We start from the raw sequence: 57,671 nt of genomic DNA, 5'->3' as shown, positions 1-57,671 counted from the left end.
GGATCTCAATAAAGCCGTTACATTTTTTAACGATGTACTTAGTTTTACGCCCGTAACACAATTAGGACCAATTCCGCTTGATGCCGACTGGAAAAAATTAAATCATATTAATCCTAATACTGGTGCTGTTACCATAAAAATGATCAATGCAGGAAACGGAGCAAGCATCGAAGTGTTTGAATATGCAGATAACAAAGGAAGTAAAACGCATCCTAATACAGATGATATTGGAGCATCGCATATTGCTTTTTATGTAAATGATATTAATGCCGCAGTGCAGTATTTAAAAAGTAAAGACGTAAAAATAATAGGAGAACCTTTTACAATGCCTTCTGGAGATACAGCAGGAGAAACCTGGGTTTATTTTGAAACACCTTGGGGGTCTAAAATGGAACTGGTTTCATATCCAAACGGAAAAGGATATGAAAAATCACATCCTAAAACTATATTATGGTCGCCAAAAAATGTGTCAGTGAAAAAAGTTTCTCCAGACGATTTCGATTCTAAAAAGAACACGGCAATAGTAGAAAATCATCTTAAAATTTGGAATGAAAAAGACGAAACAAAACGCAAAGCTCTATTAAATCAAGTGTATGCGGTTAATGTTGAAATGGTCGACCGTCATTTTATTGCAGAAGGAATTGAAAATATCAGTAAGTTTATTGTAGAACTTCAAACTAAAAATCCGGATTTCAGGTTTACTGCAAAATCAGTAGAGACAAATCATAACATTGTTCGATTGTACTGGCAGTTTGGTTCAAAAGAAAAACCAGCTGTTGTAAGCGGTATGGATTTGTTTGTAATTGAAAACGGAAAAGTACAGAAATTATACGTTTTTGTAGATCAGAAATAATTGACCCATTCAATTTTATCAGTTTTAAAAAGCCAGCGTACATATCGTCTGGCTTTTTAACTTTAAATCAGGACGCGCCTCTGTTAAAACCTATTGTATCTCTGTAGAGCTGTGAACGTTTTATTGATACCATTCGCGGCTGGCACACTTTTGTAAAAGCTCTTAATATTTTGTAAAAAGAAGAAACCGATGCAATAATTATCGTACATTTATATACCTTAAGATTTGATTTTCATTCGCTTATTTTATTAGTATTTATATGAAGGTACAAGCCATTTCGAATCGGTTTCTTGTTTTTTTTAAAGAAAGAAAAGGCATTTCTTTTCTTCGCGAAAATGATAAAATTATCAGACAATTTATTTTTACTATTTTTTTTATCGGAATTGGAATTTGGTTTATCAAACACGAAAATTCAGAATTAAAAGAAGTAAAAAATGTAATTGCAAATGCCGGCAGTTTCTGGGTTTTATGCGGTGTTATACTCGCTGCTGTTTATATACTGCTTCAGGCATTCATGTATTATGCATCATTTAAGGCTGTACAAAGTAAAATTTCTTTTAAAGATGCTGTGATTTTGTTTCTGAAACGAAATTTTATAAGCGTTTTTCTTCCGGCAGGAGGAATTTCTTCCTTAGCTTTTTTTACGAAACCTATCGAAAAGAAGGGTGTTAAACCCACTCAAATTCATTTTGCGTCAATTGTATACGGTTTCGTTGGAATTCTGTCTGTAATAATAGTGGCAATTCCGGCTTTGTTGTATTCACTTTTTGAAGGAACCACCGGATCAGGAGAATGGTATGCATTTGGGGCCGTTGCAGGATTAAGTCTTATACTGTATTTCATTTATGATTCTGTTTTAAAGAAAGGATCCATCTACAGATTTATCATTAAGTTTTTTCCATCTGCAGAAGTATTTATGGAGGACTTAAGAAACAACAGAATTATAAAAAGTAAATTTCTGCAGGTTGTTTTTTATTCGGTGCTGATTGAGTTTGTTGGAATATCGCATTTGTATGTAGCTATGGTTGCTCTGGGATTTACACCGTCTTTAACTGCAGCGATAATGGGCTATATTATTTCTGTTATTTTCCTGATTGTTTCGCCTTTTCTACGCGGCTTGGGCGCTATAGAAATATCGATGAGTTTTATCTTGATACAGTTTGGTTTTACAAACGTTAATGCTATAGCCATTACTTTTTTATATCGTTTTTTTGAATTTTGGATTCCGCTTCTTGCCGGAGCATCGCTTTTTATATTTAGTGCCAATAAGCTGTTAATGCGTATAGTACCGTCATTCCTTCTTTTTGTTTTAGGATTAATTAATATCATTTCGGTTTTAACACCCGCAATCTCTGAACGTCTGCATGTTTTAGAAAATATAATACCAATCTCGGCTATCAAAGTATCCAATTATTTTGTAATAACCGCCGGATTATTCATGCTTGTTAATGCTGCTTTTCTGCTCAAAGGATTACGAACCGCCTGGTGGTCTGCTATTTTACTGACAAGTATTTCTGTTGTGGGAAACATAACAAAAGCAATCGATTATGAAGAGGCTTTAATTGCTCTTATGGTTTTGGTTAGTCTAATCGTAACAAGAAAAGAATATTACATAAAAAGCAATGCACATTTACAGAGCATAGGTTTAAAAACGGTTTTAATAAGCATTGCAGCTGTTTTAATCTACAGTATTTTAGGGTTTTATTTTCTGGATAAAAAACACTTTAATATTGATTTTGACTGGCTTCAATCTATAAAATACGGGCTGCAGAATTACTTTTTAATGGGAAGCTCAGATTTAGTTCCTTTAGATCGTTTCGCCAAACGTTTTTTACTTTCTATAAACATCTGCGGGTTTTTATCTTTAGGATTTTTGGTTTATGCTTTAGTTCGTCCGTATACAATTAAAAAAGAAGCGGTTGAAGATGACTTCATGACCGCAAATTCTATTTTAGAACAATACGGAGCTTCTGCTTTAGATTATTTTAAAACCTACGACGACAAAACTATTTTTATTACTCAAAACCGAAAAGCATTTTTAGCCTATCGTACAGCCGATAATTTTGCTGTAGTATTAGAAAATCCGGTTGCAGAATCTGCTGCTGAAATGAAGGAATGTATTATAGAATTTGATAAATACTGTTATAACAACGGATTAAGAAGTATTTATTATCGTGTTCCCGAAGAAAATCTGGATGTATTTACTTCTCTGCAAAAGAAAAGTTTGTTTATAGGGCAGGAGGGTGTTGTTGACTTAGCAGCATTTACTTTAGAAGGAAGTGCCAAAAAAACACTGCGTAACGCCATAAACAAAGTGAAAGAAAAAGGATTTAAAACCACCGTTTATACTGCACCAATAAAAGACGGACTGCTGCAAAAAATAAAAGCGGTGAGTGATGAATGGCTTAAAAGTACAGAAAGAAGTGAGCTTGTTTTTTCGCAAGGCAGATTTGAATGGGAAGAATTAAAAAACCAGACCATTATTACGGTTGAAAATCCCGAAGAAAAAATTGTCGCTTTTTTAAACGTAATTCCGGATTATGTCAAAAACGAAGGAACATACGACTTAATTCGCAAAACTGATGATGCACCAAACGGAATCATAGATTTTATTTTGATAGAGTTATTTACGTATTTAAAATCTCAGGAATGTACTGCTGTAAATTTAGGATTAGCAGCTATGAGCGGCATTGAAGAAGCAAATACTTTTCCCGAAAAATCAATGAAGTTTGCCTACGAACGAATTAAATATTTCTCACATTACAAAGGATTAAGAGATTACAAAGAAAAATTCTCTCCCGTATGGTATAATAAATATTTAGTGTATTCTCATGATTATGATTTACTGCAGGCTCCTTTGGTTTTAAACAAAGTAGTCAAACCATAATTTTTAAAATAACAGCATTTAATTGTTCAATACTTAAAACCAAGTAAGATGAATAAAAAGATAATATTAATCTTGTCGATTTTTATTTGCAGCACAGTTGTTTTTGCTGCTGCACAAGACACTATTCGTGTGGGAGCATTTGGAAAAGTAACTCTTTATAAACCTAAAACAGATCCAAATGCTGTTGTTTTGTTTATTTCCGGTGATGGAGGATGGAACAGCGGCGTTGTCGAAATGGCTAAAAACATAGTAGATCAGGGCGGTTTGGTTGCAGGTATTGATATTCAGCATTATTTTAAAGCTATTAAAAAAGAAAAAAACAAATGCTATTATCCGGCAGGAGATTTTGAAGAATTGAGTCTTATTTTGCAAAAGAAATTAAAGCTGAAACAATATTTTAAACCAGTTTTAATTGGATATTCTTCCGGAGCAACTCTTGTATACGGCATGCTGGCACAGGCTCCAGCCAATACGTTCAGCGGTGCGGTGGCTTTAGGATTTTGTCCTGACATAGAAACTGACCGAACTTTATGTGATGGTTCCGGATTGACTTCTCATGTTTTAAAAGAAGGAAAAGCGTATTATCTTGATAAAACAGAAAAACTAACTGCACCTTTTATCGTTTTGCAGGGCGCAACAGATCAGGTTTGTAATTATGCAGATACTAAAAAATATATGGACGGGCTGAAAGAAGGAAAATTAATTACACTTTCAAAAGTAGGGCATGGTTTTTCTGTTACCAAAAACTGGCTGCCACAGTTTATTGAGGCTTACAAAGAAATTCTAAATACACCTAATTACGCCAGACAAAAAGCAGAACAAAATCCTTTATTGAAAGAGCAGAACCTGGCGCCGCTTCCGTTTGAAATGCCTTTAACTTTAATTCCTGCAAAAAATAAAGATGAAAATCTGCCTATTGCTTTTTTAATTTCTGGCGACGGCGGATGGACAAGTTTTGACCAGTCAGTTGGTGAAGCCTTGGCAGAGAAAGGGATTTCTGTAATAGGACTCGATGCTCAGAAATATTTTTGGAATGCCAAAACGCCTTTAGAAACTTCTGCGGCAATTTCTAAAGCTGTAGAACATTATTTACAACAATGGAATAAAAAGACGTTTATACTTGCCGGTTATTCGTTTGGAGCTTCTGTTGTTCCATTTGCGGCTGCTAATTTCCCTGAACCTTTAAAAGAAAAATTAAAAGGTGTGTATTCCTTATCGCCAGATGTAAAAGCCGATTTTGAAATTCATATTGCCGATATGCTGAGTCTGGGAAGTTCAAAAGATAACTACGATGTGATTTCTGAAATTAAGAAAATTAAAGCCTATAATCCTGTTTGCTTTTTTGGAACCGAAGAAGATCCTGAAACCCGTAAGCGTTTTGCAGAATCGGATATAAAAACAATACAAATACCAGGCTCACATCACTATAATAATGATTATGCTAAAGTTACTGAAAGCATTATAAAAGAAATGAAGTAAAAACAATGCTGTTTTTTACTGAAAAGCCTCGTGCATAAATTCTTTTAAACCTTGTTCTTCTAGTATTTCAATTGAAAATTCTCCAAAACGTTTTGGAAGCCAGATAATGCGTATGCCGCTTGGAGAATTTAGATTTTCTCTTAAAATGAGATTTCCATTTTCATCTTCAGGCTGAACACCATTTGCAGCTAATTCGTCAAAAGCTTTTTCAATATCAGGAGTAGAGTAGCAGTGTCTATAAATTGTGCCTTCTCCTTTGGTATCCAGCAGATTTTTAAGGTTTCCGGAAAAAGGCTGCACCAGCATAAAATGCTCCGTATTCATTTTTACAACAGCATACACAACATGCAGATCATCTCTCATCCATGTAAATGTCTTTGAAATTTGGGCATTCAAAGTTTTTTGGTAATAATCACAAGCGGTTTGAAGGTCTTTAACCAAGATATCGATGTGGCTGAATTTAAGTTCCATTATCTGCTGTTTAGTATAGATTCAATGACATTATAAATTGTCATTTTAGTTAGAAATAAAAGCTAAAATACAATTTTGGATAAGGTTATTAAACAAAAAAAGATCTTTTGTGTTTTTCATAAACAAAAAAACAGCCGTAAAACTTGTCCGGCTGTTTGTTTTTATATCTCGAAATTAATATTTTATAATTTATCCTGCATTGCGGCTTCGAGCATTAAATAATGCATATCGGTGTTTTTTACGAAAGGTTTTAAAAGTTCACTTCCGGGACCAAAAGCAGCTAACTCTACATAATCACCAGAATGATCCATACTGATCCATCCAATGTTATTATGCTTTTTTTGTATTTCTGAGTAAGCTTTAAAAGGTAGTTTTTTGTAATTGTACAATCCGTCTTCCATTTTTTCCAAACCAGAATAAAAATCAAGTAAATGCTGTGCTTCCTGATCGCTTAAGCTTATTTTGTTGGTCTGGTAAATCCAGTCTTTTATCTGCTGTAAATTAAAATTACTGTGAATAGCATTCAAAATGTATTCATTAGTGTATTTATAATCGGCAATGCTGTTGAATTTTTTTGTTGCATCTGTGCCATAAATAAGCCCCGGATTGGCATTACCGTGGTCAGTAGTTATAATAACAAGCGTTTCTGTATCTTTTTCAGCAAAATCAATGGCCGTTTTTACAGCTTCATCAAATGCCAGCTGATCGTGTATTAGTGCTGCAATATCATTTGCATGTGCTGCCCAGTCTACTTTTCCGCCTTCTATAAGTAAAACAAAACCATCTTTGTGATCTTTCATTTGGTCAATAGCAGCTTTGCTCATTTCGGCAAGCGTTGGTGTATGCTGTAATTCCGGAATATTGGTTCTGTCAATAGAATAGGGCAATGCGCCTGTAGAAAATACTCCAAGAGTTTTTGCGCCTTTTTTCAAATTTCCCAGTTCAGTTTTATCTTTTACTACTTTATACCCTTTTTCCTGATAGATTTTATAAATATCTTTTTTATCTGATCTTTTATCAGGATTAAAAAATTCATCTCCGCCGCCCATCAGAACGTCTAATCCTAAACCAGCATACATTTCTGCAATTTCGTTTTCAGCATTTCTGCTGTCAGAGTTCACGCAGAATCCCGCCGGAGTTGCATGTGTAATAGTAACTGTGGTAACACAGCCGGCTTTTTTCCCTGCATTTTTGAATTTCTGCCAGATTGGAAGGTATTTTTCGCCATTTGGTCCAACATTTAAAACACCATTTCTAACACGATATCCGCCTCCAAAAGAAGAACTTGCCGCAGCAGAATCAGTTACTGCCGAGCTTGCAGAAGCTGTATCCATTAAGGCTCTGGAAACTTTATTTTCTGCATAAAGATTCATCCAGTTTCCATTTTTATTTAAAATATTCTGCGAATATAAATTCGCCATTTGCAGAGTTCCAGTGCTCATTCCGTCACTGATTAGAAATATAATATTTTTGGCTTTTTTATTTTTCTTTGAAATGGATTCCAAATCATTTGAAAAGATAACCGTTGGGCTCATAACCGCCAATCCGCTTAATAAAGTTGAGCCTTTAAGAAATCTGCGTCTGTTCATTTTGCTTCATTTAAATTTTCAGCAATTTAGTTTTTAATTTGGAATTAATGAAACATAGTTGCGTTAATTAATTGTCATTTTTTTATTAGAATGATTTTATAATAAAAATGCCCGTTCCTTTAAGAAACGGGCATTTAGAATTAAATATATTATAATTTACAAAGCGTCCCAAGATGCGCTAGGATAGTAAATAGAACTTGTTACAGGAGCTTTCCAGTATTCCTGGCTGCCGCCTCTAAAAGTGTGAAGACTTACTGCATTAACATTTCGCTTAGCATCGTTAGTCACCCAGCGGATTTTTTCATTTAAGATTTCAGTACCATTGACATAATACTTAACATATCCGTCTGTATTTGATCCTGTATTTAACTTAACAGATATTTGGCAGTTGTATGTAACTCCTTCCTGAATGTAGTATTTTTTTCCAAAATCGTTACCATATTGTCCCGGCTGATCTTTGTAATAAACATAAGGCTGTAAATAAGCCCCGCTTCCTTTGGCGCTGTTTGATCCATTAGGGCAGTACCACATAAATCTGGCACTTCCGCCATTACCATCCCATCCCGGATCGCCTCCCGTATTCTGGTCACCAATTAATATACCGTAGCCGCATTTACCGCCTCGGCTCCAATAAAATCCATTATTAAATTTCATTGTAAACCAAACCGTGTAAACGCCTGTTGACCAAACGCCGTACGATGTACATAAACCGCCCGGACACGATAATGTGTTGGTTTGCAAAGTAATAGTTCTGGCACCGGTACTGCCTTTTGCCGTAGAAGCGTTTTCAGATACGTTGTTCACAATTGGAGCTTCATCCTTTACAGCTTCAGCAATTTCTTTGTTTAGAGCTTGTGACGCATCTGGATCTTGTTCCTTTTCGCAGGAGTTAAACACTAAAGCTGTAATAAACAGCATACTTGCTAATTTGAAGATTCTTTTCATTGTTTTAATTTTAAAGGTTAGTAAATAATTAATAGTTAATAAATTGTGGTTATTATCGTGTTGAAAAAGAGAGCGTTTTCTAATTTTCAAAAATTATATTATGGATATCTAACCGCAGACAGCTATGTTATTTTTGTACGTTTTTATTGCGATTAATTTGATGATGTAAAATTGATTAATAATAATTTACATAAGGAGTAATAAAGTCCGTTTTTACGTACATAAAAATCCAATCCCTGCATTTAAACGATTTTTTTAGGCTGCATAACGAGCTTTATTCAGCTGGTAGTAATTGAGAATTGTTATATTTGAGTTAATATTATAGCCAATATTTATCCTTTATCATTAAATCTCTATTTTTAAATTTTTAACAGATACACCCCAAATAATGATTAAGAAGTTTTTAAAAAAAGCTGCAATTGTTTTTGCAGCACTATTTTTACTTTTAATATTAGTCCTGACAATTGTTCCCTATATTTTTAAAGATGAAATAACAGATAAAATAGAAAGTATCGCTAATGAAAACCTGAATGCAGAAGTGCGTTTTGATGAAATTGGACTTTCTGTTTTTAAACATTTCCCTGCATTAATTGTATATGCCAAAAATGTCAATATAGTCAACAAAAAAGTTCAATTTACTTCTTCAAATATTGTAAAGGCCGAAACAGCTGCTGTTGGAGTTAATTTTTACAGTTTATTAAAAGGTAAAATTATTTTGGATGCTGTTTATTTAGATGATGCAGATTTAAACCTGGAAATAGATCCTAAAGGAAATGCAAATTTTAATATTATAAAACCCTCTAAATCTTCTGATACCACCCAAACCGAATTTAAAATTAAAAAGGTTGTGGTAAACAAAACCAATATATCTTACAATGATAAAAGTGCGCTTTTAAAATTTAAAGTTCAGGATCTTAACTATAAAGGAACAGGAGATTTAAGTGCTGATATTTTTGATCTTAATTCTAATGTAAAAATAAAAACATTCGATTTTAGCTTAAATGGAGTTGATTATGTACGCAGCAAACCAATAAATGCTGAAATTGTCACGTATATAGATGCAAAGGCGCTTAAGTTTAAGTTTGAGAGAAATGTTATTCGCATTAAAAATTTTCCGTTCTCGTTTAATGGTCATTTTGCCTTTATAAAAGGCGGGTATGACTTTGATTTACGCATGCAGTCTAAAAATTCTACATTAGAAGAAATGCTGTCACTTGTGCCTCCGGCTTACGACCAATGGCGTGAACAAATGACAATTACCGGTAATATTGATTTTAGAATTTTTGCACGAGGTAAATACATGCAGGATCAATCAGAAAAACCAGTTGTTTCAGCAGATTTGCAAATTAATAACGGTACCATTGCGTATAAAAAAATTAAAGAACCGCTAAAAGATATTAATATTTCGGCCAAAGCGCAGGTTAGAGATTTAGACATTAATAAATTAAAATTTGATTTAGACAACCTGTCTTTTAATCTGGATAAAAAGAAAACAACAGCCAGTTTTCATTCAGAAGGGTTTAAAAAGCTAAAAATTAAAACTGCCGTAAAAGCTGATTTAGATGCCGCTAAATTTAAAGAAGCCTTAAATCTCAACCAAAATGATATTCGCGGTAATATTGCTCTTGACTTAAAAGCCGATGGAATATTTTTGCGCGATTTAGGTTTCAGCCAGCGCTTAAATAAAATAGACACAATCATTAAAAGTATTCCTAAATTTCAGCTAAACGTAAGCTTAAAAAATGGGTATTTAAAAAATATCAAAAAAATAGACGCTGTAAAAAATGTAAGTCTAAATCTAAGCTTAACGGCTAAAGACAGTATTTTACGAAACATTACGGGGAAAATAACCAATTTGAATGTTGAAGCCCTTGACAATTTTGTCCGCGGACGTTTTGAACTTCATAAATTATATCCGTTTACAGTAGATACAGAATTAGAATCAAAAATTGATTTAGCTGCGATACATAAATTTTATCCTTTAGACAGTCTGGAAGTAAAAGGTGATTTAAATTTAAAAGTAAGCATGCACGGAATTTTAAACCGTAAGCAGAAAAAATATCCATCATCAAAAACAATAGTAAATATTAAAAACGGATATTTAAGATCGCTTAAGTTTCCTAATATTCCTATTGAAAATATAAATGTAAGTGCTGCTTTAACCAGTAATAAAGGCACAGGAGAAGACTTAAATGTAAAATTACAGCCAGCCGAATTTGTTCTGGCAGGATCACCTTTTAAAGTGCAGGGAGAAGTTAATAATCTTTATGATTTAGTTTATAATATCAAAACTCAGGGAACTTTAGATGTTGGTAAATTAACTCAGATATTCCCAATTAAAGATGTCACTATTTCAGGAATAATTCAGACCAATCTTATCGCTAAAGGTTCTAAAAAAGATTTAGATGCCAAAAATTACGACAATATCAAAAATGGCGGAAAGCTTGAAGCTAAAAACGTAGTAATCAAGAGCGCCATGTTTCCGGAAACCTTTCAAATTTCTAAAGGAACATTTAAGTTTTTTAAAGATAAAATGCGATTTGAAGATTTTAATGCTGCATACGGCAAATCTGATATTGTATTAAACGGTTACATTCATAATGTTTTGCGATACCTTTTTAACCGAAAGTATTTGCGCCAATCTAATGAAAAGCTTAAGGCCGATATTGAACTTTCTAGTAATCATATTAATGCAAACGAGTTTTTTGACATGATTGCTAAATATACAGATCAAAAAGCAGAGGAGGAAGCATTGCAGAAAACAGATTCTGCGTCTATAAATACAGCTGTCAAAAATACTGGTGCTAAAAATAAAAATTACGTTATAAGAATTCCAAGTACTGCCGATTTGAAAATTACGGCAAAAGTTAATAATCTTCAATTTGATACTTATAAGATTAATGATTTTAATGGAATCCTGACGGTTAATGACCGAAAAGTTCAGGTCAATCAGGCCGCTTTTAATATGGCGGGAACCAAAATAGAGATGACTGGTGATTATAAAGCCCAGCATCGCCTTTTAGCTAAATACAATGCAAATTTTAAAGCCAGCAATTTTGATATTCAGCGTGCTTACGCAGAAATTCCAATTTTTGCTGAATTAGTCAGTATGGCTAAAGATGCTTATGGTCTGGTATCTGTTGATTATCAGCTTGGCGGAAGTATTGACCAAAATATGAATATTGATTTTAAATCTATTGACGGTGAAGGAACACTGACTCTTGAAGATATTAAATTTAAAAACTTTAAGCTTTTAAATCATGTAGCCAAAAAAGCGGATGCCGCCGACTTAGAAAAGGCTTCATTTAATAAAATTGCAATACATTCTGTCATAAAAAACAATGTAATGACCATTACGCCTACAACTATGAAAATGGCTGGTTTTAGAGGAAAGCTGGAAGGTCAGGTTACGATGGATGGTAAAATAAATGTTGGTTTCAGGTTAGGTTTACCGCCAATGGGTCTTATCAATATTCCGATGAAAATTACGGGTACAGCAGACGATTTCGAAATTTCTACTGGAAAATTTAAAGAAGACACAACTTTTTCTGAAGAAAGTGAACTTAAAAATTTAAAGCCCGAAGAACGTCGACGATCAAGAGAAAGAGATTCTTTAGGCCATTCTTCTTCAAATTCAAGAAAAAGAGATACAATTAAATAATCTTTTCTGAATAACTTTCAGGTATTAATTGATTACTATTTAATGAGTTTTCGATTCTAAAAAGCTGTTTTTTTGATAGCAAAGTACCATGATATCAGGTATTGTTTTTTGTGTTTTACGTCATTAAATTTGCGACTAACCAAATAAATTCTAAAGGAAGTTAACATTTCAGACAGCTATTCTGGTAATGAAATCGTTTTTAAAGCTTTTTCATGTATTAGTTGTTAATCTTCCTTATGAAGACATAATAAATACAAAGTATTCCAAAATGATAAAAACCAATTTGTTTCCCCATTATAGTATTAGAAATATGAAATTATATGCACTCGTTCTAGCACTTATTGTGCTGCCATTTACTGCATTCAGCCAAAAAGAAATAGCTCCCGGCAATAAGGATATTAATACGAAGTATATTAAACCAGAAAAGTCGCTTTATACCGTATATTATGTTAAAGGTACAGAATGGAAAAATATGGGCGCATTGACTTATGATATTGTTGCTGCTAATAACCAATTGACTTTAAACAATACTTTTACTCCAAAAGACAATGGAAAACCAACCACACGTATAAGTACTGCAGATGCTCAAACGCTTAAAGCCATCAGCTATACTGACGAAACGAAGAACGCAAAACTAAATCTTAATTTTGGTGAAACTATTACAGGTAATTTCTATTCGAAGAAAACCAAAAAAGATAAAAAACTAAAACTTAATCCTAAGGTAGAATATTTTGATTTTAACTGGACTGATCACTTAATAGGAACATTACCGCTAGATGTAGGATATAAAGCCCGTTTTCCACAGTTTTATTATAATGATGAGTCAAATGTACTTGTTGAATATTATACCATTAAAGAGGTAAAAAGTTATGTTTACAATTCTCCAAGAACCGGTAAACATGAAACATGGATTGTATCCGTTTTAGAAGAAAGCACTGGTGCTTTTTACAATTATATCATTGACAAAAAAGACCGTCGCCTGTGGCAGCGCGAAATGTCTATGGCTAACGGAATGTGGGAAATTACAGTTAACGAAGAGTTAGACTATCAGCCTATTAAAAACAAATTTAATAAAGAAGATGCTGCACGTCAGATTAGCAGTGGTAATAGTGTAATTATTGGTACAGCCTATGCACGATCAGACTCAGGTAAGAGATTGGGCGGTTTAGTTAATACTGCCAAAAAACAGTATGCTCCAAGAGGTACAGAGATTACACTTTTTCCAAGTTCTGCTTATTATGAAGAGTGGCTGGAAGTGAATAAAAAAATTCGTAAGCAGAAAAAAATGCCGGAAGTTCCTTTAAACAGCGATTTTGGATACTCTATTAAAAAAGCCAAAGTTTATGATGATGAAGGACATTTTGAGTTTGCTGATCTTATGCCGGGTACTTACGTTGTTATGGTAAGCTTCGATTTTTCTAATTCTTATAATTATTCATACGTATCTGGTTATACTAATTATTATAATTATTTTGGCTATCAGGGTTCTACAACAAATTACGGAACAGCAAGACAATCTTATACTGATAAAGCCAATATTGAAAAGCGTGTAACGATTGATAAAGACGGAGAAAAAAAGGAAGTGAATTTAAAAGAAATATAATAAAAAGCGAAGCCGTGTCATTATAAAATTTGACACGGCTTTCCTTTTATCGATAAATTTTTTTATATCAAAATGATTAAAAAAGTAGAATAAGTATTTCAATTTCTGCTTTACAATTTTACAAACATGATATGTGCAGTTCTTTAATTTAGTCTTCCTGCTCAAACTTTGACATATACATATACCAGTTCCATTCCCAGGATTTTCCATTGTCTGCAGAAAATGCCTGACTCCATACCGGATTATTTTTGTCTCTTGCATCCCAGCGAAAAATTACCAGAATATCTTTTCCATTAAAGATGTCTTTAGTAACAAAATGACCTACATTATTTTCAAAAGAACCTAATACCGGAGGATCTAATTTTCCTTCATTAGAATCTGCCCAATAAATGCTCCATAATCTGCTTTTCGGATTAAACAATCTTACTGTCATCCCTTCAAATGGCTGTCCGTCAAAAGTGGCAAGAAAATTATCGATATTGCCAATTCCATTTAGAACTTTGTACATTTCCTGTGTCGATTCAAATTCTGTCCATTCCGTGCAATTAGACAATCTGGAATTGAGTTTTTTATTACGGAGTTTCCATTTTCCTTCAAAAAAATCAAAATCATTTTTAGATGAAGTGGGAGAGGCGGTAATTATTAATTTTCCATCTGCATCAAAATTGATTTTTGGGATTTCTAAATTTTCAGTCTGCATCATTTTAGTTCTTTGATTATTAGTTAATTGGTTTAAAAGTAATAATTTATGCTGAATCGCTGCTAATTGCTGTATCGAAATATGGAATCAAGACGGCATAAGGAATAACACCTATTTTAGAAACCGAAAAAGGATTCCAAAAATTAAGCTGTAAGAATGCGTCAGCTGATTATGATTCTATATTTTTGCACATAAATTAACTGATTTCTTATTATGAATAATACATTTTCTGCCAGCAGCCAAATAGGAATGGTTTCTACTTTTTCTGAACTTGTACATACGGATTTCAAGGGAGAAATAAATGCATTATGCTGGTACAGAAATTTAGATGGCGATTTTAATGAGATTGTAACCAAACTGCGTTTAAAAGAAAATATTACAGAAGTTTTTCCAGAAGATTTAATCGCGCTCCAGCTATCAGAAAAAGGCAGTACAGCACGGGAAATAATCTTAAATGATTTGCAGTTATTAACTGATTTTGGAGCTTCGCCTTCTCTTAATTTATTGAAATGTTATGAGCGTGATGATGAATTTGATTTTATCTCTACTGATGTATATTCATTTCATGTTGATCGTTCGCCTGTTGCAACAGATACTTTTTTATGCACCTATCACGGAGCAGCAAGTGATATTGTTTCTAATTCTCAGGCAGAACAGAAAATTTTAATTCCAGAAATCAGGGCAAAGTTAAAAGAACTTCATGATGGACCTGAAGAAGAATTTGAAGAGTTTTTAAAAGAGAATTATTTTGATTTGCATTATCAGGTAAATACCGATGCAGAACCTATTAATTTAGGATTGATGCATCTGTGGCGTCTGGCTGTAGATCATCCAAAACAACAAGTACTTCCTTGTATCCATAGGGCGCCAGTTGAAAATGATGGAGAATATCGATTGTTGTTGATTTGTTAAAGGAAATTGCTGATTTTCGTGATTCAGTAAATACTTTTGTGCAATTTTAGGAATTAAAATTATACGTTATGACTTTTAATTTACAACCCATTTTAGAAAATGATCTTTGTGTTCTATATCCTTTAGAGGTAAAGGATTTTGATGCTCTATACGAAACGGCTTCCGATCCGAAAATTTGGGAACAGCACCCTAATAAAGACCGATGGAAAAAAGAGGTTTTCGAAAAGTTTTTTGAAGGTGCCATAAAAAGCCGGGGCGCTTTTAAAATTATAGACAAACAAACCGAAAAAGTTATTGGAAGCACACGATTTTATGATTACAGCGAGGCAGACGAGAGTATTTTTATTGGATATACTTTCTATGCTGTATCCTGCTGGGGAAAAGGTTTTAATCAAAGTGTAAAAAATACAATGCTGGATTATGTTTTTGATTATGTTTCAAAAGTAAAATTTCACATTGGGTCAGAAAATATCAGATCGCAAATAGCAATTTCAAGATTGAATGCTGAGAAAATCGATGAAGAAGTAGTAGCTTACTTTGGAGAAAGTCCGAAATTGAATTTTGTATATCAGATTGAAAAAAAGCGAAACTAAGAAATAAAAAAAGAATCTGTCCTTTCGGGCAGATTCTTTTTTTAACGAATAATCTGTGTTTAAATTTTATAATTGTAACACCATTTATATTCTAAAAAACAAAATTAAGAGAGAATGCTTATCTTAATTTTCCAACAAAGATTAAACTACCGCCCAGAGCTTCAGAAATTGCTTCAAATTCAGCAGCTCCTTTTTGTTTTAAAAGTCTGTATTTAAAATTATTACTGTCAGTAGGAATATTTCCATAATACTCAACTCCATCAATTGTTCCTACTGAATATACTGTTCCGTATTGTTCAAAAGAAGTAAAAGGTTCTACTTTTAAAGTTTTTAAATCTACAAGTGCATATTTAGTTGTAGCATTGTACCATTCTGCAGGTTTAGCCGGCGGCGTAAATGTGTTATCTAAATATTGAGCAAGTGCTTTATCTCCGTTAACATAAGGCACTACATTTACTGAATGTGCATTTATAGCAGCTCTTAGATCTACAAAAAAGTTAGGATCAAATGTTCCGTCAGGATTTACCTTTAATAATCCTCCTGTTGGCGGGTTGCCGGTTACAGTACTGTAATCTAAAGAAAGAGCTGTTTCACGAGAAGATCTGTAATACAATGTTCCGTCATTACCTTTAGCAAAAGTGAAATATCCCATTGACATACGTGTATCCTTAACATAAGTAACCACTTTTGATGCTATATCAAAAACTGCAATTTGTGCATATTGTGGAAACTTATTATAATCTGTTGGTGTTGCTCCTACAGGTAAAATAATTTTTTTTGCAGAAGTAACATAACTGCTGTAAGTAGATGTTTTAACAGCAGCATCATTACTTAATGGTAATGGAGTAACTGCTATAGTTTCAGTTATTGTCATGCTTGTTGGGTTGAACTTGATAATTTTTCCATCATTTAAGGCGAAAAAATAAGCTTCTGTTTCAGACACGAAAGCAGGAGGACCAAAAGTACCGCTTACACCTGTTCCAGCAAGACTTAAAGCATCTGAAGATGAAATTTTCATGTCGTTGCTTACATTGTATCTCGTTAAGGTTGAGGCTGTACCATTCCATACATAAGGATGTTCGCCATAAGAATATATTGTAGCACCCGGCCCAATCTCTGTCATTGTTTTATAATCAAGAGTTGAAGGGAATTTGTCATATGCTCCTAAATAAAAAACTCTTCCTGATGGAGTATTTACACGAACTGCTGCAATAACTGCAGGATTATTACCCTGACCTTCGTCATCTGTCTTGTTATCATCTGAGCTGCACGATGTTAATGCAAATAAAGAACACATTATGGCTAATGCAGCATTTTTTATAAAAAATCGATTTGTTTTCATACTGATTGGTTATATAATTAAATTAAAATTGGGTTACTAATTTTATATTGAATGATCTTCCCGGTTTTTGTACTCCAAAAAAGTCATAATTTTTTTCATTGCTTAAGTTTTGTATTTCTGCGGTTAAGGCATATTTAACTCCGTTAAAGCTGTTATGATACGTTGATCCAAAATCAAAAGTCTTCTGGCTTGGGATTACAAACGGATTTACAGAAGCACTTTCCCAGCTTCTAAAAAATTCATATACATATCTTGCATCAAGGAAAAAGGATAATTTATCAGATTTGCCAATTAGGTTATGAAAAGAATAAGCTGCGCCTCCGTTAGCAAAAAAGTAAGGCTGATTTGGTACTCTGTCTCCTTTATAAGCGGCAAATATTCCTTCGTTTGAGTCATTATAAAAATGCTGGTACGTACTGTTTGCGTGAAATGAAAGTCTGTCGTTTTTAGAAGTCCAGCTTCCGGCCACTTCAATTCCTTTAGAAGTCGCTGCAAATACATTTTGATAGATATTATTACGATCGAGACTTGGAACAAATAAGATTTGATTGTCTATTTTTCTTAAAAAAAGATTGGTCTGAACCTGCCAGGTACTCTTTTCATAATTTTCTTTTGACTTGAAGAAAAGTTCAAAATTGATGTTGTGACTGCGTTCCGGTTTTAAGTTTAGATTACCCTGTATAAATTGACCGTCTCCAAACAATTCATCTGTCTGCGGCAGGCGGGTAGCATATTCGTACGTTAATCTCGCTGCAAATTGTTCATTGAATTTAAAACGGAATCCATCTCCAAAACCAAAATAGTTTACGCTTCGGTCTTCTTTTATTACTGAATTATTAGAAGGTATTTTTTCTTCAGAATTGATTTTCTGCCAATAATTTTTAACAAAGAAAAGATTCTCTAATTTTTCATTAAAGGCATTTATTTTAAAGTCTGCACCATTAACCCATGTAAACAAATCTCTTACCGCAGCGGCTGGATCATAGCCGTCAATAAGTCTGTCATCTCCGGTTTGTTTGGAGTAGGTAGGTGCTGATGTAAAACTCACAGCATACTGCTCATTGATTTTCCATGAAGCTTTCAGGCGTGAAAAAACATCATTATTCCAGGTGTAAGTATCACTTGGACCTGTAGATTCTGAAATTTCTCCTTTGATATTTCCTGCAGAACCTTCGATACGTTCACCGTACCAATTGTAAACATAATCAGATACATCTTTAAACTGGCGTTCTCTGTAATTGTATCCCGAAATAAAGTCTAAATTAAAATTTTCACTAAAGTCATTGCGATAGGTAAGAACAGTTCCAGCCGATTTTCGATACGTCATAACTTCTCCGTAAGGAACGCCAACCATTAATTGATTGTGCTGAATTTCTTTTGTGTAATCCGTGTAAAATCCTTCTATACTTAATTCTTTTGCCCAGATTCTGTCTTTTACACCAGTTACCAGCTGCAATCCGTAGCCTTTGTAGGCATCATGAAATCTAGGAACCGTTACTTTTTTGATCTTGCCGGCATCATCCGGAACATCAACATCTACTTTATAATTGTTTTTGGAAGCATCGTAAAATCCGTTTCCTTTTATAAAAAATCCAGTCTTTTTATTGTAGTCACTAAGTATCAATGAAGTTCTGTAAGTTCCAAAAGATCCTGCCTGAGCTGAAAATGAACCGCTGAAACCAGATTTTATCTTTGGCGTAATTAAATTAACAGCACCGCCAAGCGCGTCTGCTCCAAATTCGATAGGAACGACACCTTTGTAAACCTCAACACGATCTACTAAATTAACCGGAACTGTTGAAATCCCGAAAGTATAACCGTGATATTCCAAAGGAATTCCCTCCAGGAAAAATCGGATTTGATTTCCTGTGAGTCCATTCATCGAAAAATTGGTTCTTGAGCCTAAACCTCCGGTACGCCTAACATTAATACCCTGTGTCTGGGCAAGCACTTCGCCTAAATCTGCCGTTTTAAATTTAGCTTCCTTCATTTCTATTACAGAAACGGCTTCTGCTGTTTCCTCTTTTTTTCTTTTTTCAGAGACACCTTTTACCACTACGTCATTTAATTTCTCTGCTTCTTTTGATGTATGTGCTTTTTCTAAAGTTAGAGCAACTGTAGTATTTACAGAATTTTCTAAAACAATAGTCTGCTTCTTCGAAACATATCCATCTAAACTTATTTCAATAGTATAACTGCCTTTTGCCAGATTTTCAATCTGATAAAACCCGTCTGCATTTGTTGCAGCATTTATTTGTGTTCCTAAAAGCTGAATGTTAACACCGCTTAACGGGTTTCCGTGTTCATCATTTACTTTTCCAGAGATTCTGTTTTGTGCGATTAAAAATGTCGACGAAAATAAAAAGAGCAATACTATTTTGAGATTCATGAAATATACTTAGAATTATTAACTATCCTTATTTAGAATAAATAAAAATTCAAAAGTATGAAATTATCTATTAATAATATCCTAATCACAGAAAAATATCTTGATTTTTAGTTTAAAGCTTCTACAGGCTTTGATTTCTGGCTCTTTTTTTTCAATAAATCCAAAAGTATCTGAACAGAAAAAGTTAAGGCGATATACATTACTATAAGTGCCAGTACCGTTGTTATTCCATTTTCTCTAAAACCAAAGATGCCTTTGCCCCAGGAAATTAATATCCATTGTGTCATATACATAGAAGTGAGGTTCTTGCTGCAGTATTTTAAAAGTCTAACAAACTTATTTTCTCTAATATTTACTGATATTTTATAAATAATCCATAAAAAGATTAATGTCCATCCTGCGAAATAAAGTACACCGCCCGGACCCATATGGTAAAAACCATTGTAATTGTAATCTCCATAAATAAAAACTAGAGGAGCGCCTGATAAAGTAAACAAAATACCGATATACAGCATACTCTTAAACAATTGCGGTCTGTTATAATCAAGTTCCTGATACCATTTGCCAAAAAACATTCCTATGATAATAAAAGACATCCATGGAAAAACAGGAAAATAAACGTATGCCGGAAAATCATTACTGAAAAGAAGATCTAATACATAATTAATTACGGGATAATTTAAATTGATGCCGCTGACTTCTCTGGAAACTAATGCGATTGATAGACCTATGGCTAAGATTCCGTATTTATTGGTAACATATTTTCGAATAAAACCAATGAACAGCAAAGACATTCCTGCTAATTGCAGTATGTCGCCCAATAACATTAAATACAAATACTGCTGTTCAATTGGTCCGTGCCATCCGTATCGTTGTATAAAATTATCTGGTGCAAAACCAAAAATTACCGGAAAAATGAATTTTAAGAAATTCATAAAAAGAGCCGCCGCTAAAAGCAGTCCGCCACGTTTTAGAGAACTAGAAAGACTTTGATGACGAGAAGTCATAAATGTTATTCCCATACAGATTAGAAAAATAGAAGTTCCTCTGCCCAGAAAAACAATAAAACTGCCAATAACGGTTTCCGATTGTGATTTAACATCTGCAAATGTCAGCAGTGTATGTATAATTATCATTCCTATAACACTCATTCCTTTTATTAAATCCAGTGCCGGAATTCTTTTGCTTTGCTGTTCCATGGTTTTGTTTTTTTATTTTAGGTTTTAGCCTAATTGTTAGTTACATATTTAAATTACCCGACAACTGTTTTTGCAGCTGTAGCTACATTTTCGTTTTCGTTGATGTATTTGTTTATAGCCGGATAATCGACTTTGCCGTTAACAGTAAGCGGCACTTGATCGAAATAATAGTTTTTTATTGAGCTGGCATGCAATCCCAGTTTTTCCTTAATTACCTGTGTTATGGTTTCGCGAAGTAAAGAAGCATCCTGATGTATAACACCAAGATATTTATCCTGAACACTTATACAGATAAAAGTCTGGCCTCCCAGTTGATTTTTAAGCAAAACCTCAACCTCATCAAGATTTAAACGAACTCCAAATAGTTTCATAATACGTTTAATGCGTCCTTTAATATGATAGTAGCCCAATTCATCTTTTTCTGCCAGATCGCCGGTATAAAGTTTATCTGTCTGGTCATAATGCTGAAGATCGAAAATGTTATTGGCATAACCTCCGGAAACATTAGGACCGTAATAAATAAGTTCTCCTGTGTTTTCATCAATTTCAAATCTTCCATTTTTGACGGGAAAACCTATTGATGTTCCTTTCGTCTCAAAATCTTTTGGCGGTAAATAAGCCATTCTGCCGCTGGCTTCAGTTTGTCCGTATTGCGCAAAAAACTGTTTATCGTAAATATTGGTATAATTTGAAATCACGTTTGCCAGTTCTTGGTTCAGCATTCCTCCCGTATGGGTGAAATAACGTACAGAAGGTGTATCTTTTTTAAAGAAGCCAAAACGATGCAGCAGCTCATAAAAATAAGGAACGCCGCTTAAGGTCGAGTAGCCATATTCTGCAAGATCTGACCAGAATTCTTTTTGAAGCACATCTCTTTCTGTACATACAATTGTATTTGCTTTTATACAGTTTGTTGTAAAAATCGAAAAGCCATACACAAAATTAATAGGTACATTTAACGGAACAACATCGTGTTCCGTTATTGGCATGTACTCCATAATAGATAAAGCATTCTGTACCAGATTATCATCTGAAATTTTCACAAATTTTGGCGACCCTGTGGTTCCTGATGTACTCATTAAAAGCTTAACATCGCCATGAATAGGGTAGAGACGAATTTCTTTTCTTTTAAAAACAGATATGTCTTTTGATACCTGTTTTAAATCATAATCTTCAACAATCGTTCTAGACGGATCGAAGATATATGCTGGTTTGTATTCGTTTTCCAGGTTTTGTTTAAATTCAGGATGCAGCCCCGCATTAAGCAGGGCTACTGTATATTTTTTTTGATAAAAATTCAAAAATGCTTCGATTGCCGGCAGTTGATTATCATTGTAAATGAAAACAACTGCACGAAGATCTTCAATATCTAAAGATTCGTGTATATCGTTAAATGTTTTGACAACCTTAGTGTTTGCATCTATAAAATTTAATTTTTTATTTTTTTTAATTAAATCATAAAGTCCCATACTTTTTTCTTTTTGAATTATTGGATTTCTACTCCGTTTTTCTTCAATATTGCTTTTATTTTATCGATGTTTCCCATTTCGAGAATATCTTCCATAGAAATTGAAACATTATAAAAACGCTCCAGTTCTTCAACTAAAAGTAAATGGCTCATAGAATCCCATTCGACAATACCCTGATATTCTAAATCAGGTGTAATTGATTCTACAGGGATTTCGAATGCTGTTGCAAATACTTGATGTAATTCTTGTGTTGTACTCATAATAATCTTGTTTTAATTTGTTTCTGTTATTTAATTTAAACTTTAGTCAGTTTCCATTTTCCTGTTCTGAATATTGTAATACAGCCAAAAGCCAATACAAGTTCTGAAAGTAATATTGCGGCAAAAATGCCTTTTGGACCAAATCCTAATGCTACTGCAAAGACATAAGAAAGTGGTATTTGTATCACGTAAAACATGAGAATGTAAAGCAGGGTGACAATCATAACTTTTCCGGCAGCATTAAGTGCTCTTGAAATAACCATTGTATATCCTAATAATACATAGGCGATGGAAATAATGTGAATGTAGGTTGTGCTGTTATCAATTACTTCGGGCACGTCAGAAAAGATTCTGACAACAGGATCTGCCATAAAAATCCACCCAATTGCCACTGTAATCAAAAAGCACATATTGATCATACCTGCTCTCCAGACCGATTTTTCGGCTCTTTCAGGTTTTTGAGCTCCTAAATTTTGTCCGGTTAAAATTCCCGCTGCATTTCCTATTCCCCAAGCCGGCGTAGTAACTATTGATGCAACGCGTTGTGCTATTATATAACCTGCAAGAGCATTTCCTCCAAAATGAGAAACGATTTTGATCATAAACAGCCAGCTCGATGCAGGAATCAGATACTGCAGCATACCTCCAAAAGTAAGTCTCATTACTTTTTTAAAGGTTTCATGATGAAGTGCCAGCTGCTCTTTTCCAATTTGAATAATGGTTGTTCCTTTAATCAAATGAAATGCCTGATAACAAACTCCTATAAAACGTGCCACCGCAGTAGCTATACCAACTCCTAATAGTCCAAATGCAGGTACTGGTCCCCATCCAAAAATAAGAAGAGGACATAAAAGAATATTTAATGCATTCGAAAGCCATAGTGTTCGCATTGCCATAGAGGCAGAACCGGCACCGCGAAGAATACCATTTAATGCAATACGGATTATAATAAAACCGCAGCTCGCAAACATTACTTTTGCATACAAACTGCCTTGTTCTATAACTGCTGGAGAAAGTCCTACAAGCCCAAGTATTTCATTACTCCATATAAAGCATATGATACTTATTAAAATACCGCAGATAATGCTTATGTTTATTACCTGCCCAGCTGTAATGTTTGCATCCTTAAAATTCTGCTCGCCAACGCGCCTTGCAATTAAAGTCGAAGCGGCAATGCTTAGACCAATTGAAACGGAATACGAAAAGCTGATAACAGATTCTGTAGAACCCACAATAGAAACAGCTGCTGCGCCAAGTTTGCTCACAAAAAACAAACTGGCACAAACAAAAACAGATTCCATCACCAGTTCTAAAACCATAGGAACGGCAAGCAATACAATTGCCCGATTAATACTGCCTGAAGTGAATTTTTTCTCTCGGCCTAATACCGCAGTAAAAAATAAATCAGTATAAGATTGAAGCCTTAAAACCACTACTTTCATGATTGGTGCTGTATTGTTTCGCCAATCTCTGTAAACTCGTTCATTTCATACTGCCTGATTACATAAAGCGGATTAGGCAGTTTGCTTCCTTTTTTTGGCACTGCAAAACCAGTTTGTTCAGCATATCCGTTATTAAGAAGTTTCAAGCTGTTAATGTAAAATCGCTTAAATTCAGGCTCAAAAAGATTGTACTTTTCAAAGCGGTCTGTCAAATGCGGATTATCCTGTTTGTATTCTTCAATTGAACCTATAACGGTTTTCCAAAAAAGATGTTCATCATAATCCATGTGCGTATGCAGAATATCAGACAGGTATCTAAAAAAGGCATCAAAAACACCTATCAAAATAAACAAAGGTGTATTCTCTTTATTAGAAGATTGAATAAGACCATCCTTAAGTTCATCTGGTAATTTTGCTTTGGCTTCTTCTGTCAAAACAATATCATCAACAAAATCTTTTATAATAATACGCTGCGGAATTCCATTTTTCATGACCAGAATAATATTCTCGCCATGCGGCGTTACACATAAAGAATGCTGATAATAAATATGAAGCAAAGGTTTTAAGTAGGCTTCCAGATATTGTTCCAGCCAGCTTTGCGTGCTAAATCCCGAAACGTTTATAAGTTCCTGCAGAAAAGGCACGTCATTGTCATCGATATATAATAAAGATGCCATTGTCATTAGGTTTTCTTCAGGTTTGCGATATTTCTCGGCACTTTCTCTCCATAATGCGCCCAGCATTTCGCGATAATGATACGGACTGTCGGTTATGGAATTATACTGCGGATGACGATACGAAACCGTAGCAACTTCGCCTAAAAGCACCACTTCTTTTTCCTCAAAATAAGGATCTTTATCGAGCATTTCTTTAACCCATTTTGTAACTCTTGGCGCAATATCCATTTGTTTTGGAGAGAGTCCGCGGATGTTTCCTGTACTCAAAATAGAGATTGCCGTTTTTACATAATGTTTAGAAGGATGACTTAAATTAAAGAAGGTTCGAATACTTTGCTGAGGTGAATATACATCGTCGTTTTTACCCAAAATCACTAAATATTGGTTCGCGAAATCCTGATGAAACTGCAGTAAAATTTTATTGTTTAACTGCCAGGGATGCACGGGAATAAAAACGTAATCTTCAACCACAATTCCCATATTGCGGAGCTTTTCCTGAAATTTGTTATAAACTTCAACGCCTAATTCATCGGAATAAAAATCATTAAAATTGATAGTTTCCAAAGCATTAAATGAAGCTCTTTTTTTATGAGCAGCAAGCCAGTACAAATCCGTATTTTTATTGGCTTCGGGTGCATAACTGTGATATTCGCTGTTGTTAAAACCAACACGCCCTTTATTGGCAATTACCCACGGATGGCCTTCCATTTGATGTTCAATTGTCTGATAATCGGCTTGTGTAAGTTCAGTAGAACTCAATTTTTCTCTGGTGTACAAATGTGCATCAGCATATAATGTATTGAGAAGTTCTTCTGTATATTTTGCCAATGTAAAGGAATCAATGCCAAAGGTTTTTTGCAATTCCATAAAAAAACAAAGTACATCTTTGGCAGGCGAGGCTGTTCCGTTTTCCCATCTTTGGATACTTTCTTTTTCAATATGCCAATATTCTAAAAGTCTTGGATAAGCAGAAAAAGTATAATAAACATCTGCAAGATCGGTTGTCAATTTAAAATGTGTAAGATCATCTTTACTGCCCGTAATTTCAGGTTTGGCAACATCTTCGTGCATTAATTCGGCTAAACTCTTAGCCAGCAGATTAAGATTTACCTTTTCCCAAACCTGAGCGGTAAAAACTTCTAAGTGTGGTATTGTTTCTATATTCATTTTAAATGATTATTAAATACTAATTTCAACTGTCTTTTCTGCAGCAATGCCCGAAAGATCAAAATCCTGAAAAGCAATTCTCTTTTCTAATTTATATACTTCACGTTTTGCCACTTCATTAATGATATAGGAATTGCGGTAAGCGCCCATTCCTAAATCTGATGAAATGTAGCTGTGCGTATGGATTTCTGCGTTTTGTACAAAAATTTCACTGCCGTTAGTATCTATGGAGTAGTTTCTTTTTACATCGTAACTGCCTGTAGAAGTTCTGCTGATTCTATGCTGAATATCTTTAAGAAATTGAGGTTCCTGATAATGATATCCTGTACCTAAAATTACATAGTCAGCTTGGTCTGTAAACTTTTTGTGCTGTTCAACCTGTTCCAGATGCAGTTCGTAGTTATTGTGAATTCCAGCCGTTATATCATCCAATTGAATATTAGGTCTGATCTTTACACCAATATCATCGTTGTCTACACTAAGCGCATACATATAATCATAAATCTCATTCAGCAAATCAAAGTTGACTCCTTTAAATTGTGATTTCTGACGATCCAGCATGACTTTGCGATCTGAAGCCGACATTTGATGAAAATAGTCGATATAATCCGGCGATGTATGTTCTAAAATAAGCTTGGAATATTCCATAGCAAAAAAGCGATCAGGACGGGAATACCAATTTAGTTTTAAGTTTTTAGGTCTGTTTTGAAGCAGATCAAAGAAAACTTCGGCAGCACTTTGTCCGGAACCAATAACAGTAACGGTATCCTGCTCTAATATTTCTTCTTTTCTAAAAAGATAGCTTGACGTATGACAGACTTTTTCCATTTCATTTAAATCGACAAAATCAGGAAGTATAGGCACAGTTCCAGTTCCTAATACTAATTTTTCTGTATAGTATATTTTGGTCTGATCCTGATCTTTATGAAAAACATGCAGCTCATAAAGGCCGTCTTTATAATAAATTTCTCTTACGCTCGATGAAAAACGGCAGTTTTGCAACTGTTTAATTACCCATTGGCAGTATAAATTGTACTCTTTGCGTAGGACGAAAAAGTTTTCACGGATAAAAAATTTATACAAACGGTCTGTCTTTTTAAGGAAATTTAAAAAACTGAATTTACTTGTAGGATCTGCCATAGAAACACAGTCACATAAAAATGGAGTTTGAAGTGTTACATGGTCAAATAGCAGACCCGGATGCCAGTTAAACTGTTCTCTTTGGTCAAAAAAAAGTGATGAAACGTCATCAACCGGTTCTAATAAAGCGGCTAAGCCCAAATTAAAAGGTCCAATGCCAATGCCTATTAATGAATATACTTTACGATCTTCCATATTATTGGTTTATAAGATTATGTTCTGCTTCTGAGTTTATGATAATGTCTTTATTCTGCGGGAATTTTTCCCAATACCATTCTCGATAGCAGAAATTAAGATTTGAGGTTTTATGCGGCATTTCGATAACCTTATCGATTTTAAAGCCATGAAAAGCTTTATTCATCATCGAAGCTCTGGAATCTACAGAACCTTCACCAACCATTCTGCCTACTTCAGATTGTGCAAAGACATAATCGATCATGCATTGTGTTGATGGCGATACAAATTTTTGCTTAGGATCTGTCGGCGCAATAAATTGATGCGTTCCATAATCGGTAGGAAGCACATCATAATAATCACCGAGTATATCACGAGTCGGCCAGTACACTTCGATATTAAAAGTCGGTTCTCCGTTGGCCATTCCTATATAGCTGTACAAACCGTCACTTGGCAGCAGGGTTCTGTAATACGTTTCAAGTTCACGCAGAGGCCAGTCCATTTTCCAGTTAGCTTTGGCGTGATCGCGGTGAAACCATTCATGCAGCATTTCGAGATCATTTTCTAAATCAAGAGGACGTAAACTAATCGTTACATCTTCTTTAAGGAAATAGCGGTTATAAACCAATTCTTTTCCTTTTGGATTTATTAACTGTTCTGAAAAAAAGCGTTTGTGTAAAACATTAGGGAAGTTGATACGCGTAACGCCAGCCGGATTACCGCCGCAATCAATATCATTTAGTGCGGTAAGTAAATTGCCTTTTACTTTCCAATGTCTGCTTTCAAGAATAAACGTAACAAGACCGCTTTCGTCTTCTTTTTGTAAAGCCTCTAAAGTATCGTATAAAATAGTTAAGAGATTTTTTTCATCTGCAAGCTGGCTGGTGCCAAATGTATTTACAACTGCGAGTATATTGCCAACCCAGAAATAATGAAGTATTAGATTATACAAACGATCGTCTGGAATAAACATTTTTCCATTTTCAGACAAACCTGGTACAATCTCATTCAGCTGCTCTTCAAAAGATTTTCGGAATAAAAAACTTTGATTATCACGGAAAAATAGTTTTTCAGGCATGAACGCCGCATCCAATTGTACAAGTGTGTTTTGCTGATGCCATTCGCAGAACATTCCCTGTTCATTGAACATTTTTACTACACCGCCAACTATGATATCGATATATTTTTTAAACCAAATCTCACTAGTTTTTTCCAGAGATAATCCGGTTTGTTGAGAAGCTTCTTGAATCACATTCTGCATTCTAGAAGGATTTCCTAATACGCTGTCCTGACATAAAGAAGCCAATAAACAGATATTCTTTTCTTTTTCGTTTGTATTGATTTTAAACGGATTGTATCGCACACTGGTAGAAAAACTATCCAGTACATTTCCGTTGTACGATACAGATATAAAGCCCGGATCGCAGATTAATTCAATATCTGGATAGGATTTCTTTACATTGTCTCCCCAGGCTGTCTGCATTAGTCGGGATACCTCATAACCTCTGTAAAGTTCATGATAATGATTGATGCGTTCTGCTCCGGTAATTTTTACATGGAGAGAAAACTTATACATATAATCACTATCCTTATTGTATACCGTTCTTACTGATGAGGTTGCTGTAAATTCTTTTCCAAATTCGCCTAAATCGATAAGCAGATTTTCTTTTACCAGCGTATCAAATGTGATTTGGGATTTAAAGTAAGCTGCTTCCCACGGATGAACGGGAATTACTTTCCATTCCGGATATTTTTCCAGTAAATCATGTACTTTTTTATCTCCATTACTTCCTTCAATTACTGCAGCTTTTGCAAAATCAGAAGGTAAAATATTGTCAACAGACTTTTCGGTAACCAGATTTGGATGTACTAAAAAATAATACAGCTGAAACTGTCCGCCGGTTTCTGGTGCATATTTTAAAACTTCTGCTTCCGTAAAACCTTCACGTCCTTTTGTAAGCGGATGAAGTAAATGTCCTGCCGGAAACAATTGTTCAGCTTCTATAAAAGTCATTTCAGGTTTATTAAATTCCTGTCCTGAAGTTTGAAAATGCTCTAAAAACTGTGCAATTTTCTCTGTACTCAGCTTCATCCTTTTTTTGACATTTTTAGAATCTGCCAACGGATACTGTTGTCTTACATGAGTTGTAATTAATTCTAAAAGACGTTCTGCATCTATTTCTTTTATGGTTTCAGTAGTAAGATCACGTTCCATTACCGGAAAATGATACAAATGTCTAAAGGTTTCAGATCTGTAACGTATAGGCGCATATACTTCAACCTTGTCAACAGGAAAATCCAGTTTTAAATGAAGTTTATGATTGTACTTAGACATATATGATTTTAGTACAGGATCGTATTTAGGAACCCCTTCATAAAAACTGCTGTTGCCTAGTTCGCGAACACAGCAGTTAAGTAAAATAGTAAACGTAATATCGACTGCTTCCTGAGCAATCTCTTTAGGAGAAGATGTAGTCATTTCCGTGTTTTTTTATAATTGAAAGGATATTATTGATGTGTGCGATTGTTGTTAATGGATTCAAAATGGTAAACTTGAGGTAAAAAATGCCGTTTACTTTTGTGCTTGCCACTAAGACTTCACCGTTAAAAAACATTTTCTTTTTGATGTGTAAGTTCATTTTACAAGTGTCTCCAGGCCAGCCGTCTAGTTTGTATCTAAAAACCAAAACACTTAAATCAGAATCTGTTAAGAGTTCAAAGTCTTTGTCGTTTTCCAGTATTTCAGCTGTTTGTTTGGTCGTTTCAATAATGGTATCTGTATACTGTCCAAGTTTAGTTCTTCCCATATAACGCAGTGTACACCATAGTTTTAAAGCATCAAAACGGCGTGTACTTTGTACCAGAGATTTGTTTATTTGTGCCGGAAGTTCATCGTAATCCTGTTCTTTTGGATTTAAATAATCAGCATGATGTTTTATGATATGAAGATGCTGTTTGTTTCTCACCATAAAAGCACTGCTGCAAATAGGCTGAAAGAAAGATTTATGATAATCAATTGTAACAGAATCAGCTTGTTCAATTCCGTTTAACAAATGTTTGTATGTATCTGTCAGCAATAACCCGCAGCCATAAGCGGCGTCAACATGCATCCATAATTCATGTTCTTTTGCCAAAACTGAAATTTCAGATAATGGATCGATGTTCCCAAAATCTGTTGTTCCTGCTGTAGCCACAATAGCAATAGGAATGTTGCCTTTTTCTTTTTCTTCAAGAATGGCCTGCTTTAATTTTTCAGCGTCCATTCTGTAACGGCTGTCTGTTACAACCTGAACAATAGACTGCTCGCCAAGACCTAGAATAGAAGCATTTTTTTGATTGCTGAAATGAGATTTCTCTGAAACAAAAATTCTGAATTTACTTGAATCCGGCGGACAGCCATTTAATTTGATGTTCCAGTTGAGGTATTTTAAAGCAAAATAATCTCTGGCCAATAGCAGTCCCATAAGGTTACTTTGTGATCCGCCGCCAGTAAAAATACCATCACAATCTACATTATATCCAATTTGTTCGCCAGTCCAGGCAATCAATTTTCTTTCAATGAATGTTCCACCTGCACTTTGGTCATACGTGTCTTGCGATGAGTTAATAGCGCTAATCAATACATCGGCTGCTAAAGCAGGAATTACAACAGGGCAGTTTAAGTGGGCTATATATTCTGGTAAATGGTAAGCAGTGGCATGATTTACATAAATTTCATCGATCTCGTCCCAAAGGGTTTCATAATCCTGAACTGGCTGATCAAGGTTTACAGCTTCTACTTTATTTCGTATTTCGTCAGGTTTAATACCGCTGAACGGGATTTTAGTATTTTCAAGAAAACCTGCTACACGTTTTTGAACTAATTCTATGGCATTGGCATATTCTGTTCCGGAATTTTCATGAAAAATATCCTGATAAAAATCGTCAGCGGCGCTTTTAACAAAGACATCCGGGGCATTGTCTAATAGGTTTTGCATAATTATAAGTTTTAGAATTGAGGTTATTTAAAATAAGTTACTTTGTTAGAAATCGGGGTTCGCTTTTTTCTGGATGGCTCAAGATCTTCTGGATAATAACCGACATAAATTAAACCGAGAGACTGCTCATTTTCGGCCAGATCAAATTGCTTTACGTAATCAACTGCACCTGCAGATGTACTCCAGTAACTCCCAATATCATGGGCAGTGCAGGAGAGGGCAATGTTTTGAACGGCAGATGAAACGGCAGCAACTTCTTCCCATTCGGGCAGGTTAATTTTAGTGTTGCGGACCATTACAACGCCAATAACACAAGCCGAATTAAGCGGATATTCTTTCAGCAGATTGTACTTTTCCAGAGCTTCTTCGGCAGAAAATTTTTCAAAATATAAATCTCTGTAATAATCCGCCAGAAAAGATCCCAGCTGCTCTAAATAGCTATTCTTAAAAACAATAAACCTCCATGGTTCAGTCATTTTATGGGTAGGCGCATAGGTCGCATTTATTAAAATTTCATTTAATAATTCATCGGGTATGTTCTGCTTTATGAACTCATCCGCATAAACACTTCGCCGTGTGCGGATGATTTTTGAAATATTTTGTCTATGTGTAAAATCCGACACCTTGATTTTACTAGGTTTAGTGCTAATATTCATATTTTTTTAATAAATTTTTTAAGAAAATTCTTTTTTAAATTATAAAAATAAATACATTTGTAAGTAGATTTTATTTAGAATGAATAAAAACAGTAGGAGCAAATGTAGAGATTAATCTTTATAAAAAAAATAAAACAGAAAAAAAATTATACGAAATTCTCTACATTACCAAAATGTTATGGAATGATGTTTTATTTATATATAGCTTGATTTTTAACGGTTTGTGTTTATTATTTGTCCCAATTTTTGTTAACTATTAAATAAACTAAAAAAATGAAATCACAATCATTAATTGAAGATGAGATACCAGTAAAAGAAAACTATGCTTATCAAATTCCTACAAGCCCGCTGATAGTGGAGGTTACGCCTCAGGAAAGAAACATTTTGTCTAATGTGGGCGCTCTGCTGGAAAAGGCATTTAAGAGCTATGAAAACCCAGATTATATAGAAGCGCTTCATCTGTATTCTTTTCAGCTTCTTCCAGAAAGAATAGCCAGAATTTTAAGCCGTTTTGGAACAGATTTCTCAGCTGATCAGTATGGCGCTATTATTTTTAGAGGTCTTCTTGAAGTTGATCAGGATCATCTGGGACCAACTCCTGCGAATTGGCAGAGCGCTGATTACTCAAAACTCAATAAATACGGCTTTATTTGTTCCTTGCTGCATGGTGCAGTTCCTTCAAAACCAGTACAATATTATGCGCAGAGAAAGGGCGGGGGAATTCTTCATGCTGTTATTCCAGATGAGAAAATGGCAGCTACGCAAACAGGTTCGGGATCAAAAACAAATTTGTATGTTCATACAGAAGATGCTTTTCTTTTACATCAGGCTGATTTTTTAAGTTTTCTATATCTGCGAAATGAAGAAAGAGTTCCTTCTACACTTTACTCAGTAAGGTCGCATGGTAAGGTGAATAAGATAATGGAAAAGCTTTTTGATCCAATTTATCAATGTCCTAAAGATGCTAATTATCAGGAAGAAATTAATGATGGTCCGCTGGCTTCTGTTTTATATGGAAATAAAAAGCTGCCTTTTATTAGATTTGATGCAGCAGAGCAGATATTTAATGAAAACGCCGGACAGACTCCCGAAGCTCTTTACAATTTAACTGAATTTTGGAATGAAGCTAAAGAGTTGATTAATAGTGATTATATCCCAGATTCTGGTGATGTTATATTTGTAAATAATCATTTGTGTGCTCACGGAAGAAGTGCTTTTACAGCAGGGCAGAAAGAGGAGAATGGTAAGCTTGTGCCATGTGAGAGACGACAAATGTTAAGAATGATGAGCAAAACCAGTCTAATTCATATAAGATCAATGACACATACCGATGATCCGTATTTTGTTATGGAAGAACATTTAGGAAAAGTTTTTGATCAGGCTTAACGGCTGTAATCAATTAATAAAAAAGAGATATCAAATTATATTTGATATCTCTTTTTATATCAGTAAAAATGGATTTAAAGTGTTTGTATTCAGTATTTTGTGATTTAATAATTCACATCATTTTTCCTTCTTTGGCATATTCTTTTTTAATTCCCTGAAGTAAATGATTAAGGTTGATGCTTTCATTTTTATCTTCCAAAGTTCTCAGGCAGGCATATTGAATTATATTAACAATATTAGCGCCGGTAATATCGTATTTTTTTGAAAGTTCATTAAGATTTACATCTTCAGCAATCTTAATTCCCTTAGGCAGATTATTTTGCCAAAGCTGTAAACGCTCGCCATAAGAAGGTACTTCAAACTCAATTATAGATTGAAATCTTCGGGTAAAAGCAGCATCAATATTGGTTTTGAAATTAGAGGCTAAGATCACTAATCCAGGATGATTTTCTATGCGCTGCAATAAATATGAAACTTCCTGATTGGCATATTTATCGTGGGCATCCCTGACATTGGTTCTTTTTCCAAAAATAGCATCAGCTTCATCAAAAAACAGAATCCAGTCTTTATCAGACGCTTTATCAAAAAGGGAAGACAGATTTTTTTCGGTTTCGCCAATATATTTCGAAATTATCATCGACAAATCAATTCTGTAAACGTCTCTTTTTGTGTATTTTCCTAATAGAGAAGCTGTAAGCGTTTTTCCTGTTCCCGGTGCGCCGTAAAACATGACTCTGAAACCGGGTTTTATTTTGCTTTTCATGTTCCAATCGTTAAATAAGATTTCGTTGAATTTAAGCCAGGTTTCGATTTCTTTAATTTGATTTAAAGTGTTGGAATTGAGTACTAAATCGTTCCAGTCTAATTGAGTTTCGATTAATTGTGCCGGGAAAACACTGCTTAGCTGTGGTTTCAGAATTTTTCCTGTTATAAATTTTTCGATGTATTCGTCCTCTAAAATCAGCAGACCGCTTAGCTTAGGTTCGCCATTCGGAACAGAATCTATTTTGATGATTCCTTTTTGATAAAGAAAAGACTGATTGTGTAAATAATTATAGAATAAAATTCGGTTATCGAGATCATTTCCGGCAATTAAAAACTGAGCCGTTTCGCCTGTTGGTAAAATGCCTCGGTGATTTTTTGTTTTTATGCCGCCAAATTCGGGTAATTCACCGCCGTTAGGTAAATATTCGGCAATAATCGAACTCAAAAAATCTGGCTTCACGTGAGGAACAAGAGCGAGTCCCAAAATCAGAATATCAATTTCGGTTAGATTATTTTCGATAATAAATTCGTCAATAAAACCATTTGAATCAATTTGATTTAAAATAGGTTTTCCCATTGGATTTTCGACTTGAAAAAGAGTATCAAGCTGAAATACGAATTGGTTTTTGATATAGGTAAATACATTTTCCATTTTTCTATACTAATGATTCGATTGAAAAAAAATCAAGTTTTGATTGTTTATAATTTCTGATTTTGTTCATGACAGCATTTCCATTATTAGAACCGCCGGCATTGGTGTTGCCTTCAATAGTTTCTATGGTATCAGCATGAACAGCAGTTACAATTCCGGTGTGAATCCAGTCGTTTGGTGTTTTTTGAAGAAGAAATATATCTCCTGGTTTTATTAAAGCCGAATTGGTTCTGGCAGTTTGATAACGTGTCAGTATCTTTTTCTGTAGACCAGTTGTGCCCACAGTATCACAGCTGTAAGTTAACGGCATTAGAGTTTTAAAGTTTTTTCCCTGAATAGATGCCGCCTGATCGATAATGGCCTGAACAAAACCCATACACCAAAACCATTCTGTTCCTTCATGTCCATCCATATAGCTTCGAACCCACGGCCCCGTATTACTTTGGTTGTTTATGACAAGTTCAAAGGGATGATTTTTAAGATGATTTTGTGCTGTATTTAGAATTAATTCCCTCAGATTGTTTCCAGATATCGGACTTTCAAAAGCTTTTTTAAGAGGCGACACGAGTTTATCAAACAGGTTTTGATCTACATTTCCGGTTTGAGGCTGACCATTCGCTTTTTGAAAATTCAATACTGCTTTTTCTGTTGCAGGACCAAAATCGCCATCAATATCGGTTGCAGTTCCGGAGTTTGGATTCTGCATAGCAAATAAATTAAGCCAGGACTGAATTTTTTCAACGTCTTTCTTGTTATTATTTACTCCTTTTCTTTGTTGTACTGCTTTAATAAGCAGTTCTTTTTGGTAGAATGTTTTTTGCATGACTAATGTTTTTTAAGTTTATAAAAATTTTTCTTATCAAGTTTTTTCAATTTGAAAAGACACCAAGCAAAAATGTTTTTTTCAACATTGTTTCTTATCATTTTAAGGAATTCTCATTGCCCATCCTTTTCTTTTTAATAATTGAATTAGACCTTGCTGTCCACCACTTATATTATTTGAATTAACTTTTATTATTTGTATAATTTCGCCACTATCATTTAGCTCAACGACTCCTAAGGAGATAACATCAGGATTTCCTTCTTTTTGATAAATGTATTCGAGTATACGCGGTTCATCTGGACCTGCATCTCTTTCTAATGGTCTGCTCATCCAGTCTCCAACTTCTTTTTCATAAAAAATTTGTGCATATTGAGAAAGAGTCTCACGTTGATTCCCGTCTGCGTCAGGACCTAGGTTAACCCCTCTGTTTCTCATTGAACTTCCCTGAGGTCGACTCCACGCAGCTGCAGTTGATTGATTCAGACTTAGTTTACTAGTTAGAAATGCAATAGGATCCATTCCCGCACTTTTAGGTCGAGCGTGAGCAATTAGCAATTGTTTGAATTCGTTTGTGTTTATTATATTTCTGTTTTTTAGTTCATCAAAAAATGCTTTTGCTTGTTCCTCATCCATTTTTAATTGTTCTAGAACTTGAAGCAATCTTGCATCACTTACTGCGGGAGCTATAACTGCCGTTGTTTCTTCATCAACAAAATTTAGTCTTATTTTATTTCCTTCAAAAACTACTTCTAATGTGGCATTTTCAATGGAGATTTCTTCTTTTCTTGGACCATCTTCTTCGTCTGTTTTTTGAACAATATTGTAATTCCAGGTTTGTCCGCCATCAACTACAGATATAGAATTTACCAATGTATTATTTAGTGTTGCCACATTTTGGGCTACTTCCTGAGCTTCTTCTCTTTTAATAGCTCCGTTTGTCAATTTTGATTGTTCTTCCTGATGCAGATTTTGTTTTACAACTGCCAGATTATCTGTACCGCTGCCTCCCATTAATCTGTCAATAATACTCATTCCGGTATCAACTGCTTTATTGACTAACCAAGTCAGCGCTTCATCGACCATTTGCTGAACAGAAATAATCATTTCACCAATTCTTGCTCCAATACCAGTTAAACCAACTTGATTTGCCAAGAAACCTATCACAACAGGCATGGCTTGTCCCATAGTTCTTTCCAGATAATCTGCGGCTGTGGCGACATTGCCTCTGGCTAAATCGGCTATACCATTGACAAACGAATTGACAACTTCGAGCATTTCACGCAGGTATTTAATAAAACTTTGTACCGCATTAAAGAACGCCATAGCACCGTTTATAACAGCCATGATTCCTGTTGGGTCTAACATGCTTAAAAGTCTGGCTGTAATTCTATTCACGATACGTTCCATGACAAAGTTTTTCACGGCATCGAGAACGGTATTCCATAAATTACTAAGCTGTTCTTGTATTTTGTCCCAAATGGCGGCCATACCACGTTCCTGAACATCTTTAATGAATGTCCAGATACCTTCAAGTGTATTAATCATACTGCGGATTCTGGCTACTCTTGCCGGGCCAATGCGCGGATGTGCGGCTAGTTTTTCCCAGATTTTTTCCATCGAGATATTCAGCACTTCCATAATCCAGGTAATAACACCTTTTAAAGAGAAATCAGTCAGTACCGGAATATTGGCATCTTTCAACTCGCTCATTAACCAGCCGGTTACACCATTTATTAAATGCGTAACAATATTGTCAAAGAACTGTACGAATCCTTGTTTAAGCGCTCGCAGTATATTTTTTAAGAAACCAATTGGATCTTTCTTAATATCATCAATCGCTTCTAAGGCTCTTGTAATGATGTTTCCTATTAGATCGAATGGGAAATTCATGATTTCGAGAATGGCCATAATTACGATTCGAACAATTTCTGCCACAAAAGCAATTAGTCGGCCTATAGGTTCTCCAAATTTCTCAATGATTCTCATGAATGCATCTATTGGATGAACGAGGTCATCAATAGTCATCGAATCCCAAATATCAGTAAAGAGCTGTATAATAGATTGAGGCGTCATGTTGAGTGTCGCTACTGCGGCTTCAATTTCGCCTGTAATTCTGGCTATTGCGCCAGATTCAACCATTTGTGCATATTGTTCTTCACCGCCATCCATAAGGCTCATAAAGCCTTTTATCATATTGGGTACAGTGCGGGGTACGACTTCTTGTGTAAAAGGATCTTTTCCGATGATTACTTTAACAAGCGAATAACCTCTTACCGTTTTAGCCTGATCAGAAAGCCATCCTAATAGTGACTCCTTAACAAGTTCTAATACTTTTAATGCTACGCCTGAAGCAAAATCCCATACTCTTTGTAAAAATCCTCCAGCCTGAACAGCAAGTGCCGAAAGGTTATCGCTGATATTGGCCAGATTCGAAGGCTGAATAGCATTCCAGGCTGTAGTTATGAGTCCGCGGAGTTCACCTAATAGTGAATTGAAAGTTCCAACTTGCGTATCAAGCCAGTCAGCCGTTTTTTGCAGTGTGCCTTTTTCACGCATTTGCTCAAGCTCTGTCTGCTTGTCTATCAGTAATAAGAAATCTTCTAATATTTCTACAGTTGTGGCAGTAACTTCTTTATCGCGCAGCGGATCGTATTTGATTATTTTTTTGAGAAGTGAATAGGCTTTGTTTTCGGCCAATAATGGTTCTGCAACTTCAATCAATGCTTCTTTTATCCAGGTTATAATTTGATCGACAAGCGAAGATGCGAAAGTGGTTACCCGATTTACCAAGTCATTAAATTTGGTTCTAACAACATCTATAAAAGTTGAAATTGAAGATTCGTCCCAAGCATCCTTAACCAGTTGGAGTAATGCATCCATACTTAGCCCCAGTTCACTCAAACGACTGTTGACCCAGTCAAAAACACGATCAATAATACCATATTCCTGTAATTTATCAAATATGGCAGTTCCAAAAGGAATCAATCCCATAAATCCTTCAATAAGATTGACGGCATTTCTTTCGACATTTACGTCATTCAAAGGATCATAACCCGCTACAACTGTAAGCAGTGTATAGCCGGGAACATGTCTAACGTTGTCTTTTATGAAATCAGGAATCGCAAAGGACAATAATGATCCCTGAATCATTTCGGGAGCAGGGGAGACTGGTTCCGGTTTTTTTCTAATTGCCGCTCCCTGCTGTACAGTATGTGTTAATTCGTGGGCTAGTAAATGTTTGCCGTCTTTTGAATTGGGATTGTATTTTCCTTCGTTAAAATAAATATTGTTTCCGGTAGCAAAAGCCTGCGCACCTAATTGCTTGTTCATTTGAACAGCATTAGAATCATTGTGAATACGGACATTGCTGAAATCAGCTCCGATGCCTGATTCCATTTCGGTTTTTACTTTTCCGGATAGAGGAGAGCCTCCGCCTTTACTGCTGTTTAATTTGGATTCTAAATTAGAATTATCACTAGGGCTGGCATCCCCGGAAGGGCTCTTTTGCAGCTGCTTTTCATCGTCTTTGGCTTGTTTCTCTTCTTCTTTTTTCTGTTGTAGATTTTCTTCTTCTCCTTTATTTTGAATTAAAGGTTTGGGTGAAAGTATGTTTTTTGAGGCAGTTTCTGTTTTTTTGACTTCTGTCTTATTCTGAATTGTTTCCTCTTTTTTCAGGATTTTATCTTCGAGCTTATGCTGAATTAACGTTTTTGAGGCAGAAAAAACCGGATTGGTTTCTCGTTTTTCTGTTATTCTGGAATCGAGTTTGTTTTGTATTAAATCCTCTTTTAACTGTACAACAGGAGTTATGGTTTGGGCTGCGGTTTTTTGCTGTACGTCTTTATTTTGCTCTTCTTGTTTTTGAACATCACGCGCCAATTTCTTTTGCATTACGGGCGACGGCGAAAAGAAAGATTCAGTTTTTGCAGTTTGTTTATTGGCAACTACCTGGTCAGCCACTCTATCGGCTTCAATTTCAAATTTATCGTTAGATTTTCCTATATTCAATTTTGCCTTTATACCAAAAAAAGATTCCTTCCCCTTGTCATGGTGTGACGAGGAGTGCGAAGGATTCGTATTTGTTTTTTTGGTTAAAACTGGCATATTTGATTATTATATTTTACAGAAAATCATTTCGTTATCAGGTTGCATCAATGTCAACTCTTCCTGCTAAACTGCAATGTGTTGGATCGCCATTATAGCCGCTTAAGACAATTTCTACATAATAAGTGCCATCAGTTAAATTAGAAACCGAAGTACTTCCTCCTGATAATGAAATTGAGGCGCTATGTTCTTTGCTGTCTATTAAAAATCTTTTTCTATATATATTTACTTCTATTGTGCTGGCAATATCCCTGCATCTTGGCGGACCATCCCAAGCTAAATTTGATGTTACTGTAACCGTTCCGCCATTACTCACGGTAAAATTATTAGACTCTCTTACCTGAGTTGTCCATCGGCTAATGTTCCAGGGCATTGTCGATAATTGCAGCATGTCCTTTTTTTGAACATTATTTCGGGCTTTACTGCCTGTTTGCTGTATTGTGTGCGTGAGTTCATGCGCAAGCAAATGTTTACCTTCTTTAGAGTCTGGGTTGTATTTTCCTTTATTGAAATAAACATCGCTGCCGTGTGTAAAAGCCTGCGCGCCCAGTTCTTCACTCATTTGTACAGCTTTGCTGTCTGTATGGATGTTTACATTGCTGAAATCGGCACCAAAACCAGATTCCATTTCCTGCTTTGTATTTTTATCCATAGCACTGCCGCCGCCTTTTGAGCTGTTGAGAGTATTTTCGACTCCTTCATTTACTGAGTTTGATTCCTTAAACTTTGCCTGAACTGGTTTTTCGTCTTTTTTTTCTTCTTTCTTCTGAGCCTTCTTGTCTTCGTTTTCGCAATCGGCACATTTTTTCTGTACTTTCTTGTCTTCTTCTTTTTTTTCCTTTTTCTGTACTTTTTTATCTTCTTCCTTATCGGATTTCTTTTGAACCTTTTTGTCTTCCTCTTTTTCTCCTTTTTTCTGTACCTTTTTATCTTCTTCCTTATCGGATTTCTTTTGCACTTTTTTATCTTCTTCTTTTTCTTTGCCCTTTTTTTGTAAAGGCTTTTCTTGTGCTAAATCTTGTTTTTGAACCGTTGAAATAGTTTCTGAAATAGGTTTTTGCTGTACAGTGTTTTCACTTTTAGATTGCAGTAAACCTCCTGTATTACGTTTGTTAACTACTTTGTCTGCAACACTATCAGCTTCTGTTTCGTATTTGTCTCCAACAGTGCCTGTAGTCAGTTTTTTTTGAACTTTTGGCCCAAAAAAAGTAGAAGGAGAGTGATTAACTGCTTTTTTTTGTTCAAATTCTCTCATGATTAGTCCTTTTTACCATTTTGGATTACTAATTTGTTTCACTAAACAAACTGTGCATTACTCGCCACAATACCTTCTTTCTCTAATGCATTTTTTATCTGCCTGTACCAGTACGGAAATATTTTAGAGAGCCGAAGTTCAATCTCGTCAACAACATATTTGTCATATTTTTTCATTCCAAAAAAATGAGAATACCCAATAGTATCTGCATATTTTCCCTGCTCTCTTATATTTTCTCCTTTCAATAGGATTGTAGGATTATTGTTTTTATAATTCAACAGTGAGGCAAGAGTATATTGTTCTATTAAAATGCAGGTTTCATAACCTTCTTGTTTCAATGCAGAAAAGCTTTGCTGGTTTTCTAAGTAAATTTTCTCCAAATCAAAATAGCTTTTTATAAATTCATCGCGGAGCCTGAGATCGTTAAAGCCAAATATGCCGCAGTTATAAGAATAGCCTAAATTGGTATTCCAATAAGGTAAGTTATGGGTGTATCTGGTAAATAATTCTACCTGTTTCCTGTAATGCATTTCATAAGTATCTTCCCTGCGTTCTACTATTACATCATCAAAACTAAAATCTATTTTTTTCCTGATAAATATGTCCGTGTCTATATGAACAAACGGTTTTGTCTGCAGTTCCATAGCATTAATTTTAGACTTCATCCATAGCTCAATTTTATTGTCATTTTGCACTTTGGTAACAGCACAAGGAAGCATATACAGGAATTTAAAACCTATTTCATCTACATAAAGTTCAATTTCATCATACCACAAATGGCTGTATAAAATACTTAGAGCCGTCATGTAGATGGTTTCCTTTAGTTTGTCTCCCATATTCCATCTGTTATTCATTATAGGAAGCACATCAAGGCTGTAAATCATCTTGTGTCGTTGTTTCATATATAGCTTTTTATAGTTTTTTAAGCGATGCCTTCTTTTTCTAAAGCACTTTTTACTTCTTTGTACCAATACGGAAACAGTTTAAAAAGCCTGTTTTCTATTTCCTGAACAATGTCTATCCGGTATTTTTTTTGACCGGCAATGTGTGTGTAGCCAATTCTGTCTGCAAGCTGGCTGTTTTCGAATAAGTTTTTTTTCCAGAGCAGTAATGTTGGTTTAATATTTTTATGATGTAACAATGCGGCCAGATTATATTGCTCTAAAACAATACAGGGTTCTATTCTTGTTATTCCCAGATTATTATTTTTAATAAAAATTTCCTCTAAAGCATAGTAGGCTTTTAAAAACTCATCCCGAAGCTCCAAGTCTCTAAAACCTAATACGCCGCAATTAAATGCATATCCCAGATCTGGTTTCCAATAATCTAAATCCTGAGTGTATTGATTAAAAAAATCCAGACGATATTGATACATACTGTACAGTTCGTAATCATTTTGTTCAACAATCACTTTATCAAAATCAAAGTTTATTTTCTTTTTTATAAAGGCATCATTATCAAGGTGAATAAAAGGTTTTGTTTGTTTTTCCATAACATCAATCTTCGATTTCATCCAAATGACAGCGTCTTCGTTACTTCTGATTTTAGTCACCCTGCACGGAAGCATATACAAAAACTTATACGCTGTTTCGTCAGCATAAAGCTCAATATCTTTATACCATAAGTGGCTGTATAATATGCTTAGAGCTGTCGAATAAATTGTTTCTTTAAATTTATTGCCTTCGTTCCATCGATTGTTGCTGATAGGAAATGCATCTAAGCTGTAAATTATTCTAGGCTCTTCCTTCATAAAATATTTTTTTTAATTGTATGAATTAAGTTTTTCTCTTCCAGAAAAGTCACATTGTTGTACAAAGAAGCTTTTCGGCTGTGTTTGTACAATCGTCTCCATTGATAATCAACGCCCTTAACTTCTGAAGTGTTGAGATGTATTTCGGTATTATGGTTTTTTTTACTTTCTTCAAATGAGGTATGCCAGACCATTTTACCCAGTAAAGACGATTGTATATAGGTTGAATTGGAAAAATCCCTTGGAAAGCTGTCTATATTAATTGAATTTTCTCCAACTCTGAAAATATGCACTAACGCTTCACCATTTTTTGTTTTATAGTATTTAGAGAGATATCTTTTTGTTTCCAATTTGTTGATCATGGGTTGTAAATCCTGTTCGTTTTCAAAAATCAGATCTATATCATTAATGGTAATGTTATAATATTCGCGAAGATTGAGATAGTCTGCAACACCTCCGCAAAAGACTACTTTTGACATGTTTACATTATTGAATAAAAATTCTAACGCCATTTGTTGAAAGCTGCGAATGTTTTTTTTATCATATTCTAAGAAAGAGGTGTTTTCAATATTCATGTTTTCAATTTTTACCAGTTAACATATATGATTCGTTTTTTCCAAGCCAATTTTATGATGCTCAAATTCCAGCTTAATTTGTCTAATAAAACATCTTGTGTTTTTCGTTCCATAGTTATTACAGGGCTTTCGTCTCCATTGCTGTTCAGTTTTCCGGGACGCTGTAAAAATTCGTTTTGAAGCAATTCTGCCGATGATGTTTTCATTACATCCCAATTACTCAAAACGGCTTCCAGCATTGCTGCAGCTTCTTTTTTCATTTGTTCTGAGAGTACAATGTTTCTTTCAATAGGTTCGGCTGTTGGAATATTGCATAAAAACTTTTCGAAGATCATAGCGTTTTCATAATCCTGCTCTTTTCCTGTGGCTGTATAGTGCAATAGGTGAGCAGCAGTTTCAGGATTATTGATAGTATTGTCTTTATTGAGCAGTTTGCAATTCTCAAAAAGAGATTTCAAAAAAGGATGAATTAATACTAAACCCGCATTGTCAACATATAATTCGCTAATAGCATTGTCTGCTATTTCTTCGTTTCTGCCTTTTTCTTTTTCAAAAGAAGATTCTTTTTTATCGATTACTTCTTCGTGGTTATTTGGTGTTTTTTCTTTTAATTGATTTAATAAGGGTTCGATATCTTTGTTACCGCTGTCAACGGCTGTATCTTTATCTTTCAATAAAATCAAATCAGGGTTGGTTGTTGTTGTTTCATTGTTTTCCTGAATACTTTTTATTTCTGTTTCATTTTCATTTTCTGTTGCTCTCTTATTTTCAATCTCAACCTCAGGTTTTATTGACGTTTGTTTTTTTAGTGAAGTCTCTATTTCCGTTTCTCTTTCTTTTAAAATGACTTTGTCTAGTTTTTTTTCGATAATCAAAACAGCAACATCAAGATCAGCCAGTAATTCCAATTCGTTTTGGTTTTCTATCTGATTTTCAATTTCTTTTAGAAAAAGCGCTTTGTATTCTAAAAAGCTGTCTTTTTTATGAAATTCAAATACACTTTGAATTAATCTGGAAAGCTTTTGTTTTACAATTGCATGGTTTGTTTCCAAAAGATTTAAAACAACTATTTCCCACATTAAAAATCTTTGATTCGGAATCAATTGATTTTTTGAAATACTGGTTTCAATCTGTTTTTTTATCGCTTCAATCCTGATTATTTTGGCACTGTTCTCGGCATTATTTTTTTTAAGTACAATTCCTTTTTTAATAATGGTTACAATTTGGCTGTCACTAAATTGTTTAATGAACCTTGTTCTTGCAATTGATTTCTGCATTGCATTTGCCCATTTAAAAGAGAAGTTTTTATTATTCAGGATTTCGTTAAATGTTTTATCCTCAATTATTTTAAAATCATTATTTAAAGTTATCCACCAAGGATTTGTACCTGTTTCCAGAAAGTGAAAAAAGCCTTCTATATCTTTTTCCTGCGGGTTGATGCGTTTGTAACCTTCAATATTTTTTTCTTCTTTTTCAAAAACTTCTTCGACTTGTCTGCTGATTTTTTTAAGAATTTGTTCTTTGAAATCTTTAAAATCTAAATTTTGATTTATGGCAATATCAAGGTTGAGTTTGTCTAATTGTATGCTGTGTGAAGGATTTTTTGAATCCAGTTCGTTAAAGTAATTTTCTAAAATCGAGAATATTTCCTTTTGTAAAAACACATCAATATTGTCCTTGAGATAACATCCTTTTTCTTTAGAATTGGTATTTATCTCAAGGAAGACTTTATTGATAATATGTTTATTTGAATTAAGCACCAGCGGTAAGGTTTTCTATTTGTATGTTTAAGTTTGACAGGATAAAATCAATTTTTGCAAATACTTTTGCCATGCCGGACAAGAATTTTTTCAATGATCCGTCAGTATCTGTGTTGAATTTTATTTCTATGAAACCTTGAAATAAACTGCTGAAAAGTGATGATGTTCGCGTAATTTGTTCTTCAAATGCTTTAAGCGTTTTGGCATCCTGACATCTCAAAATAGTATAAAACAAGGAAGTATTCAGCGATATAAGTTTTTGTACCGCAGTAATCTGCTCTGCATTCTGCGCTCTTACAGCAGAGGCCGTAACTGTTGATATAAAGTTGAAATATTCCTGTGTAAATAATTCAGGTAATTTGTCATTTAACGTTCCGCTGATGTAACTTTCAAGGTCATTTTGAACTTGTACATATCTGTTTTCGGTTTCAGTAATGAAGCTGTTAGTCTGTCTGTTGAACTTATTTAAAACAGAAATTTCTTTTAAATTAGAAACGGTTTCAATTGAACTTTTAACAAATTGGCCGGCACTTTCAAGACATGCATTTACTTCAACTGGTTTTTTTATCTCAATTAGCCTTGGACCATCGTTTACGGAGCCGCATTTGCCTTCGGCAGTTAGTAAAACAGAAATGGAAGATTCATTAAATAAAGCAATTGGTCTTGTGATTGGATCTTTTTTATCTGTTTTTATTATTTCCTTATTGACATCCCATGTATAAGCTGCAGCATTTACCGAGTTGTTGATTAAGGTTAGAATTCCTGCAGCATCTATATTGAAAGTAAAACTTGCAGTAGGAAGGTCTAAAAGTGTAATTATAAGATTAGATGGCTTGCCGTCTATAAGAATGGTTACGCTTGCTGCACCCGGAGGAACATCGGCTGGATTAAACCGAACTATTCCTCCTTTTGTTATTACAACACCATCGCCGGAAATAACAGCTCCTTTTACATTTGGTTCAAGAGTAAGTACAACCGGTTTTTCGTTTCTGCAAAAAGATATTCTGTTTGTTAATTTACCATCTATGAGTACTTTTGGATCTTCAATTTCAAAACTCACAGGATGAGTAACCTGAAAACCGCAGTTGCCATTATCAGCATTCAGCGTAACATCAAATGTGAATTTCTTTTGCGATTCACCATTGTATTTGTAAATGTGTTTTATTTCGGTCTTGTCGTCTGTAACAAGATCGGTTTTGTCTCCAAAATTCCAGGTAAATTTATTACCCGCAAGATTGTCTCCTGTTACGGTAAAAGTAACTTCGGTTTCGCTGATTCCTGAAGGTTTTAAAGGAACTGCGATAAAATCGAATTTTGGTTTTTCGAAAATGGTTATCTTACAGTCAGTATCAAAATTATTAACGGTAAAGGTTATCGTTTGACCAATTAACTCTTTGCTGACTAAATTTGGATCAAAAACAAGTACTCCCAATTCATTTACAGCTATTCCTCCGTTTTGATCTGGTCTAACATTGGCTTTTACAAATCCTCCAGCTGGAGATACTTTAAACGGCAGAGGAGGTGTTTTGCTGTCAAAACAAATTTTATCTACAGGTAAAGTAAGTCCAATATTGTTTTCATCGCAGCATAGATACGGCAGTGAAAAATCGGCAACAATTGGATTTAAAATTGGGATGCCTTCGGCAAATTTTTCAAAGTCTCCCGTTAAAGAAGGTCTTCGGGTGTTATAATAGTAATAATACGGTACTTTTTCTTCCAGATAAATCATAATGAAAGTGCCGCCGGGAACTACGCCTGCTTTATGCTCGTAACCGTGGTTTTTGTTGAGGTAATACTGGGTGAAATTTTGAATGGTTTTATCCAGTTCATTAGCATTTACAGCCAGAATCATTATGTTGAATCCGAGACCGTTATCTAATCTAATCTGCTGAATCGCTTTTAGTGCTTCTTTGTAGTTGCGTCCCTGATGACCTTCAATTCTATAAAAGTCACTGTCAAGATGTATTTCGAGCGGTTTTTTAGTATTTAATAAATCATCGTGGTAACTAACATTGTTTCTTTGTAACCCTAAAATGGTTTTATCAAAATCCCAGGCCTTAATAAGCGAATCGTTTACATTGTTGTAAAACGGAATGGCTTTTTTGCCCAATTTGCCCATTTGCAGAGAAGGTGTAATTTTTATAAAATCATATAACGGATTGTAGTTTTCTAATAACTCAGCAGTTCGCAAAATAAGACTGTACATTCTTTGTCTGGCTGTGTTTTCACCATAACATATTTGTATTTCATCTTTTACGTCTTTTTCTTCTGAATTTTTATCATCTGCAAGGCAGTCATTGCAGGCAGTAAGATTTTCTCCTGTAAGCAGAGGCGATTTGTAAAAATCATGACGAAATTCAAAACAAGGCTCAGTTTTTATTAATTCGCCCAGCATTAAGTGCTTTGGAAAAGCATTAATATCAGGTGAACAATAACTATCGTTTATGTTGAGTAAAAGTGCTTTGGTTTCGTTATAAGTATCAACCAGATCGTTTAACAGATTATATCGATATTGAAAATCGGGAGGAAGTACAGGGTCTCCTTCAAAGTTAAACAGCTCAGTTATCTTTTTTTGAACAGCATCCAGAACCAGAGGCATATTTAAACCTGTCAGCAGCTTATTATAACCATCCTGCAAGTTCTTTACAATATTGTTTTTGAAAATCCCTTTGGTAAAATTTTGTTTTATTGCCTCAAGATGAGCAAAATCTTCTTTTTTTAGTACAATTCTGTTCGATTTCAGCTCTGGTAACGTATGGTATAAATTAACATAATTGGTTTTGCCAATCATGCTGTCATGACCCATTATTTGTGCGGCAACGGCTTTACTGACAATTAAAACTTTATAATTGCCCACGATTTCCAATCCCTGGTTGTCGCAAGAAAGACTCACGCAAAGGTCAGATTCTTTTTCATACGACTCCAGATACAAAAGAACTACGGCTTCTTTAATCTCAAATTTTGTATTTGAGCTAAATTCTGCTAAAGCAAAATAAGGGTCTTTTTCTTTTTTTTGCTGTTCTTCTGTCAAGAGTTCAAAAAGAGGCAGTTGTTTGTTTGATCCATCATAAAAAAAGGGTTTATAAGCCGCTTTTGTATTATCATAGATTTTGCAGTGCGTATAGGTTTTGGAATCAAAATCGATTTTTTTGTTTCCTAATACATCCGCCTGATATAATTTAAAAAGATCACCATCAGTAGTTATACCAGTTCCCTGTGTTATTGTAATTGTTTTTTGAGACTCATTATAAGCGGGATAAAGTCCGCAAACTATACCAACGCCGCTCAGGTAAATGCGGGACAGGCGGTCCTGGTCGTCAAAAAAATCTACAACCTCATTAAGGTTTCCTTCTGTAAGTACCTGATTCTTTGTGAATCTTCGGTATTGTGTTGTTATTGTTGAAAGTTTTGCTGACATGGCAATAGTTTTTATAGTGATCCTAAATTCGTTTTTCCTAGTATAATTTTATCTGACAATCGCTCGTTTTCATCACTGCAGTCAAATAGTCGTCCTGTTGGGTAAACATTATCCAGACTGGTTAGTGATTTTATAAAGCTGATTAATTGCGGTTCCGGCTGTTCCTGATTCAAATTTGTTTTGGCGGATAAATAGTCTTTATAGGTTTTTTCAAATTGAATAAGCTGGTTTTCTGCGGGGTCTTTTACATCTTTTTCCCTGTAGCCAATCCAGCATATTTTTGCCAGAACGTGAGCTGGTAATTCTTCTTTAATTATTTTTTCTATATAATTTCTAAAATCGGTGTTGGCAAATCGCAATGTATATCCCGGAAGTACTACGCTCACGCGATAGGAGTAGGGATCTATTGGTTCGCAATCACCGCACTCATCGGCGCAGACTGGCATGAAGGTATCTGGATTTACGGTTGTCTGGTTTACATCCGGGCGAAGCATCATGTGTTCTACCAAAAACATTCCTTCTTCGGTAAAATCTTCTTTCATGAACTGAATTAAGTCCAGAATTGATTTTTCTAAATCCGCCAGATTAGTATAGTATTCATATCTGCGGGCAATAATGCGGTCAGGATTTTTCTTGTCATTAATTGCCGGATTTATAATATCATAAGAATATTTTCCGGCATCTGACTGCTGAATCAAAATATTATCGATAATAGATAAATCTTGTACTGTGCCGTTTTTAAAAGCTTCTTTTATTTTGTATTCGCGAGTCTGAATAATCTGTAATACAGCAAAATAAAGCTCTTTATTTGCAGCAGAAGTATCAAAGTATTCCGCTGTTGAAGAAAGCACAATTTCATTATGAGTATCCAGAATGCGCCATCTATAAACTGATTGATTATCTGAATCAATAAAATTGTACATTTCGACAAACGAATTAGAAAGATTCCTGCGGCTGTAATTTCGAATACCAATCAATCTCGAAATCCTTTTTTCTGCTCCCGAAACATTATTGGTATTCCATAAATTAGCAGTGGGCTGTTTGTAATAATCAAAGGCATTGCCGCGCTCTTTACTTACTACTTTATAATCTTTTAGAAAGTTTTCTTTGTCACGCAGTACTACCTGATCTGTAGTATTGCCGTAAATGGTTTTATTGACAAATACGTACTCCGAGAAATTCTCGGCAAAACGGGACAAAAGATGGTCTAAAATTTTATTTCTTCGTTCTATATTATTGTCCTGCTGGTCAAAAAGCAGTTCTGTAATGCTGTCATCGGTGTAATTTTCATATCCGTTTACAATTTCATCTGCTCCTTCAATGTCTTTGACAACCTGAGTAAAAAGGGTTCGGGTTAAATTGCCGCTTACTGAAAGTAATTCGCTTATCTGCCCCAGTTGTTTAAAATAACTTCCTAATATCTGATCAAAAAATAAAAGATATCCTTTTAATTGTTTTGCTTTCGATTTGCGTTCAACAGATGCTCTGGAAGGAAGCCCAACTTCGCCAATTCCATAAGTTTCAGGAAAATCATTTTGTATAGTGGTATAAAAATCGGTGTTAAGATATTCGCCATTTGGCACATCTAATTCTTTATCCTGACTGGCGTTGGTTGTAGCTTTGTCTTTTTCGGCTTTTATAGCATCTAAATAAATTTTTACCTGAGCCTGATTGATATTCAAAGGCAGTAATCCTTTGTTGTAATTGAATACACTTTTAGCACAAATAACGGGTTTTTGGTAAGGGGCAAGACAGATAAGCCATTTGTTTTCCAAATCATCACCGCCGCAATTTCCCAAAGAAATATCTTTAATTAAAATTACATCAGGTACAGACATTATTATTCTCATAATATCTGAAAGACGCACTTCGTTTCTCAAATCGGCCGTAAGGAGTTCTTTTGTATCAATAAAACCGTTTTCTAAACTTGGACCGTCGAAAATTTCCAAAGTTGAATATCCTTTGTCAATCATTTGTTTTAGAGAATAAAAATTGACGGTTGTCGATAAGTAGCTTTCCAGAGCATTAATCACATTGGCATGAACCAGTTCTTCATCGGCTTCTGTATCAACTTCGATATCGGCACATATTTTAATAGGGTAGTCTACCACTTTTTTAATATCGACAAGATCTTCACAAAGGTTTCTGTTTGCATGATACTGCTTTCTTATTTTTTCTTTAACGGCTTCTATTTCTGAAGGTTTTGAGCTTTCAAAATCTACATAAAGATCGTATAAGCCGTTGATGTCAAAAGATTTTCTTAAGTTTTCCGGCAGATTTTGATAATCCTTAATGTCATAAGAAAGCTGATTTTTTTTGCAGTCTACATACACTGTTTTTTCATGTTTGGCAAGCCAGCAGTTTCGAACGCCTTTTATGTCTATAAATAGTTTTCGGTAATCATTTTGTGTAACAGGACTTGATGACAATACTTCTGAGGCTTTAAAAAACTGTTTTGGAATGCCTTTATCGCTGTCATCAGATGCTAATATATTTTCTATCGGAAGATTGAGTCTCATGCCAAGATCTGAAATGGCGTAGCAAAGCATTTCCAGCATCGTAATCCCTGGATCGTGCTCGTTAAAATCAGTCCAGAATTTACTGCCAAAAGACTCGATATATTCGATTCCTTTTTTTCTTAGATAAAAGAAATCCAAATCGTCCTCTGATGCTGATTTTTTAGGAATGGTGATATGTTGGTCTAGTAGCGGCATTTTTCAGGTTCTTCTTGAGTTATTTTTTTGCAAGTGTCTATTTTGGTACTGATAATATGGTTTTTAACAGAAACTAAAATGTTTTTTGGACTTGATGGTGACAGTGTAGTTTGAAAATCTAAAAGAGGTACATTGGCAGCATTGTTTTCTGTATCGTCTAGTACTTTTGGATGTTCCTTATCTGTTTTTTTATCGATGTAGATCGCCATTTCAAGCGTGGATAAGAAATCTACGTAATATAAATTTTCAATATATTCGATAACAATACTGCGCTGCAGTTCGACTCCAAATATGATTTGTTTAGAGGTATCAAATGCCCAGGGCGATAAAAATTTTATAAGATCTTCGTTGAGCTGTTTTTTATAAAAATTCTCATCGTACTGCGGATAAAACTTTACATTCAGTTTTATGATCACTTTTTCATAATCGGGGTTAATTACTTTTGCAGATACCTGCATGGAGTTTTTAGAATTAATAAAACTCTCAATGCTGTTCAGCGCGGCGGTGCTTACTCTTGGTTCATAAATATCGAATACATTTTTGTCTACAATGTCCGGAATTACAACCAGCGTTACTTTTCCCGGAGATAAAAACGAGGTTTCTGTGCCCGAAATAAAAGTATGGTTAAGGCATTTTACTCTAAAAACATTTGGAAATTCCTGTAAAATAAGATGTTCGTAATCCCAAAGTGTTATTGCTCTGTTTTTGTGGCGCAGGCGTTCGCTTACACGCAGATAATAGGAGGGATCTGACTCTAATGGTTTTCCGTCAAACGAATTAAAAGGCTGTTCAACGCTTTTAATCTGCGGTACTCTGGTAATTAATTTTGATATTGTTTTGGCCGGTAATGTGCTGTCTAAATGTGCTAAATTATTATTGTTGTCAAAAAACTGCGCAGTAACAACCTGAGTTTTTACATCGATCACTTTGCAGACGGCATCGTATTTTTTGTGCATTTTTGCTTTTACCCAAATGGTATTAGCCGGAAACAGTGTATTGTCATTTGTTGCCTGTTTTGGGATGCCAAATTTTACGATACCTGATTTTAAAAAGTTATCGATGCCATTTGCTAAAATATCCTTATCCAGGTTTTTCCAGTAATTATCGCATAATATGTACCATTCTACTTTTTGTTTTCCAATAAAAGTGGGCACTTTGGTGTTTTCGCTTCCTTCTAATATTTGAAATAATAATGAAATTTGCTGTAATGTTTCGGCATCCTGAAGTCCGATATAAAATTCGCCTCCATCACAATAATCCGGAACCAGACAATTGGTAATTGGGGCAGCTTCTAAAATTTCTTTATTGATGGCTTGCTGTTTCAAATAAGAATGTTCTTCGCGCTGGCCAAAAGGAGCTTCATGAAACAATTTTACTTGGTTAGATTCGTAGGCAGAAACCTTAAAATCAATAGTTTCCTCAGCAGAATAATTCAGGCTTATGCTTTCTGCAACGGGTGTATAAGGTTCATTTGGAATTGGGGTTGACGGATCTTCCGCCACATTTAGTATAGCCAAAGTATAGATTTTTGGAAATAACGAATGTAAAAACGACTGATTTAAGGTCAATCGAATAGGACCGCTTTTGCCAAGCTCATAAGAGCCTTTTACATTTACTTTAGTTTCAAATACCTGATCCTTATCATCATCTACAAATAATTTGACCGTTTTATCTTGTTCGTCCCAAACTTCTTTGTTTAAAACAGATAATGTTGCTTTAAAATAGCCGTCTGTAACAATCGGGTCGGCTGGGTTTAGTGTTTTTGAAGCGTTAGCTGCGATTGCAGGTTCTGATTTTGGAGCGGTTCTTTTGGCAATTCCATCTTCAGGCTGGTTGATATTCATTCTCGCATTACTGGTTACTTGGGTGAATATTGCAGTATTGAAAATGTCTTTGCTGATAGTTTCAAGAAAACTTTTTTTGTAGGCAGCATAGTGCGTTTCAAAAGACAGCGGCGTGTTTTTCCATTTTATGTTAATTTCTGCGTCTGTCCATTTTTTAGAAAAAATTTCAGGATAATTTATTATAAACGAACTGTTTTTTTCGGGCTGGGTTGTAAAAGGAAAAAAGGGTTTTGCCGCGTTAAGCAGTCCGGTATCACTTTCTAATACTAGAGATTTTACATCTTTAACTTCAACTTTTGCCGTAATGCCGGTTATTGTTTTTGTAACTAAAGCTCTAAAAAGAGTATGTCCTTTTTGATCTTGCGTATTGATTAAAAATCGAATTACAGGCAGTTCTGTCGAGAAAAATTCGCCTAAAACTTTCTGATCGTAGTTTACAATTGCCGGATTATCTTTCGAGATCTGAAAAACTAATCTTAATTGATTGCTGCCAATGTTTGAAGATTGATTTACATTTTTAAAAGCAATCGCTGTGCTGAGTTTAAAATTTCCAATCCATCCTTTTTTAGCACTATACAAAATGCTGATGTTTTCCAAAAGATCAGCTGTATTGAATGGATGATGAAAACTTAAATCTCCATCAAAAGTTATGGTAATGTCAATACTTCTGTCGCCTTCTTTTAGATTAAATAATTCTGAAGCTATTGCAAAACCTAACTTGGCATCGCTTAATTCAGGGTATTTCTTTTCCTCGGTGGTATAACCAAAAGGAAACCAATAGGGAGCATCTTCTTTTAAAGGTTCACCTTTTCCGTCAAGAGAATTGGCAATATCGCTGTATTTTATTTCGCCTCGATCAACATCATTATACACACTTTTCAGGTAAGCTATATTGGCTTTGTTGGCAATAAATTCTTCTGTGGTTTTGTATATTAATTTTTTGCCGTCGGGATCTTTTCCTGCGTCAAGTTCTGTGTTAGCAGCGATTTTTTCTTCGGCAATTTTTTTTGCCAGTTCAAAAATAATATTGACTTTATCTGCTTTTGCAGGCAGTTTTTCAATTTGTAGTATGTCTTTATAGAAAAAATCTAAATGCTTTTTAGTAATGAGATTAAGTTTGTTTTGGGATAATTCCAATAATTTCAAAAAGCATACAAACAAAGTTAGGTGAGGAGTAAGGTCCTGATTAATATTGGCTGTTGATAATGTTTTGGTAATACTTTCTTTTAAAACAGCATATTCCTTTTCGGTTCTTTTTGGGATGCCATCCGGAAGATTCTCTTTTGAAAATCCGAAATAGCTGAAAAAATCCTGCCAATTGCCTTCTGGCGTTTTATCGTTATCGGTCTCGAAAAAGTTGACTTCTTTGGCAAAATTATACGCAAATAACAGCCAGTCTTCAATAGTAAAATCATGAAGTTTTAAGTTGCCCGGCTCTAGTGCATCACTATAGCGTTCTTCCTGGTTGACTCCATTTCTTTTAAAAATAACATTGTCTATTTGGCTGTTGGTACTCATTGCTTATAAACTTTAAATATTAGTGCCTTCTCCTTTGTAAAAGGGATAAACAAGATTGCTTCTTGAGTTTGTACTTCTTATTCTGTAATCGATTATGACTAATAATTCTCCTTCTAAATCATCACTTTGCGTGATGTCGATTTTTTCAACATCAATTCTTGGTTCGTAATATAAAATCGCTGTTTTTATAAGTTCAGAAACATAGGTTTTGAGTGTTCTGTCTAATGTTTCAAAAAGCAGTTCATCCATATTACAGCCATATCTGGGCAGCATAATACGTTCACCGATTTTGGTAGAAAGCAATATCTCCAGACTGCTTTTAATGTCTGTCTCGTCAGATGTCATTACGACCGCTTTATTGTTCTTTTTGAACTCTGGCGGAAAACTCCATCCTGTACCTAAAAAGGCTTCTTTATTTTCCATGATTAACCTATTAAAACCGTTGGGCATCCCATTACAATTGTGCCGCCATGTGCGGTTGAATCTCCCATTCTTGCTGCTGGTTTTCCTCCAATCAGCACTGTACTAGAACCCGCGATGATACTATCCGGCGGACCTGTACAAACAATCATATCTCCCAAACAGGCTGCAGGCTGACCGCCTATTAAAACTGTAGGCGAGCCTGGCGGTAAAATTGGTCCGCCAACATGAGGAACAGTTGCTGTTACCATTGGGCAGACATGCATATCGTTAATTCTTGCGGCCGGTAATCCCATAATTATAATTATTAAGTTAGCTGTAATTGTTTAACACATAGAAACATAGTTCTCCGCAGCTTTAAAAAAGGCGTTTCACTAATTTAAATGCACATAGGTGCAGCCATGTGTGGAAACTGGGTTCTTTTACTTTCTTTTTTTGACATAAAAAACTATGTTTCTATGTGTTTAAAAGATTTTTTAAATTGAAAGCAATAGAGATAATTTAATTTATTTGTACAATACTGCCTTTTACAATCGCCACTGCTGCTGATGACATTTCTGCGCCGGCATTTCCTTCGGCTTTAAATTGTGCAGTTGCTTTTAGATTTACATTCATGCCTTCAATTTTTACATCGCCAGTTGCTTTTATTGAAATATCGCCCGCACTTTCCATTTTTATTCCTGCGCTGTCAATTGTAATGATGTTCGAATTTTCGTCTTCAATAACTATTGAACCTTTGTCTTCGTCTAGTGTTATTTTTTTGCCTGCCGGAGTTTCAATGGCTATCGATTTTTTATCATCGTCAAAAAGAACTTTCATTTCACTTCTTGTAAAAATCCCTTTTTGATGATTATCGTCGGCTGCTTTTAGAGGAGCAGGTTTCGCGCTGCTGTGGAGCATTCCCAATACAATAGCATCATTTGGATCTTCGTTGATGAAACCGATAATTACTTCGTCTTCAATTTCCGGCCTGAAAAAAGTACCTCTGTTGTCACCCGCATCTAAGACAGCTATTCTGCACCAAATGCCCTGTTCGTCGTTATTGATTATTGGGATTTTGACCAAAATTCTGTCTTCACCATCGGGATCGTCCTGAAGCTGGGTTACAATACCAATATGCAGTCCTTTTATGGATGGAATTATTCCTGATGCCGACGGCGTATTGACATCATACGTTTCAGAAAACCATTCGGGGTTTAATCCAAACTGCACGTTTACGGTCCAGTTTCCGTTTGTAATTTCATGGAAAACGCCCGTAATGTATGCTTTGCCGTTAAAGCGGTCTCCAACGCCTTCAAGCGTGATAATGGTATTGGGTTTTACAGCGGGAATGCCTTGAAATTTTACTCTTCCGCGAACTTTTGACAGCTGCTGGAATAATAATTTCGCATCGGCCCAATCTTGCAATTCGGTATCGGTAACATGACCGCCGTGGCGCAATTCTAAATTTTCAAGCTTTACGATATCAGATAAATCCGAAGGAGATAAATTTCCGTTTAGACTTACGCTTGGATCTTTGGCTTCAATTTCTAATAATTCCTGATTGGATGCGTTCCAGCTGTAAGATGAAACTTTAGCAAACTGATTTCGGGCATCAATTTCGGCATCAAAATCGAGCATACTCGAACCAAAAGCAACCGTTTCGACTGGTTCAGAAGTTAAATCTGGTTTTTTAATCGAAATTTTGCCATTTTCAACAAAACATAATTTTCCGTTTGCCTGCGCACGAGACACAATAAAATCCCAATCGGAAGTATTGTACTGCACTAACTCTTTGTGACTATAATTAGTGCTTTCTACGTCTTTTTGCAATCCATAAGTGCCAATAATGTCTTCAAAAGCGTCACTGTCTTTTACGTCATAAAAATATTTGCTTTTTCTGCCAATAGTCAGTTTTACCGCTTCGTCTTTGCATTCTACAATTAACAGGGAAGAATTGTCTTTTATTTTTATGGAATGTTTTACCACAATTCCTTTGTAAATGGTTTCTTCATCACTGTGATAGCCCGCTTTTATTTCTATTTTTTTTCCCGGAATTAGCAAATCTTCATTACTCAATTTAAAATCTTGTGCCGATGCATCTCCATCGGTTAAAACAATCTGCGCCATTGGGATTCTGTTCACCTCATTATGAACAACAATGCTCATAACCTGATAAACACCAGACAGTTCATTTCCTTCAATGAGCAGTTTGTGCGTAACTAAATCTGCACTTTTACTGGTTTGTATGACGCCGCTATTGTTCATCTATTGTTGTTTTTGCAGTGGAGGAAAAAATATTTTCTGGCCGATTTTTAATTTTCTGAAATTGATAAGCTTATTGGCTTTTGCTACTTCGAGATAATATTTTGAATCGCCATAGATTTTAAAAGACATTAACGGAAGCGTATCGCCCGCTTTTACAATTCTGGTATGCGTTAAATCTGGTGATTGATTGTTTTGCTGTTTTGCTCTTAATTCATCTTCAACAACACCTTTGAATTTTCCTTTTGCAATGGCTCTAATAGGCGTACCATCTGGTCTGAAAAGTTTATACTCAATAGTCATTTCTGTGAGAGATCCTTTGAATAAAAGGCTTCCCCAGGCAATTTTTAAATAGTTTGGCTTATGTTCTGTACCGTTGTATTCTAAAATTACTTTTCTAAAATGCTCAATGTCTTCAATAACACCATTTTCTGTGCTTTCCTTTCCGGCAATAACGCCAGTTCGGTCAAAAACAAAATCCAGTTCTAATTCCTCCGGAGCAATTGCAGTAAACCTTGGTGCGGGACTGCTCGTTCCGGCTGCCTGGGTTGTATCTTGCTCAATCTTGTAATGAAAAGTGTATTTTTCGGGATTCATCAAAGTAACAAACTCTTCAATATCCGAAACGGGATTGTTGAATTGCGGATCGCTGTACGCAATAATCTTCAGTTTTTTTAATTCACCAGTTGTCATATCAGCGTTCTTTTTTACGTTCAATAATTTTCATTACTTGCTCGACACACTCAGCCACAGTATCTTTTTCATTGTTTAATGAAGATGAAGCAGCTGGTTTTACACCCGAATTTGAGCTTTCGTTCACGTTTATTTTAATGTGAAGCTCTTTGATTTCAATTGGCA

At 34.9% G+C, this 57,671-nt stretch carries 39 protein-coding genes (2 of these 39 only partly in view); 8 read left to right on the top strand and 31 right to left on the bottom strand.

Annotated features, from left to right (window positions below; all coding sequences use genetic code 11):
• From FJOH_RS16550 to FJOH_RS16540, 3 genes are all read left to right on the top strand, one after another.
• A protein-coding gene (locus FJOH_RS16550) for a VOC family protein (RefSeq protein WP_012025177.1) crosses the window boundary here: on the top strand, positions 1-853 show its 3' portion. 152 nt of this gene lie to the left of the window's left edge; 853 of the gene's 1,005 nt are visible here — the last part of the coding sequence; its start codon lies beyond the left edge, outside the window; the stop codon is at positions 851-853.
• Between the two features lie 259 nt (positions 854-1,112).
• Positions 1,113-3,740, top strand: coding sequence for a bifunctional lysylphosphatidylglycerol flippase/synthetase MprF (gene mprF, locus FJOH_RS16545; RefSeq protein WP_012025176.1), 2,628 nt, complete (start codon positions 1,113-1,115; stop codon positions 3,738-3,740).
• Positions 3,741-3,788: 48 nt separating this feature from the next.
• Positions 3,789-5,219 (top strand): AcvB/VirJ family lysyl-phosphatidylglycerol hydrolase, encoded by a 1,431-nt coding sequence (locus FJOH_RS16540; protein WP_012025175.1) that lies wholly within the window; start codon positions 3,789-3,791, stop codon positions 5,217-5,219.
• Positions 5,220-5,234: 15 nt separating this feature from the next.
• Here the strand turns inward: FJOH_RS16540 and FJOH_RS16535 are convergent, their stop codons facing one another.
• From FJOH_RS16535 to FJOH_RS16525, 3 genes are all read right to left on the bottom strand, one after another.
• Positions 5,235-5,690, bottom strand: a complete 456-nt coding sequence (locus FJOH_RS16535) for a VOC family protein (RefSeq protein WP_012025174.1) — start codon at positions 5,688-5,690, stop codon at positions 5,235-5,237.
• 182 nt (positions 5,691-5,872) lie between these two features.
• Complete coding sequence (locus FJOH_RS16530; protein WP_012025173.1) at positions 5,873-7,279, bottom strand: alkaline phosphatase; 1,407 nt, start codon at positions 7,277-7,279, stop codon at positions 5,873-5,875.
• Positions 7,280-7,435: 156 nt separating this feature from the next.
• Entirely contained in the window at positions 7,436-8,224 is a 789-nt protein-coding gene (locus FJOH_RS16525) for a polysaccharide lyase (protein WP_012025172.1), read from the bottom strand.
• Positions 8,225-8,612: 388 nt separating this feature from the next.
• On the opposite strand from FJOH_RS16525, the gene FJOH_RS16520 reads away from it, so the two are divergent.
• A complete protein-coding gene (locus tag FJOH_RS16520) occupies positions 8,613-11,885 on the top strand; it encodes an AsmA family protein (RefSeq protein ID WP_012025171.1) in 3,273 nt (1,090 codons plus the stop codon).
• Positions 11,886-12,153: 268 nt separating this feature from the next.
• Entirely contained in the window at positions 12,154-13,488 is a 1,335-nt protein-coding gene (locus FJOH_RS16515; protein WP_235023022.1) for a DUF3108 domain-containing protein, read from the top strand.
• A gap of 148 nt (positions 13,489-13,636) precedes the next feature.
• Here the strand turns inward: FJOH_RS16515 and FJOH_RS26630 are convergent, their stop codons facing one another.
• Entirely contained in the window at positions 13,637-14,191 is a 555-nt protein-coding gene (locus FJOH_RS26630) for a hypothetical protein (RefSeq protein WP_012025169.1), read from the bottom strand.
• Positions 14,192-14,401: 210 nt separating this feature from the next.
• On the opposite strand from FJOH_RS26630, the gene FJOH_RS16505 reads away from it, so the two are divergent.
• Both FJOH_RS16505 and FJOH_RS16500 read left to right on the top strand, forming a co-directional pair.
• Entirely contained in the window at positions 14,402-15,100 is a 699-nt protein-coding gene (locus tag FJOH_RS16505) for a hypothetical protein (protein WP_012025168.1), read from the top strand.
• Between the two features lie 68 nt (positions 15,101-15,168).
• Positions 15,169-15,693: a GNAT family N-acetyltransferase gene (locus tag FJOH_RS16500; protein WP_012025167.1), complete on the top strand. Its 525-nt coding sequence runs from the start codon at positions 15,169-15,171 to the stop codon at positions 15,691-15,693.
• A gap of 118 nt (positions 15,694-15,811) precedes the next feature.
• Here the strand turns inward: FJOH_RS16500 and FJOH_RS16495 are convergent, their stop codons facing one another.
• The 11 genes from FJOH_RS16495 to FJOH_RS16445 all read right to left on the bottom strand — a co-directional run bounded on the left by FJOH_RS16495 (position 15,812) and on the right by FJOH_RS16445 (position 31,585).
• Positions 15,812-17,035, bottom strand: a complete 1,224-nt coding sequence (locus FJOH_RS16495) for a hypothetical protein (RefSeq protein WP_012025166.1) — start codon at positions 17,033-17,035, stop codon at positions 15,812-15,814.
• A gap of 22 nt (positions 17,036-17,057) precedes the next feature.
• Positions 17,058-19,424 carry a TonB-dependent receptor gene (locus FJOH_RS16490; protein WP_012025165.1) on the bottom strand — a complete coding sequence of 789 codons (2,367 nt, stop codon included), beginning with the start codon at positions 19,422-19,424 and terminating at the stop codon, positions 17,058-17,060.
• Positions 19,425-19,531: 107 nt separating this feature from the next.
• On the bottom strand, positions 19,532-20,623 hold the full coding sequence (locus FJOH_RS16485) for a heparan-alpha-glucosaminide N-acetyltransferase domain-containing protein (protein ID WP_012025164.1): 1,092 nt from the start codon (positions 20,621-20,623) through the stop codon (positions 19,532-19,534).
• 53 nt (positions 20,624-20,676) lie between these two features.
• Positions 20,677-22,092, bottom strand: coding sequence for an AMP-binding protein (locus FJOH_RS16480; protein ID WP_012025163.1), 1,416 nt, complete (start codon positions 22,090-22,092; stop codon positions 20,677-20,679).
• 17 nt (positions 22,093-22,109) lie between these two features.
• Entirely contained in the window at positions 22,110-22,352 is a 243-nt protein-coding gene (locus FJOH_RS16475; protein ID WP_012025162.1) for an acyl carrier protein, read from the bottom strand.
• 35 nt (positions 22,353-22,387) lie between these two features.
• On the bottom strand, positions 22,388-23,794 hold the full coding sequence (locus tag FJOH_RS16470; RefSeq protein ID WP_012025161.1) for an MATE family efflux transporter: 1,407 nt from the start codon (positions 23,792-23,794) through the stop codon (positions 22,388-22,390).
• Positions 23,791-25,638 carry an IucA/IucC family protein gene (locus tag FJOH_RS16465; protein ID WP_012025160.1) on the bottom strand — a complete coding sequence of 616 codons (1,848 nt, stop codon included), beginning with the start codon at positions 25,636-25,638 and terminating at the stop codon, positions 23,791-23,793. The genes FJOH_RS16470 and FJOH_RS16465 overlap by 4 nt, the downstream gene beginning before the upstream one ends.
• Positions 25,639-25,650: 12 nt before the next feature.
• Positions 25,651-26,973, bottom strand: a complete 1,323-nt coding sequence (locus FJOH_RS16460; protein WP_012025159.1) for a lysine N(6)-hydroxylase/L-ornithine N(5)-oxygenase family protein — start codon at positions 26,971-26,973, stop codon at positions 25,651-25,653.
• A 1-nt stretch (position 26,974) separates the two neighbouring features.
• Positions 26,975-29,431 (bottom strand): GNAT family N-acetyltransferase, encoded by a 2,457-nt coding sequence (locus FJOH_RS16455; protein WP_012025158.1) that lies wholly within the window; start codon positions 29,429-29,431, stop codon positions 26,975-26,977.
• Positions 29,412-30,929, bottom strand: a complete 1,518-nt coding sequence (locus FJOH_RS16450; protein WP_012025157.1) for a pyridoxal phosphate-dependent decarboxylase family protein — start codon at positions 30,927-30,929, stop codon at positions 29,412-29,414. Before FJOH_RS16450 ends, FJOH_RS16455 begins: the two co-directional genes overlap by 20 nt.
• 23 nt (positions 30,930-30,952) lie before the next feature.
• Positions 30,953-31,585, bottom strand: coding sequence for a nitroreductase family protein (locus FJOH_RS16445; RefSeq protein WP_012025156.1), 633 nt, complete (start codon positions 31,583-31,585; stop codon positions 30,953-30,955).
• Between the two features lie 273 nt (positions 31,586-31,858).
• Between FJOH_RS16445 and FJOH_RS16440 the strand changes: the two genes are divergently transcribed.
• Positions 31,859-32,971 carry a Fe(II)-2OG oxygenase family protein gene (locus FJOH_RS16440; RefSeq protein WP_012025155.1) on the top strand — a complete coding sequence of 371 codons (1,113 nt, stop codon included), beginning with the start codon at positions 31,859-31,861 and terminating at the stop codon, positions 32,969-32,971.
• A gap of 112 nt (positions 32,972-33,083) precedes the next feature.
• Here the strand turns inward: FJOH_RS16440 and FJOH_RS16435 are convergent, their stop codons facing one another.
• From FJOH_RS16435 to FJOH_RS27010, 16 genes are all read right to left on the bottom strand, one after another.
• Positions 33,084-34,388: an ATP-binding protein gene (locus FJOH_RS16435; RefSeq protein ID WP_012025154.1), complete on the bottom strand. Its 1,305-nt coding sequence runs from the start codon at positions 34,386-34,388 to the stop codon at positions 33,084-33,086.
• Positions 34,389-34,392: 4 nt separating this feature from the next.
• Complete coding sequence (locus tag FJOH_RS16430; RefSeq protein ID WP_012025153.1) at positions 34,393-35,211, bottom strand: peptidoglycan-binding protein; 819 nt, start codon at positions 35,209-35,211, stop codon at positions 34,393-34,395.
• Between the two features lie 102 nt (positions 35,212-35,313).
• Positions 35,314-39,219 (bottom strand): phage tail protein, encoded by a 3,906-nt coding sequence (locus FJOH_RS16425; RefSeq protein WP_235023021.1) that lies wholly within the window; start codon positions 39,217-39,219, stop codon positions 35,314-35,316.
• A 133-nt stretch (positions 39,220-39,352) separates the two neighbouring features.
• Positions 39,353-40,570 carry an eCIS core domain-containing protein gene (locus FJOH_RS16420; protein ID WP_012025151.1) on the bottom strand — a complete coding sequence of 406 codons (1,218 nt, stop codon included), beginning with the start codon at positions 40,568-40,570 and terminating at the stop codon, positions 39,353-39,355.
• A 41-nt stretch (positions 40,571-40,611) separates the two neighbouring features.
• Entirely contained in the window at positions 40,612-41,472 is an 861-nt protein-coding gene (locus tag FJOH_RS16415) for a DUF6734 family protein (protein WP_012025150.1), read from the bottom strand.
• A 20-nt stretch (positions 41,473-41,492) separates the two neighbouring features.
• Positions 41,493-42,320 carry a DUF6734 family protein gene (locus FJOH_RS16410; protein WP_012025149.1) on the bottom strand — a complete coding sequence of 276 codons (828 nt, stop codon included), beginning with the start codon at positions 42,318-42,320 and terminating at the stop codon, positions 41,493-41,495.
• Positions 42,317-42,895, bottom strand: a complete 579-nt coding sequence (locus FJOH_RS16405) for a hypothetical protein (protein WP_012025148.1) — start codon at positions 42,893-42,895, stop codon at positions 42,317-42,319. Before FJOH_RS16405 ends, FJOH_RS16410 begins: the two co-directional genes overlap by 4 nt.
• 11 nt (positions 42,896-42,906) lie before the next feature.
• Positions 42,907-44,655: a contractile injection system tape measure protein gene (locus FJOH_RS16400; protein ID WP_012025147.1), complete on the bottom strand. Its 1,749-nt coding sequence runs from the start codon at positions 44,653-44,655 to the stop codon at positions 42,907-42,909.
• A complete protein-coding gene (locus FJOH_RS16395) occupies positions 44,648-48,073 on the bottom strand; it encodes a PKD domain-containing protein (protein WP_012025146.1) in 3,426 nt (1,141 codons plus the stop codon). Before FJOH_RS16395 ends, FJOH_RS16400 begins: the two co-directional genes overlap by 8 nt.
• 11 nt (positions 48,074-48,084) lie before the next feature.
• The gene (locus FJOH_RS16390; protein WP_012025145.1) at positions 48,085-50,787 is read right to left on the bottom strand and encodes a hypothetical protein; all 2,703 of its coding nucleotides are present in this window, start codon (positions 50,785-50,787) and stop codon (positions 48,085-48,087) included.
• Positions 50,775-54,149, bottom strand: coding sequence for a baseplate J/gp47 family protein (locus tag FJOH_RS16385; RefSeq protein ID WP_012025144.1), 3,375 nt, complete (start codon positions 54,147-54,149; stop codon positions 50,775-50,777). The genes FJOH_RS16390 and FJOH_RS16385 overlap by 13 nt, the downstream gene beginning before the upstream one ends.
• A gap of 12 nt (positions 54,150-54,161) precedes the next feature.
• Positions 54,162-54,572: a GPW/gp25 family protein gene (locus tag FJOH_RS16380; RefSeq protein WP_012025143.1), complete on the bottom strand. Its 411-nt coding sequence runs from the start codon at positions 54,570-54,572 to the stop codon at positions 54,162-54,164.
• Between the two features lie 2 nt (positions 54,573-54,574).
• Positions 54,575-54,865: a PAAR domain-containing protein gene (locus FJOH_RS16375; protein ID WP_012025142.1), complete on the bottom strand. Its 291-nt coding sequence runs from the start codon at positions 54,863-54,865 to the stop codon at positions 54,575-54,577.
• Positions 54,866-55,070: 205 nt separating this feature from the next.
• A complete protein-coding gene (gene vgrG, locus FJOH_RS16370) occupies positions 55,071-56,816 on the bottom strand; it encodes a type VI secretion system tip protein VgrG (RefSeq protein ID WP_012025141.1) in 1,746 nt (581 codons plus the stop codon).
• Positions 56,817-57,506, bottom strand: a complete 690-nt coding sequence (locus FJOH_RS16365) for a CIS tube protein (RefSeq protein ID WP_012025140.1) — start codon at positions 57,504-57,506, stop codon at positions 56,817-56,819.
• 1 nt (position 57,507) lies between these two features.
• A protein-coding gene (locus FJOH_RS27010) for a DUF5908 family protein (RefSeq protein ID WP_012025139.1) crosses the window boundary here: on the bottom strand, positions 57,508-57,671 show its 3' portion. 1 nt of this gene lie beyond the right edge of the window; the window shows 164 of its 165 coding nt (coding positions 2-165); its start codon straddles the right edge of the window (only 2 of its three bases are visible, at positions 57,670-57,671); it ends in the stop codon at positions 57,508-57,510.

Origin of the sequence: Flavobacterium johnsoniae UW101 (assembly GCF_000016645.1) — a bacterium.
GTDB classification, from domain to species: domain Bacteria; phylum Bacteroidota; class Bacteroidia; order Flavobacteriales; family Flavobacteriaceae; genus Flavobacterium; species Flavobacterium johnsoniae.
This window is presented reverse-complemented; position numbering and strand designations above follow the sequence as displayed.

Bases quoted from the DNA above. Each gene is read 5' to 3' on its own strand.
- mprF (WP_012025176.1), top strand. From the start codon at position 1,113: ATGAAGGTACAAGCCATTTCGAATCGGTTTCTTGTTTTTTTTAAAGAA.
- FJOH_RS16540 (WP_012025175.1), top strand. From the start codon at position 3,789: ATGAATAAAAAGATAATATTAATCTTGTCGATTTTTATTTGCAGCACA.
- FJOH_RS16535 (WP_012025174.1), bottom strand. From the start codon at position 5,690: ATGGAACTTAAATTCAGCCACATCGATATCTTGGTTAAAGACCTTCAA.
- FJOH_RS16530 (WP_012025173.1), bottom strand. From the start codon at position 7,279: ATGAACAGACGCAGATTTCTTAAAGGCTCAACTTTATTAAGCGGATTG.
- FJOH_RS16525 (WP_012025172.1), bottom strand. From the start codon at position 8,224: ATGAAAAGAATCTTCAAATTAGCAAGTATGCTGTTTATTACAGCTTTA.
- FJOH_RS16520 (WP_012025171.1), top strand. From the start codon at position 8,613: ATGATTAAGAAGTTTTTAAAAAAAGCTGCAATTGTTTTTGCAGCACTA.
- FJOH_RS16515 (WP_235023022.1), top strand. From the start codon at position 12,154: ATGATAAAAACCAATTTGTTTCCCCATTATAGTATTAGAAATATGAAA.
- FJOH_RS26630 (WP_012025169.1), bottom strand. From the start codon at position 14,191: ATGATGCAGACTGAAAATTTAGAAATCCCAAAAATCAATTTTGATGCA.
- FJOH_RS16505 (WP_012025168.1), top strand. From the start codon at position 14,402: ATGAATAATACATTTTCTGCCAGCAGCCAAATAGGAATGGTTTCTACT.
- FJOH_RS16500 (WP_012025167.1), top strand. From the start codon at position 15,169: ATGACTTTTAATTTACAACCCATTTTAGAAAATGATCTTTGTGTTCTA.
- FJOH_RS16495 (WP_012025166.1), bottom strand. From the start codon at position 17,035: ATGAAAACAAATCGATTTTTTATAAAAAATGCTGCATTAGCCATAATG.
- FJOH_RS16490 (WP_012025165.1), bottom strand. From the start codon at position 19,424: ATGAATCTCAAAATAGTATTGCTCTTTTTATTTTCGTCGACATTTTTA.
- FJOH_RS16485 (WP_012025164.1), bottom strand. From the start codon at position 20,623: ATGGAACAGCAAAGCAAAAGAATTCCGGCACTGGATTTAATAAAAGGA.
- FJOH_RS16480 (WP_012025163.1), bottom strand. From the start codon at position 22,092: ATGGGACTTTATGATTTAATTAAAAAAAATAAAAAATTAAATTTTATA.
- FJOH_RS16475 (WP_012025162.1), bottom strand. From the start codon at position 22,352: ATGAGTACAACACAAGAATTACATCAAGTATTTGCAACAGCATTCGAA.
- FJOH_RS16470 (WP_012025161.1), bottom strand. From the start codon at position 23,794: ATGAAAGTAGTGGTTTTAAGGCTTCAATCTTATACTGATTTATTTTTT.
- FJOH_RS16465 (WP_012025160.1), bottom strand. From the start codon at position 25,638: ATGAATATAGAAACAATACCACACTTAGAAGTTTTTACCGCTCAGGTT.
- FJOH_RS16460 (WP_012025159.1), bottom strand. From the start codon at position 26,973: ATGGAAGATCGTAAAGTATATTCATTAATAGGCATTGGCATTGGACCT.
- FJOH_RS16455 (WP_012025158.1), bottom strand. From the start codon at position 29,431: ATGACTACATCTTCTCCTAAAGAGATTGCTCAGGAAGCAGTCGATATT.
- FJOH_RS16450 (WP_012025157.1), bottom strand. From the start codon at position 30,929: ATGCAAAACCTATTAGACAATGCCCCGGATGTCTTTGTTAAAAGCGCC.
- FJOH_RS16445 (WP_012025156.1), bottom strand. From the start codon at position 31,585: ATGAATATTAGCACTAAACCTAGTAAAATCAAGGTGTCGGATTTTACA.
- FJOH_RS16440 (WP_012025155.1), top strand. From the start codon at position 31,859: ATGAAATCACAATCATTAATTGAAGATGAGATACCAGTAAAAGAAAAC.
- FJOH_RS16435 (WP_012025154.1), bottom strand. From the start codon at position 34,388: ATGGAAAATGTATTTACCTATATCAAAAACCAATTCGTATTTCAGCTT.
- FJOH_RS16430 (WP_012025153.1), bottom strand. From the start codon at position 35,211: ATGCAAAAAACATTCTACCAAAAAGAACTGCTTATTAAAGCAGTACAA.
- FJOH_RS16420 (WP_012025151.1), bottom strand. From the start codon at position 40,570: ATGAGAGAATTTGAACAAAAAAAAGCAGTTAATCACTCTCCTTCTACT.
- FJOH_RS16415 (WP_012025150.1), bottom strand. From the start codon at position 41,472: ATGAAACAACGACACAAGATGATTTACAGCCTTGATGTGCTTCCTATA.
- FJOH_RS16410 (WP_012025149.1), bottom strand. From the start codon at position 42,320: ATGAAGGAAGAGCCTAGAATAATTTACAGCTTAGATGCATTTCCTATC.
- FJOH_RS16405 (WP_012025148.1), bottom strand. From the start codon at position 42,895: ATGAATATTGAAAACACCTCTTTCTTAGAATATGATAAAAAAAACATT.
- FJOH_RS16395 (WP_012025146.1), bottom strand. From the start codon at position 48,073: ATGTCAGCAAAACTTTCAACAATAACAACACAATACCGAAGATTCACA.
- FJOH_RS16390 (WP_012025145.1), bottom strand. From the start codon at position 50,787: ATGCCGCTACTAGACCAACATATCACCATTCCTAAAAAATCAGCATCA.
- FJOH_RS16385 (WP_012025144.1), bottom strand. From the start codon at position 54,149: ATGAGTACCAACAGCCAAATAGACAATGTTATTTTTAAAAGAAATGGA.
- FJOH_RS16380 (WP_012025143.1), bottom strand. From the start codon at position 54,572: ATGGAAAATAAAGAAGCCTTTTTAGGTACAGGATGGAGTTTTCCGCCA.
- FJOH_RS16375 (WP_012025142.1), bottom strand. From the start codon at position 54,865: ATGGGATTACCGGCCGCAAGAATTAACGATATGCATGTCTGCCCAATG.
- vgrG (WP_012025141.1), bottom strand. From the start codon at position 56,816: ATGAACAATAGCGGCGTCATACAAACCAGTAAAAGTGCAGATTTAGTT.
- FJOH_RS16365 (WP_012025140.1), bottom strand. From the start codon at position 57,506: ATGACAACTGGTGAATTAAAAAAACTGAAGATTATTGCGTACAGCGAT.